Below are 52,547 nucleotides of genomic sequence, written 5' to 3'. Positions count from 1 at the left end.
AATTGCTCGCTGCACGGCGTACCATAAGGAACGAAGCGGACCGCCGGAGCGGCGCCGCCGTCGATCGTGGTCGGACGCGCGGGGATGCCGACCATCGTCGCCCCCGCCGGCACGTCCTTGGTGACGACCGAATTGGCTCCGACGCGCGCACCCTCGCCGACCGTGATCGGCCCGAGGATCGCCGCGCCCAGCCCGATGATCGCACCGTCGCCGATCGTCGGATGGCGCTTGCCCATGAGGCCGCCGGTCGGGTTGGTCCCGCCCAGGGTCGCGCCCTGGTAGATGGTGACGCCGTCGCCGATCTCGGCGGTTTCGCCGATCACGACGAAGCCGTGGTCGATGAAGAAGTTGCGGCCGATCCGCGCGCCGGGATGAATGTCGATCGCCGTGGTCATCCGCGACCAATGGTTCACCACGCGCGCGAGAAGGAAGAGCCGTCTGCCGTAGAGGGCGTGCGCGATCCGGTGCCAGAACATCGCCCAGACACCGGGATAGGTCAGGATCTCGAGGCGCGAACGCGGAGCAGGATCGCGCGCGCGGATCGAATCGAGGTAGGCGATCAGCCGCATTCCGACGCGCCCCCTAGCTGCGCGTGCCGGCAAGATAGAGCCGCGCGTCCGGGATTTCCAGCCGGGCGCGCCACGCGGCGGCTGCTTGGCCAATGTCGGGGGACCTTGTAGGAATTGCGACGGTACGCCGGGGGTCGGGAGAATACGGGTGGATCAGCTCGGCGCATCGACGCTGTGGGAGGTACTGCCGTTCGTCGCCATCGGCTTCGTCGCGCAACTCGTCGACGGTACGCTCGGGATGGCGTTCGGGGTGATCGGCAACACCCTGCTGGTCGCGGTGATGGGAGTGTCGCCGGTGCGTGCGTCGGCGAACCTCCACCTGGTCGAGACCGTCACCACCGCCGCGTCCGGGGTGAGCCACCTGATCGCGGGAAACGTGGATCGCCGCCTGTTCATCCGCCTCCTGATCCCCGGGGTCGCCGGCGCGATCGCCGGGGCCGCTCTGCTCTCCAGCCTGGCCGCGACCGCGGTAAGACCGTTCGTGCTCGCCTATTTGATCGCGATCGGCGTGTATCTGCTGGTCCGCGGCCTGCTGTTCCCGCCGGAGATCCGAAGGGCGAGGATCGTCGGCCCACTCGGGCTGATCGGGGGTTTCCTCGATGCGGCGGGCGGCGGCGGGTGGGGACCGGTCGTGACCTCGAACCTGCTTGTTCAGGGGGTCGAGCCACGGCGCGTCGTCGGCACGGTCAATGCGGTCGAGTTCTTCGTCACCCTCGCCGCGTCGGTCACGTTCGTCCTGGAGTTGGGAGTCCACGACTTCGGCCTGGCGACGATCGGCCTGCTGATCGGGGGTGTGCTCGCCGCGCCGTTCGGAGCCATGCTGGCGCGGCGCATCCCGGTCCGGACGACGCTCTGCCTGGTCGGCGCCGTGCTGATCCTGGCGAGCACCTATGCCTTCGTCCGCGCGGTCCTCTAGGGCCCTCGGATGGCGGCCACCTATCTTCCGACGCTCAAGCAGCTTCAATATCTCGTCGCGCTCAAGGATCACGGCCATTTCGGCCGCGCCGCCAGCGCCTGCTTCGTCACTCAGTCGACGCTGTCGGCGGGCTTGCGCGAGCTCGAGACGCTGATCGGCGTCGTGCTGGTCGAGCGGACCCGCCGCGTCGTGCGCTTCACGCCGCTGGGTGAGGCGATCACCGCGAAGGCGCGTCGGGTGCTCCGCGAGGCGGAGGAGCTTGGCGACCTCGCCCGCGCCGCCGGGCGCCCCTTGTCGGGCGAGCTGCGGATGAGCGTGATCCCCACGATCGCGCCCTTCCTGCTGCCCCGCATGCTGCCGCGGCTGCGTCGCGACTATCCCGAGCTCAAGCTCTACCTCCGCGAGGAGCCGAGTGGACCCGCCTGCGATTCGCTCGCGACGGGACGGGCGGACTGCGTGCTGCTCGCCCTGCCCTATGCCTGCGGCGACGTCGCGACCCAGCCGCTGTTCGAGGATCGGCTGCTCCTGGCCTTCCCGGAGACCGATCGACAGGCCGCCGCAGTGTCGATCCGCCCCGAGGAAATCGACGAGGCGCGGCTGCTGTTGCTGGAGGACGGACATTGTCTGAAGAACCATGCCCTCGCCGCCTGCAACCGCCCGGAACTGCGCGCCGAGGCGACGATGATGGGCACTTCGCTCCACACGGTCGTGCAGATGGTGGCGAACGGCCTTGGGGTGACGATCCTGCCCGAAATGGCGGTCCAGAGCGGCATCCTGGCGCACACGCGCATCGTCGCGCGCCCGCTGGAGGCGGAGCATTCCAGCCGCACGGTCGCGCTGGCGTGGCGCCGCGGCTCGCCGCGCGAACGCGATTTCCGCCTGCTCGCCGACGCCCTGACGGCGCGCTGATTCGAAACCATTTCGGGTGTGAACCGTAGTTTGCGCAACGGGCGTCGACCGCCGTCGATGCCGCCGCTCATTGGGAGACCTTTCGATGTTCCGGCTCAGCCTTTCATCCGTCCTTCTCGCCTCCGCTTCGATCGCGACCGCGCAGAGCGCCGCGCCCGCTCCGGGCGGGTCCCGGCCGACTTCGACCGCGACGTCGCCTCAGCCAGCGCCCACCGGCGCGACCACGACCGCGCCCGCAGCGCCGAACCCCACGGTCGGTGGCGCGGTGATGGACGCCACCAAGCCGATCCCGGTCAACGCCGCCGCCGCCCCCAACCTTACCAAGCTGGTGGCCGCGATGAAGGCGGCAGGAGTCGACGCGACGCTCGCCGGACCCGGGCCGTTCACCGTCTTCGCGCCGAGCGACGCCGCCTTCGGGCGCCTCGCCCCGGCGGATCTCGCGAATTTGCTGAAGCCCGCCAACAAGCCGTCGCTCGTCAAGCTGCTGACCTATCACGCGGTGGCGGGGACGATCACGCTGGCCGACCTTCAGGAGCGGATGAAGGCCGGCGGCGGGAAGACCACCCTGACCACCCTCGAAGGCGAACCGCTCACCGTGACGCTGGAGGGGGCGGCGATCTCGCTGACCGACGTCGGCGGGCACAAGAGCTATCTCGAGACCCCCGACGTCCGTCAGTCCAACGGCGTGGTCCACGTCGTCAACGGGGTGTTGCTGCCGACCTTCGGCTGACGCTCATCGCCACCGTTCCGCCGCTTCGGCGTCGCTCGCGCGCGCGTCGACCCAGGCGGCGGCCTCCCCTCTGGCTTCGCGCTTCCAGAACGGCGCAGCGGTCTTGAGGCCGTCGATGAGGAAGGCGCACGCTTCGAGCGCGGCGGCGCGGTGGGAAGCGCACGTTCCCACGAAGACGATCCGTTCCCTCGGCACCATCGGCCCGACGCGGTGGACGATCGTCGCCGCCACGAGGCCCCACCGGCTCGAGGCGTCGGCGCACAGCCGCTCGAGCGCGGCTTCGGTCGCGCCGGGATAATGCTCCAGCTCCAGCGTCGTCACGCCGTCGTCGGCGCGGACCAGCCCGGTGAAGGTCGCGACGGCACCACCGGCCTCCAGCCGCGCATGTTCGGCGGCGAGATCGATCGAGCCGCGACCGACGACGACGCGGATCATCCGCCGGTCACCGGCGGGAAGATCGCGACCTCGCGCGCGCCGGCGATCGGCGCGTCGAGCGGAACGAACGCCTGGTCCACCGCCGCCCGCAGGCGGGAGCGATCGGCGAAGGCGTCGGCGTGCGCGGAAGAACGCGCCACCAGCCAGTCGATCAGCGCCGCGACGGTTGCAACGTCGTCGGGCGGGTTAACAGCCTCCTCGGCCACACCGATCCTCTCGCGCACCCAGGCGAAGTAGAGCATCCGCACGGTCAATCCATGTGCCGAAGGCCGACGCGCAGGTAATCCCACCCCGTCACCAACGTCAAGGCGGCCGCGGCCCAAAGGGTGGCGAGCCCGACCGTCCCGATCCACGGCTCGCTGGGTACCGCGCCGGCGAGGATCACGGCACCGAACGAGACGAGCTGGAAGGTCGTCTTCCACTTGGCGAGCTGCGACACAGGGACCGACACCTGCAATTGCGCCAGGAACTCGCGCAGGCCCGACACCGCGATTTCGCGCAGCAGGATGATCAGCGCGGCGATCGTGCTGTACCCGCCGAGGTCGCCGGTCCCGACCAGCATCAGGATCACCGCCGCGATCATGATCTTGTCCGCGATCGGATCGAGGAACACGCCCAGCTTCGAGACCGTTCCCTGCGCGCGCGCGAGATAGCCGTCGAAATAATCGGTGACGCCCATCAGGCAGTAGAGACCGAATGCCAGTGCGTAACCGGCCGGCCAGTGCGGCCACCACAGGCACGCGACCAGCACCGGCACCGCCACGATCCGCGAGAGCGTCAGGATGTTCGGAAGCGTCAGCATCGTCGCCTGCGAACCTAGTGGCACCGGCACGGGGCGGCAACCGCAGCCTCTCGCCGCACCGATGCCGTTGGCGCGCCGCAACCGATCCGCTATGCCGCCGCGATCTTGCCACAGCCGGGCCGCTCCCTGCCATGATCAATGCCCTCGGGCTCCTCAAGCGGCGCCGGTTCCTGCCGCTGTTCGCGACCCAGTTTCTCGGCGCCTTCAACGACAACCTGTTCAAGACCGGGATGGTCCTGTTCGCGACTTACGAGATCTTCGCCGATCCGCGGCAGGAAAGCTTCTTCAACGCGCTGGCCGCTGCGCTCTTCATCGTCCCGTTCTTCCTGCTGTCGGCGCTCGCCGGGCAGCTTGCCGACACCACCGACAAGGCTCGGGTCGTTCGGCTGGTGAAATGGTGGGAGGTGCTGATCATGCTGGTCGGCGGCGCGGGCCTGCTGCTGGCGCGGACGGGCGCGGTGGCGCTTCCGGTCGGGCTGATGCTGGCGGCGGTGACGATGCTCGGCGTCCACTCGACCTTCTTCGGCCCGATCAAATATGCGATCCTGCCCCAGCATCTCGAAGCCGAAGACGTGCTCGGCGGCACGGGTATGGTCGAGGCCGGAACCTATCTGGCGATCCTGCTCGGGACGATCCTGGCGGGCGTGGTCTATCGCTCGACCGTGCTGGTGTTCGTTGCCACGATCGTCGTCGCGCTATTGGGGGTCCTGACCGCCCGCGCGATCCCGGCGGCACCGCGGCTCGGGCCGGCGCTGGTGCTCGACTGGAACCCGCTGCGCGCCTCGTGGCGGCTGATCTCGGCGACGATGCACATCCCGCGGCTGTTCCTCGCGATCATCGCGATCAGCTTCTTCTGGACGATCGGATCGGTGCTGATCATCCTGTTCCCGCCGCTCGTGAAGAACGTCCTCACCGCCGATGCCTCGGTCGCCAGCCTCGTCCTCGCGATCTTCTCGATCGGGGTCGCGATCGGGTCGGTCGTGATCAACCTGCTGCTGAAAGGCACGATCTCCGCCCGCTTCGCACCCGGATCGGTGATCGCGATGGGCGTGGCGGTGCTGTTGTTCTCCTTCATCCTGCGCGGCTGGACGCCCGCGAAGCCGGGTCACCTCTACGGGATTACGGAGTTCGTCGCGCAGCCGCAGGCGGCGCTGGTGCTCGGCGCGCTCGTGCTGGTTGCGGTGTTCGGCGGGATGTTCGTTGTCCCGCTCTACGCTTTCCTCACGACGACGGTCCCCAAGGACGAAACCGCGCGCACGGTCGCGGCGAACAACGTCGTGAACGCCGGCGCGATGACGCTCGGCTCCGTCTCGGTCGCCGCCGCCACGGCATTCGGCGTGACGACGGGGCAGCTGCTGATCCTGGTCGTCGGAATGTGCGGCGTCTCGGCGTGGCTCGCGCAGAAGCTCCACCGCGCCTGCGAGCGGGCTACATGATCATCGTGTAAAAGCAGATGAAGAACGCGGTGAAGCTGAGCACGAACAGCTTCAGATCGTGATCGTCGCCGCGCGGCGCCGGCGCGATCACTGGGGGCGGGAGCGAGCGGCGGAAGCGGTTGCCCGCGGCTTCGTTGGTCAGGACGAGCGGTCTGGTCATCACGGACCGGTTAACGCTGCGTTTACGATTCCGACCAGTCTGGAAGCCGCCTCGAATCAGGACGTCCCGCGGCGGGACAGCGCGCGCGCCGGATCACGCGAGCCTCGGCGCCCCGTCGCCGCGACTCCGCGGTCCGGCTCGGGCCGCCGGCTCAGTGCCAGCCGCTGAGCCGGCCCTTCTGGTCGAGCAGGTAAAGTCCCTCGTTCGCCACCACCGGCGGCAGCGAGAAGGATTCCCCCGCGTCCTTGACCTCGCCCTGCGCGCCGTCGCTGGGCGAGACCGAGGTCAGCTCGCCGCGCGAGTTGGTGAGCCAGAGCTTGTTGCCGGCCAGCACCGGTCCGAACCAGGTGATCGCACCCGACTTCTTCTTGACGTTCTTGTACCCGCGCAGCTGCGAGATCCAGCGCACCTTGCCGCTGCTCTTCGACAGGCAGATCACCCGCGCGTCGTCGGTCAGCACGAACAGCCATTCGCCCGCGATCCACGGGGTCGAAATGCCGGCGAGGTTCTGCTCCCACAGCCGCTGCCCGGTCGAGATATCGACCGCGACCATCCGCCCGCCCTGCCCGACCGCATAGACCCGCCCGTCCTCGATCACTGGATCGGCGTCGATATCGGCAAGGCTGGACACCGAGGTCGAGATGCTGGTGCGCGAGAGCGCGTCCTGCCACAGCGTCCGCCCGTTCTCGTAGCGATAGGCGTTGAGCTCCCCGCTGGAGAAGCCGGCGACGATCGTGCCCGCGCTCGCGGCCGGCGCCGCGACCCCGAACACGCCTTGCGACTCCAGGCTGCCCGATTGGGTCCAGGCGACCTTTCCGTCGGCGTCGCCGAGCGCATAGAGCTGGTTGTCCTGGCTCAGCACGTACACCTGCCCGTTGGCGAGCGTCGGGGCGCCGCGCAGCGGGCCGCCGGGCTTGGCGCGCCAGATCTCCTTGCCGTCGGCGGCGCTCATCGCGACGACGTCGCCCAAGCCGTCGGTCGCATAGACCTTGCCACCGTCGTAACTGACCCCGCCGCCGAACCGCGCGGACTTGTTCTCGTCGCCCTTGGAGACGTGGGCGGTCCACAAGCGCGCGCCCGTCTTCGCATCGAAGGCGTGGACGGTCGCGTCGACATCGACGACGAACAGCTTGTTCTCGGCGATCACCGGGGCGGCGCCCAGACGCTGGCGGTTCGAACCGGCGTCGATGGTCTGGGTCCAGCGGCGGCTCGGCACTTCGGCCAGAGCGAGATGGCCCATGGACTTTCCGGCATTGCCCCCCGACTGCGTCCAGGCGTCGTTGGCGACCGCGAGGGGCACGGTGACGGCCGCCTCCGCCAAGCCCTTATCGACCTCGGCCTCGTTCTCCGAAACCAGGATGGGGATGCGCTTTCCGACCGTGGGCGTCCGCTTGGCGCCCTTGCCCTTGAAGATGCCGCAGCCACCCGTCGCGAGCATCGCCGCCAGCGCCACCGTGCCGATCACCTTGCGCATCATTTCGCCTTCACATCCGCGCCGACCGCGTCGACGCCCAAAACCCCCGCCATCTGCACCGCGCGGCCGCGGATCGAGTCCGGCGCGTCCTCGTCCCTGGCGATCTGGCCGAACAGCTTGCCCGCGAGATCGGCCTTGCCCTGCCGGATATAGGCGACCGCCACCAGCTCGCCGGCGCTGCCGAACCATGGATTGCCGGGGGTCGCCAGCGCCTTCAGCCGCTGCACCACGACTTCGGGCTTCAGCGTGTCGTATTCGGCGGTCGTCTGCCGGATCAGCGCGAGATCGCGGAAGGGCTGCGCTACCGAAGCGTCGCTCGCGACCTGCGCGAACTTGGCCGCGGCTCCCTTCAGGTCCTGCTTGGCCAGCAGCAGGTCGGCCTGCGAGAAGATCGCACTCACCCGGTAACCCTGGATGTCCGAACCCGCGAGCGCCTGGAAGTCCTTCGTCGCGTCCGGCAGCTTGTTCGCGCTCCACGCATCGAACGCATCTTGGAGCTTGACCGCCTCCGCTTCCGCCACCTGTTCGCGGTGATGCCGCCAGAACAGGAACGCCGCCAGCGCGATCAGCAGCACGACCACCGCCGCGGCTGCGGCGACGCCGTAGCGACGCCCGAGTGCCAGCGCCTGATCGCGGCGGAGCTCTTCGTCGACTTCGCGGAGGAACGCTTCGTTGGTGGTGGGAGGGACGGCCAAGAAAAGCTCCGGAAGATCGCGGGAAACGGCGCTGCTTAGCGGGATCGCCCGCGGAACGGAAGCGGCTCAGGCTTTCGCGCGGTAGGTCTGGTCCGGCGTCGGAAACGTCCGCGCCCGGACATCGCGCGCATAGGCCTCGGCGGCGGACGAGACATGCTCGGCCATCTGCCCGTATCGCTTCACGAACCGCGGCGTCCGGTCGAACAGTCCCAGCATATCCTCGGCGACCAGCACCTGCCCGTCGCAGTCGGCCGACGCGCCGATGCCGATGACGGGGACGGGAACCTCGCGGGTGATCGCCTGCGCGATCGGCTCGAGCACGCCCTCGACGACGATCGCGAACGCGCCCGCCCCGCTCACCGCCCTCGCGTCGGCCAGGATCTTCGCCTCTTCGGCGTCGCTGCGGCCGCGCGCGCCATAACCGCCCAGCGCGTTGACCGCCTGCGGAGTCAGCCCGACATGCGCCATCACCGGGACGCCGCGGGCGCCCAGGAAGGCGATCGTCTCGGCCATCGCCTCGCCGCCCTCGAGCTTCACCGCCGCGGCGCCGGTCTCCTTGAGGACGCGCGACGCGGTCGCGAAGGCCTGTTCCGGGCTGGCCTCGTAGCTGCCGAACGGCAGGTCGACGACGACCACCGCATGATAGCTGCCGCGTACCACCGCCGCACCGTGCGCGCACATCATGTCGAGCGTCACGGGGATCGTGGAGGGCAGGCCGTAGATCACCTGCCCCAGGCTGTCGCCGACGAGCAGCAGATCGCAGTGCGGATCGAGGAGCTGCGCCATCCTGACCGTATAGGCGGTCAGCATGACGAGCGGCTCGCCCATCCCCTTGCGCGCGCGCACCGCCGGCACGGTCAGCCGCTTCATCGGCGCGGACACCGGCGTCGCGCGGCTGGTCGATGTGTCGATGGTGAAGGTGGTGGACATCTGCGTGCGTCTAGCCGCTCACCGTCAATCGAGCCAACCCCGACGCACGCCGATCCGCGCGAGCGCGACTTGGAGGATGCCGACCGAGGCGATGAACGCCGGGAAATAGGTCGTCCAGAGCCCCTTCGCCGCGATGATGTCGGTCGTCGCGAACAGATAGCCGAACTGGACGACGACGAAGGCCAGCGACGCGACGAACAGCGGCGCTGCGGAACGGCGCCCGACGAGCAAAAGGAGCGCGCCGCCGACCCCCGTCACCTCGGCGGCGGCGAACACCCAATCGTACCAACCCGGCATCGCCGCATAGAGCGCACGATCGTAGTCGGTCGCCGGGCCCATCGCCTCGGCGCCGAGCCGGAACTGCTGGATGCAGGCATAGGCGCCCACGAGGTTCCAGAGAACCAGCACCACCGCCACGGTGCGGAACCATCCCGGCATCGTACGCATCGCCACCCTCCCCGTCGTCCGTCAGGCTGCGCGCGATCGGGAGCTTAATCAAGCGCACCGTAGCGCGCGGGGTCGAATCCGATCACCAGGTCATCGCCACGTTCGATCACGGGTCGCCGGATCGCCGAGGGCCAGGCCGCCATGATCGCGAGCGCCTTGGCCGCATCCAGGTCGGCCTTGTCGCGCTCGGCCAGTCGGCGGAACGTCGTCCCTCGCCGATTCAGCAGCGGCTCCCAGCCGACCCGTGCGACCCAGCGCTCGAGAACCGTCGGGTCGACGCCCGCCTTCTTGTAGTCGTGGAAGACGTAGGAGACGCCGCGCTTGTCGAGCGCGGCGCGTGCCTTGCGGACGGTGTCGCAGTTGGCGATGCCGTAGAGGGTCAGGGTCATGGCGCCTTATTCACCTCGCAGACGACAGAATGTCGAGCCGGATCAGGCGCTCGGCGGACGATCTGTGTACGGTAGCGATCAAAGCCCCGATCTGGACCGGGCCGTTCTGGCCATTAAAGATATGACATGACCGAACAAACGGTCGCGGGCGTGGACCCGCGAGAGGATGGCGTCGCAGCGCTTGCACAGGATGACGTCGGCAATCGGCTGCTCCGGTCGCTGTCCCCGAGCGACTATGCGCTTCTCCAGCCTCATCTGACCCGCAGCCCGTTCGCGGTCGGGGACGAGATCGCCGAAATCCGCACCCCGATCGCGGAGGTCCGCTTCCCCGAAGGCGGCGTCGCGGGCATCCTGGACGGCGCGGAAGGCGATCGGCGACTTGCGATCGGTCTGGTCGGGAACGAGGGGATGCTCGGCTGGCCGCTGCTGCTCGGCGAGGAGCTTTGGCCGCACGACGTCGCGATGCGCGCCGAGGCGGGCACCACGCTACGCATCGCGGCGTCCGCGCTGCTCGCCGCGACCGAACGCAGCGCGAGCCTGCGCCAAAGCCTCCTGCGGTTCGCCCACATCTTCGCGCTCCAGGTCGGGCAATCGGTCTGCTCGGCGCTGATCCATCCGGTCGATCGGCGGATGGCGCGGTGGATCCTGCTGTATCACGATCGCGTTCGCGGCGACGAGATCTGCATGACGCATGAGGAGTTCCGCCTGATGCTGGGCGTGCGCCGGTCGAGCGTGACCGACGCGCTTCACCGGCTCGAGGCGGAGCGCGCGGTTCGCGGGCTGCGCGGTCGGGTGCTGGTCCGCGATCGCCAACGGCTGCTCGAACTCGCGAACGAGACGTACGGCAAGCCGGAGAAGGCCTATGCCCGACTGATCGAGAACGCTGCCTCTTAACGGAGCGGAGCGTCAGCCCCATCTTGGCGTCCGATCATTGTCAGGAGCCGTCATGCCCGAGTATCGCAAGTCCGAAGAGGCGCTCGCCCGCCTCACGCCCGAGCAGTTCCATGTCACCCAGCACGCCGGCACCGAGCGCCCGGGGACCGGCGAGCTCCTCCACAACAAGAAGCCCGGCATCTACGTCGACATCGTCTCGGGCGAACCCCTGTTCGCCTCCGCCGACAAATACGAGTCCGGCTGCGGCTGGCCCAGCTTCACCAAGCCGATCGAGCCCGCGAACGTCGCCGAACTGCGCGACGCCAGCCTCGGCATGGTCCGTACCGAGGTGCGGTCGAAGCACGGCGACAGCCATCTCGGTCACGTCTTCGACGATGGTCCGCGCGACCGTGGCGGCCTGCGCTACTGCATCAACTCCGCCTCCTTGCGCTTCGTGCCGCGCGAGCGGATGGAGGCGGAGGGTTACGGCGATTACCTCGACCAGGTCGAAGAGATCGCCTGACGGCTCTCAACCGGGCTGCATCACCGCGAGTTCGTGCCCGTCCGGATCGCGGAAGTGGAACCGCCGCCCGCCCGGGAAAGAGAAGATCGGGAGCGACAACGTCCCTCCCGCGGCTTCGACCGCGCGCCGCGCCGCTTCCAGGTCATCGACCTGGATCACCGGTAGCAGCGCTGCGGTCTTCTGCTCGGGATCGGCCTGGAAGCCGACGTCGGAGGCGCCGGTGACGGTCGCCGCATAGGTTGGCCCGAAATCGGTGAACGCCCAGCCGAACGCGCCGGAGTAGAAGGCCTTGGCCCTCTGCGTGGTTGCTACGGGTAGCTCGAGATAGGTGATCCGCGCCATCTTCGCCTCCTTGTTCTTGATGTGTTCTATCAAGCGCGCTAGACGGAGGCAATGGCGAGTCTCCGTCCAATGCGCGGCGCGACGCTCAACGTCGGAAGCGGCCGCTTCAACCTGCCCCGTCGCGAAGCTGACGGCGATTGGCTGGACGCGCGCGACGGTCTCGACGGCGCGCCGCCGCCCCTACGGACGACGGTGACGGTCGAGAAGCCGAAGACGATCATCGCGCGCAATACATCGCCCGACGTCCCGTTCGACCGCTCGATCAACCCGTACCGCGGCTGCGAGCACGGCTGCATCTACTGTTTCGCGCGGCCCAGTCACGCCTTCCACGATCTCTCGCCCGGGCTCGACTTCGAGACGAAGCTGTTCGCAAAGCCGAGCGCCGCCGAGCTGCTGCGGGCCGAGCTTGGCAGACCGGGCTATGTCTGCGCGCCGATGGCCATGGGGACCAACACCGATCCCTACCAGCCGATCGAAGGTCCATGGCGGATCACGCGGTCGGTCATCGAAGTGCTCGCCGAGTGCGATCATCCGCTCGTCATCACCACCAAGTCGGACCGCGTCGTCCGGGATCTCGACATCCTCGCGCCGATGGCGGCGAAAGGTTTGGCGGCAGTCGCGATCTCGGTGACCTCGTTGATCCCGAGGATCGCGATGACGATCGAGCCGCGCGCGCCGCATCCCGAACGGCGGCTCGCCGCGGTCCGCCGGCTTGCCGACGCGGGTGTACCCGTCTTCGTCAACATGGCGCCGGTCATCCCGGCAATCACCGACGACGAGATCGAGACGATCGTGGGGCGAGCAGCGGAAAGCGGCGCGCTCGGCGTCTCGTTCATCCCGATCCGTCTGCCGTGGGAGGTCGCGCCGTTGTTCCGCGCCTGGCTCGACGAGCATTTCCCCGAACGCGCGGGCAAGGTGATGGCGACGATCCAGTCGCTGCGCGGCGGGCGCGACAATGATCCGGACTTCGGCACGCGAATGCGGGGGCAAGGTCCCTGGGCCGATCTGTTGCGCACCCGGTTCCTGCTCGCGCGCAAGCGGGCCGGGATCGACCGGAATTCGGAGAAGATGCATCTCCGCTCCGACCTCTTCCATCCGCCGCGCGGCCCCCAGGGCGAGCTTTTCTGACTCGCTCCTGATCCAGATCAGCAATCTTCGAAGATCGGTCGGGAACTCGTGTCGCCTCGCCCGGTTGAGCGGGCAGCCACAGGAGAGACTCATGACCCGTTCGTTCGGCGCGCTTGTCGCGCTCACCCTCGCCGGAGCCCCGCTCGCGAGCATCGCGCAGACCCCGCCCCCGCCTCCGCCTGCCGAGGCGAAGACCCAGGCCGCCGCCTATGTCGATGCTGCGGCGAAGAGCGACATGTACGAGATCGAGTCGAGCAAGCTCGCGCTCCAGAAGAGCGCGAACCCGAAGATCAAGGCGTTCGCCAACATGATGATCCGGGATCACACCAAGACGACCGCCGCCACCAAGGCCGCGGCCAAGAAGGCCGGGCTGAACCCGCCGCCGCCCGCTCCTGACGCCGGGATCACCGCTTCTCTGACGGAACTCCAGGGCGCGTCGGGCGCCGACTTCGACCGGCTGTATCTCGGCCAGCAGATGCCCGCGCACCAGGCCGCGCTCGACCTGCACACGAGCTATGCCGCGGGCGGCGACCAGGCGGCCCTCCGTACCTCGGCAAAGGCGGCGGTGCCGATCGTCCAGCGCCACATCGACATGGCGCACAAGGATCAGGCGGACGCGCACGGCGCGATGTAAACGCCGGCGACCTGTCGATCGAAACGAAACGGGCGCCGGATCACTCCGGCGCCCGTCCTTTTCGCGAACAGAGCGTAAGGGGTCAGGCCGCCCCGCCCGCCTTCTTCTTCTCCGATTCGGCGTAGACGCGGATCGGCTCCTTGCGGCCCTCGATCACGTCCTTGTCGATCATCACCTCGTCGACGCCGTCCATTCCGGGCAGCTCGAACATCGTGTCGAGCAGGATGTTCTCGAGGATCGACCGCAGCCCACGCGCGCCGGTCTTACGTTCTATCGCCTTCTTGGCGACCGTCACCAGCGCGTCGTCGGTGAAGCCGAGCTTGGTGTCCTCGAGCTTGAAGAGCGTCTGATACTGCTTGACCAGCGCGTTCTTCGGCTCGGTCAGGATCTTGACCAGCGCAGTGATGTCGAGGTCCTCGAGCGTCGCGATCACCGGCAGACGGCCGACGAACTCGGGAATCAGCCCGAACTTAAGGAGATCCTCGGGCTCGGTCTGACGCAGCATCTCGCCGGTGCGGCGCTCCTCCGGCGCGGCGACATAGGCGCCGAAGCCGATCGACTTGCCCTGGAGCCGGTCGCCGATGATCTTCTCGAGGCCCGAGAACGCACCGCCGCAGATGAACAGGATGTTGGTCGTGTCGACCTGGAGGAACTCCTGCTGCGGATGCTTGCGTCCCCCCTGCGGCGGGACGCTCGCGGTGGTGCCCTCCATCAGCTTGAGCAGCGCCTGCTGGACGCCCTCACCGCTGACGTCGCGGGTGATCGACGGGTTCTCGGCCTTGCGGCTGATCTTGTCGATCTCGTCGATATAGACGATCCCGCGCTGCGCCCGCTCGACGTTATAGTCGGACGCTTGCAGCAGCTTGAGGATGATGTTCTCGACATCCTCGCCGACATAGCCCGCCTCGGTCAGCGTGGTCGCGTCGGCCATCGTGAACGGCACGTCGAGGATGCGCGCGAGCGTCTGCGCGAGCAGCGTCTTGCCGCAGCCGGTCGGCCCGACCAGCAGGATGTTCGACTTCGCCAGCTCGACCTCGGAGCCCTTTGCCCCGTGGTTCAGCCTCTTGTAGTGGTTGTGGACCGCCACCGACAGCACGCGCTTGGCGCGCTGCTGCCCGATGACATAATCGTCGAGGACGTTGCAGATCTCCTGCGGGGTCGGCACGCCGCCGTCCTTCTTGGAGACGAGCGCCGACTTGGTCTCCTCGCGGATGATGTCGTTGCACAGCTCCACGCACTCGTCGCAGATGAAGACGGTGGGACCCGCGATCAGCTTGCGCACCTCGTGCTGCGACTTGCCGCAGAACGAGCAGTAGAGGGTGCTCTTCGAGTCGCCACCGCTCAATTTCGTCATTCAATCAGTCCTTCCGCGCGCTGAGGCGCGTGTTGCCGGCCGGGCACCGTAACCCGGCCGCTTGCGTCGGGGCAATGGCCCAACGCGCTTCTCCGTCCCGCTCCGGCGCAGCTCAGGCCGCGGCGGCCATGTCGTCCGCCGGCGCCGGCCGCTTGTCGAACACCTCGTCGATCAGCCCGAACGTCTTGGCGTCCTCGGCGCTCATGAACTTGTCGCGGTCCATCGCACGCTCGATCTCCTCGAGCGGCTTGCCGGTGTACTTGGCGTAGAGCGTGTTGAGATCGTGACGCATCCTGAGGATCTCGCGCGCCTGGATCTCGATATCGGCGGCCATGCCCTGCGCCCCGCCCGAAGGCTGGTGGATCATGATCCGCGAGTTGGTGAGCGCGACCCGCATCCCCGGCTCGCCCGCCGACAGCAGGAAGCTGCCCATCGACGCCGCCTGGCCGATGCACACCGTGCCGACGCGCGGCCGGATGTATTGCATCGTGTCGTGGATCGCCATTCCCGCCGTGACGACGCCGCCCGGCGAGTTGATGTACATGAAGATGTCCTTCTTCGGGTTCTCCGATTCAAGGAACAGCAGCTGGGCGGTGATCAGCGACGCCATGCCGTCTTCGACGCCACCGGTCACGAACACGATCCGCTCGCGCAGCAGGCGGGAAAAGATATCGAACGAGCGCTCGCCGCGATTCGACTGCTCGATGACGATGGGGACGAGTCCGGCGTGCCCCGGAACCATGCCGATTCCGGCATTTGCCAGCGGGGCGGCGAAATCGCCGGTCTCGAACGGATTGTGCATGGAAACGGGCCTTCTTCAATCTAGAGGCGACCAACATCGCGTGGCGGTCGGCAGACTTCAAGCCCACGTGCGAAGGGGGGCGACGATGCGGATCAGGACGGCGATCGCGGGGTTGGCGCACGCCGGGCTGAAGGGCGCCGGGGTCGGGATGCTGGTCTTCGCCGGCTGCTGGGCATCGGCTTGGGCGAGCGCCGGCATCTCTCCCGCGTCGAGCGTCGAGGCGATCCGAACCGCCTATGCGGGCGGAGATCTGCGGCCCGATGCGATTTGGCGTCTGGGCGACAGCGATATCGGCGCGCACCAGTTCAACGATTGCCTGCTACTCGGTCAGGCGCTGGACCTCCGCGCGCCACCACGGATGCTGGCGGTCAGCCCGCTCAGCACGGTCCAAGCACCCGGTGGGCCGTGCCTGGCGCTTCAGCGGCTGGCGAGCGCGACCCGGCCCGCTCGTGGGAACTTCTACCACAATTACGTCCACGCGGGCACCACGCTCACGCGCCTGCTCCTTCCGGCGCTCGGCGTCCGGGGACTGCGCGAATTCTATCGGCTCACGTCGTCGCTGATCCTGCTGGCAGGTCTCGGCTATGCGATGCTGGGACTCGTGCGTGGCCGGCGGTCTGCGACCGACGCCGCGTGGCTGGTGATCTTCGTCGCATTCGCCCGTTGGTTCGGGCTGGAGACGTTCGGCCAGTCGATCGCCCACGCCCCCGCGGACATCGTCGCGCTCGCCTACCTGCTCTGGCTGAGCCTATCTTCGGCGGAGCGCCCGCTGTCACCGGGGGCCGCCATCCTCGGGGCGGCGGTGTGCGGCGGTGCGACGATGGCATTCGAGCTGCTCACCGGAGGACTTCCGCTCGGCCTGGCGATGACCCTGGGCGCGCTTCCTCTCGCACTGAGAGACGACGACCGTCTCGGAGAGACGACGGCGCGCGCCGCCATCGCCTATGGCGCGGCGGCGCTCGCCTGTCTGCTCGCCAAGGTGCTGGCGGTGATCCTCGTCTGGGGCACCGAACCGCTCGCCGCCGCCGCGCGCGAACTGCTGTTCCTTGCGGGAGCGCGCGCCGTCGATGGAGCGGGCGGCAATCCGCGGGTGGGCCCTGCCGCTTACGGCCTCCATCTCTGGGCGGGGCTCGACTCGCTCGCGCCCGGACTGATCTGGCTGACCACCGGGGCACTCGCGCTGGCGATCACCGGCGGTGTCTGGGCCTGTGCACGACCGCGCGGCCAAGCGTTCGCGGACGTTGATCGCCGATCGTGGTGGCTCGTCGGGTCCAATCTGGTGATCGTCGCCTGGCTGCTGGCGCTGTGGCAGCACACCGCGATCCACGCCTGGTTCATGGCGCGCATCCTGGCGTGGACGATCGCGAGCGGCGGAGCGGCGTTCGTGCTCGCGGTCCAGCGGCTCCGCACGAAGCCCGCCGTGGACCCCGCACGGTCGTTCGGCGACGACGCGCGGGCGAGCCCGTCGTGACGTCGCCGCGCAGCGCCCGCACCGAGACGGGCGTCCTCCTCGCCGTCGTCCTCGCCGGCCTGGTGCTGCGACTGATCTGGCTGGCGCGGACTCCGGCCGGGCTGACGGGCTTTGCCGGTGGCGGCGAGGCGGCGCGGGTCGCGTTGACGCTCGCGCGCGAAGGTCGGTTCGCGGACGCCTTCTGGGACGGATCGGGGCCGACCGCGCACCTGATGCCGGTGGCCCCGGCGATCGCATCGCTCGTCTTCTGCCTGTTCCCGCCCGCCAGCGCAGCCGCGTCGCTCACCCTCGCCGGCTTGGCGCTGGCGCTGAGCATCGGCGGGGTGCTGCTCGTCCGGACGCTGTTCGCCCGGCTCGGGGCCGACGCGCGCGCGCTACGCTGGGCGATGGCGCTCCTGATGCTGCTGCCGATCTTCGCGCCCGAGGAGACGATCGGCTTCCGCTATTGGGACGGCGCGCTCGCGGTGTGTCTGTCGATCGTGAACCTGCTGCTCGCCGTGGAGGTCGACCGCACCGCCATGTCGCCGCGAAGGGCGATCGGCTGCGCGCTCCTCTGGGCGGCGACGCTGTTCTCCGCCCCGATCGCGGGCGTTGCGCTGGCGGCGGTCTGGGGCTGGGTCGCGCTCCGGCGGCTGCGATTCGCGCAGGCCTTGCGTTTCGCCGTGATCTCCGCGGCCGCGCTTGCCGCCGTGCTGACGCCCTGGACGATCCGCAATGCGCGCGAACTCGGCGCGCCCGTCCCGCTCCGGAGCAACTTCGGGCTCGAGTTCGCGATCGGCAACCATCCCGCCGCGCTGTCGAACCTGCCTCCGGCGCAGGTCTATGCCGATCGCCTGATCGCGATCCATCCGCTTTATGGCGGACCCGGTCGCGTCGCGCTCGTCCGAGCGGGCGGCGAGGTCCCCTATTTTCGCGAGCTTGGCGCCGCGACCTGGCGGTGGGCGGCTTCGAACCCGCTCGATTTCGCCCGGCTCACGGCGCGACACCTCTTCCAGTTCTTCGTGCCGCCTGCCTGGACGCTTGCGCTCAGCACGTGGGAGGACTTCATTCCGGCGCGTGCGGCGCTGATCGCGATCGTCGACCTCGCCGGGCTCGTCGCGCTGGGGGTCGGTCTCCGCCAGCGCCGCCCGGGCTACCCGCTGCTGGCGATCTTCGTGGCCGTGGCCGCGCTGCCCTACGCGCTGGTGCAACCGAACCCGCGCTACACCTACCTCGTCTGGGGCGTGCTCGCCTTCGCCGCCGCCGACGGCGCGAGTCGCTACCTGCGCTCCCGCCCTGGCGCGGGGAAGGCCAGATAGGCGAGCCGCCGTACCTCGCGCCGCCCGCGCACCACGGTGTCGAGGATCAGCCCGGCGAACACGCTCAGCGCGGCCAGGATCATCAGCCCCGTCACCAGGATCGCGGTCGGGAAGCGCGGCACCAGCCCGGTCTGCACGTACGTGACGATCAGCGGCACGGCGAGGACGAACCCGAGCACCGCCAGCATCCCCGCGACCCCGCCGAAGAACCAGATCGGCCGCTCGATCCGGTAGAGTGTCGCGATCGTCCGCAGGATCCGCAGGCCATCGCGGTAAGTCGAGAGCTTGGACGTCGACCCTTCGAGCCGCGCGAAGTAGCGGGTCTCGATCTCGGCGGTAGGCATCTTCAGCTCGAGCGCGTGGACGCTGATCTCGGTCTCGATCTCGAACCCAACCGACAGCACCGGGAAGCTCTTGACGAACCGCCGCGAGAACACCCGGTATCCCGTGAAGATGTCGGAGAAACTTCGCCCGAACAGCTGCGCGAGCAGCCCGGTCATCAGCCGGTTGCCCAGTACGTGCCCGCGCCGATACGCCTCCGCTTCCTCGTGGACACGGCTGCCGACCACCATGTCGAGCTGCTCGTCGAGCATCCGCGCGACCAGCTCGGGCGCGCGTGTCGCATCATAGGTCGCGTCGCCGTCCGCCATGACGTAGATATCGGCGTCGACATCGGCGAACATCCGGCGGACGACAGCGCCCTTGCCCTGGATGCGCTCGGTGCGGACCACCGCCCCCGCCGCTCGCGCGACCTCGACGGTGCGGTCCCGGCTGTTGTTGTCGTAGACGTAGATCACGGCGTTCGGCAGCGCGGCGCGGAACTCCGCCACCGTCCGCGCGATCGCTGCCTCCTCGTTGTAGCACGGCAGCAGGACGGCGATCGTCGGTTCGGTGCTCACCCGCGCTCCGTTCGGGCCGGGCGTATCGAAGCCCTGCCCGCTCTAGGGAAGAATGGCGGCCCGTCGACAAGCGCCGGGCGGACGCCGGCCTGACTAGCCGGCGCCCGTTAACAATCAGGCAGCGTCCTCGACCTTCTTCTTCGCGCGCGGCTTCTTGGGCTTCGCCGCCTCGTCGGGCGATCCGGTCCCCTCGGCGGCTTCCGCGGCCGCGGGCGAGGATTCGACCAGCTCGGTCTCGACCGCCGGATCGACAGGGGTCGCCTTCTTCGCGCGCGGCTTCTTCACGGCCTTCGGCTGGTCGTCGGCCTGCTCCCCCGACGACGCCGTCTCGCTTCCGCCTCCCGACGCCGCGTGAGCATGGTCGTCGTGGGCGTGAGCCTCCGCCTGGTCGTGGTCGTGCCCATGATCGTGGTCGTGCCCATGATCGTGGTCATGCCCGTGATCATGGTCGTCGTGATTGTGGACGTGGGTGCCGGTCGAGAAGCCGTCCTCGCTCTCGATCGCCGCCTCCAGCTCCTCGCGCGTCGTCTCGCGATCGGTGATCTCGGCCTTGGTGAACAGGAAGTCGACGACCTTGTCCTCGTAGAGCGGCGCGCGAAGCTGGGCGGCCGCCATCGGCTCCTGCTGGACGTACTGGATGAACTGCTGGCGCTGCTCGGCAGGATATTGCTGGGCGGCCTGCATGATCAGCCGGCTCATCTCCTGCTGGCTGACCTCGACCCCGTTCGCCTGCCCGATCTCGGACAGCAGCAGGCCCAGGCGGACGCGGCGTTCGGCGATCTTGCGATAATCGTCGCGCTCGCGCTCCATCTCGGCGCGTGCGGCGGCGGGATCGGCCTCGTGCGTCGCCTCATGCTCGAGCTGCGACCAGATCTGGCCGAACTCGGCGTCGACCATCGACGGCGGCACGTCGAAATCGTGGCCCTCGGCGAGCTGGTCGAGCAGCTTGCGCTTCATATGCGTACGGGTGAGTCCGTTATGCTCCTGCTCGATCTGCCCCTTGAGCAGGCCGCGCAGCTGCTCGAGACTTTCGAGCCCGAGGTTCTTCGCCAATTCCTCGTCGATCGCCGTTTCACCAGCGGTTTTCACCGCCTTGACGGTGATGTCGAAGGTCGCGGGCCTGCCCGCCAGATCCTTGACCGGATATTCGGCCGGGAAGGTAACGTTCAGGACCTTGTCGTCGCCGACCTTGACGCCGACCAGCTGATCCTCGAACCCCGGGATCAGCTGGCCCGAGCCGAGCTCGACCGCCATGTCGGTGCCGGTGCCGCCTTCAAAGGCGACCCCGTCCTCGGTCTTGCCCGCGAAGTCCACGACGACCTGGTCGCCCATCGCCGCCGCATGCCCCTCGTCCGCATCGCTCCAGCGCTTCTGCGCATCGGCGAACTTCGCGATCTGAGCGTCGACCGCGTCGTCGGGCACCGGCACGCTCAGGCGCTCCAGCTTCAGCCCCTCGATCGACGGCGCCGGCACGTCCGGGAGCACCTCGAGCTCGATCTTGACCTCGGCGTCCTCGCCCGCGGCATAGCTCTCGGCCAGCTCGACCGACGGCTGCATCGCCGGGCGCAGATTACCGCCCTGGATCAGCGCCTGCACGGCATGCTGGACCGACCATTCAAGCGCGTCGCGGGTCATCGCCTCGCCGTGCATCTTGCGGACGAGATTGGCGGGGACCTTGCCCGGGCGGAACCCGGGCATCTTCACCTGCGGCGCGACGCGCTTAATCTCGGCCTCGACCCGCGCCTCGATCTCGGCGGCGGGAATGGTCAGCGTGTAGGCGCGCTTCAGGCCCTCGTTCAACGTCTCGACAGTCTGCATCGTCAGCCTTTGATCAGGAATCTCGTGGATGGTGCCCCCGCGCGCGTGCCGGGGACTGGTGCGGGCGAAGGGACTCGAACCCCCACATCTTGCGATGGCAGGACCTAAACCTGCTGCGTCTACCAGTTCCGCCACGCCCGCAGTCAGGCACCGCCGGAACGCGCGCCTCTATACGTCGCGCGCGCGTCCGGCAAGCGGCGAGCAACCCTCCGCACCGGCGGCGCGTTGAGCGCGCGAAGGAGATGCCACATGGCCACCACGCCCCCGTCCGAGACCCCGGCCCCGACCGCGCCCGCGCAGCCCGACGTCCCGCCGACCGAGATGCCCTCGCCCACGCCGGACGTCGACCTCCCCGATCCGGGCGCGACTCCGACCAACCCCGCCCCCGCCCAGCCAAGCTTCTGAAAGGACGCACATGACCGACATCACCAACGCGCCGGGCGACAGCACCGACGATCCCCGCTCCGACATCCAGCAGGCCGTAGAGGCGCGCGCTGACGCGCTCGCCCGCGGCGAGGGCGGACCGGAGCCCGCGTCGATGACCGACGCCGGCGAGTTCAGCGGCAACGCCGGTACGGGCGGCGTCGTCAAGAACCAGGACGACGACGCCCAGTAACGATTGCGGCGCCGATCGGCTCGGGCGTTCGATCCGGACGGGTCGGACGCCCGAGCCTTGCCTTTGCGGCGACCGGGTGTAGGCGGACGCCAACCTGGGAGAGGAGCAGCATGGAGTTCGAGTTTCCGCTCGGCGAGAATGCGGAGATGATCCGCGACACGACGCGGCGGTTCGCGTCGGAGAAGATCGCGCCGCTCGCCGCCCGTATCGACGCCGACGACTGGTTCCCGCGCGACGAGCTCTGGCCCGCGATGGGCGAGCTGGGTCTCCACGGCATCACTGTGAAGGAAGAGGACGGCGGCCTCGGACTCGGCTATCTCGAACACGTCGTCGCTTGCGAGGAAGTCGGGCGCGCCTCGGGCTCGATCGGCCTTTCCTACGGCGCGCATTCGAACCTGTGCGTCAATCAGATCGCGCGTTGGGCCTCGCCGGAGCAAAAGGCGAGATTTCTCCCGAAGCTGATCTCGGGCGAGCATGTCGGCAGCCTCGCCATGTCCGAGGCGAGCGCCGGCTCCGACGTCGTCTCGATGAAACTGCGCGCCGACGCCGTCCAGGGCGGCTACGTCCTCAACGGCACCAAGTTCTGGATCACCAACGCCGCCTGTGCCGACACGTTGGTCGTCTACGCCAAGACCGGCGAGGGCAGCCGCGGGATCAGCACCTTTCTGATCGAGCGCGACATGCCCGGCTTCGCGATCGGGCAGAAGATCGACAAGATGGGGATGCGCGGTTCACCGACCGCCGAACTCGTCTTCACCGATTGCGAGGTGCCCGAGGAGAACGTGATAGGGCCGCTGAATGGCGGCGTCGGCGTCCTCATGAGCGGGCTCGACTATGAGCGAACCGTGCTCGCCGGCATCCAACTCGGCATCATGCAGGCCTGCCTCGACGTCGTCCTTCCCTACGTCCGCGAGCGAACGCAGTTCGGCAAGCCGATCGGCGCGTTCCAGCTGATGCAGGCCAAGATCGCCGACATGTACGTCGCGCTCAACAGCGCGCGCGCCTATGTGTACGCGGTGGCGCAGGCGTGCGACGCGGGGCGGACGACCCGGTTCGACGCGGCGGGGGCGATCCTGCTCGCGTCCGAGAACGCCTTCCGTGTCGCTGGCGAGGCGGTGCAGGCGCTGGGTGGTGCTGGCTATACCAAGGACTGGCCGGTCGAGCGCTTCCTGCGCGACGCCAAGCTACTCGACATCGGCGCGGGCACCAACGAGGTCCGCCGGATGCTGATCGGCCGCGAGCTGATCGGGGCGGCCTGATGCCTCACTTGCCGACGAACAGGAACGCGACGGCCGCCATCAGGCACGCGAACGCGGCGGCATGGCGCCACGAGAGCGGTTCGCCGAGCACCGCGACCATGAAGACGCCGAAGACGATCAAGGCGATCGCCTCCTGCGTCACCTTGAGCTGCGCCGCTGACCAGCCGTGCGCATATCCGACGCGGTTGGCGGGGACGGCGAGGCAATATTCGAACAGCGCGATCCCCCAGCTGATCGCGATCACCAGCGGCAACGGCTTGGCCATCCCGCCCTTCAGGTGCCAGTACCAGGCGATCGTCATGAACGCATTCGACGCGAGTAGCAGCAGGACGGTCGGCATCGCGGCCCCCTGCGCTTCCGATCATCCCGGATCAAGCCGGTGAGCGCGCCCGTTCTCGAGACCAAGCTGTCTCGCGACGACGCGACGTTCAAGGCGAATGCCGAGCACAACCGCGCACTCGCCGCCGACCTGCGCGCGAAGGTCGCCTCCGCCGCGCTGGGCGGCAACGAGAAGGCGCGCGACCGACACACCAGCCGCGGCAAGCTCCTTCCTCGCGACCGGGTCGAGCGACTCCTCGATCCGGGGTCGCCCTTCCTCGAGATCGGGCAGTTGGCGGCGGGCGAGGTCTATCCCGGCGAGGACATCCCCGGCGCGGGGATGATCGCGGGAATCGGCCGCGTCTCCGGGCGGCAGGTGATGATCGTCTGCAACGACGCGACCGTGAAGGGCGGCACCTACTACCCGCTCACCGTCAAGAAGCACCTCCGCGCGCAGGAGATCGCCCAGGCGAACCGCCTCCCCTGCGTCTATCTGGTCGACAGCGGCGGCGCGAACCTGCCGCACCAGGCCGAGGTCTTTCCCGACCGCGACCACTTCGGCCGGATCTTCTTCAACCAGGCGAACATGTCCGCACTCGGCATCCCGCAGATCGCCTGCGTGATGGGCAGCTGCACCGCCGGCGGCGCGTACGTCCCGGCGATGTCCGACGAGACGGTGATCGTCCGCAATCAGGGGACGATCTTCCTCGCCGGCCCGCCGCTGGTGAAGGCCGCGACCGGCGAGGTCATCAGCGCCGAGGAGCTGGGCGGCGCGGAGACGCACGGGCGCAAGTCGGGCGTGGTCGATCACGTCGCCGAGAACGACGAACACGCACTCACCATCGTCCGCGACATCGTCTCGACGCTGCCGCAGCAGAGCGCCGCCGACGTCAACCTGCGCGATCCACGCCCGCCGAAGTTCGACGCCGAGGACCTCTACGGCATCGTCCCGCAGGACGTCCGCGCGCCCTACGACGTCCACGAGGTTATCGCGCGGCTCGTCGACGGGTCCGAGTTCCATGAGTTCAAATCGCTCTACGGCGCGTCGCTGGTCTGCGGCTTCGCGCATATCTGGGGCCAGCCCGTCGCGATCCTTGCCAACAACGGCGTGCTGTTCTCGGAATCGGCGCAGAAGGGCGCGCATTTCATCGAACTGGCCTGCCAGCGCCGCATTCCGCTGCTGTTCCTCCAGAACATCTCCGGCTTCATGGTCGGCGGCAGGTATGAGGCGGAAGGCATTGCCAAACATGGCGCGAAGCTGGTGACCGCCGTCGCAACCGCCAGCGTCCCAAAGATCACCATCCTGGTCGGCGGCAGCTTCGGCGCCGGAAACTACGGCATGTGCGGCCGCGCCTACTCCCCCCGCTTCCTCTTCACCTGGCCCAACGCGCGGATCAGCGTGATGGGCGGCGAACAGGCCGCGAGCGTGCTGGCCACGGTCCACCGCGACGCGGACTCGTGGACGCCCGAGCAGGCGGAGGCGTTCAAGGCCCCGATCCGCCAGAAGTACGAGGACGAGGGCAACCCCTATTACGCCACCGCGCGGCTGTGGGACGACGGCGTGGTTGACCCGGTGCAAACGCGCGATGTCCTCGGCCTGGCGCTGACGGCGTGCCTCAACGCCCCAGTCGAGGAGGCGCCCCGTTTCGGGGTGTTCCGGATGTGAGGACAATTCAATGAAAACCATACGTCAGGAAGATGAATGGGACTGTGGTGTCGCTTGCTTGGCGATGCTCGCAGGGGTGCCATACGAACGGGCCAAGGAGTTTATGCTCGACCGCTACCCGCAGGTGGTGAAGACGGGGAAGGTCAGTTCCGGGAAGATTGTTGCCGGATCACGGCATTTTGGCGTGGAACCGATTCAGACGCGCTGCACAGCGATCGGGCATTTAAGCCTAGGCGATTTGGAGGGCGATGCCTTGGTCGGAGTTCGTGCTGATCGCGATGCGGACAACGCAAATCACTGGGTCGTATGGGACAAAGATAAGGAAAAGATCCGTGACCCATATGACTATGATGAGGTTTATCCCATCAGATATCTGCTCGTCCGAAATTAGAGTTTGTGACCGATGACAGTCATGGCGTTATGCTGACCTCTCTCCTTATCGCCAACCGCGGCGAGATCGCGTGCCGGGTGATCCGCACCGCGCGCCGGCTCGGCATCCGCACCGTCGCGGTCTATTCCGATGCCGACGCAAAGGCGCTCCACGTCCGCCAGGCGGACGAGGCGGTCCACATCGGCCCTTCCCCGGCGCGCGAATCCTACCTCGTCGGCGAGCGGATCATCGCCGCCGCCCTCCAGACCAAGGCGGAGGCGATCCACCCCGGCTACGGCTTCCTCTCGGAGAACGCCGACTTCGCGCAAAACGTGATCGACGCCGGCGTCGTCTGGGTCGGCCCCAACCCCGCCAGCATCCGCGCGATGGGGCTGAAGGACGCCGCCAAGGCCCGCATGATCGCCGCCGGCGTCCCCGTCACCCCCGGCTATCTCGGCGACGACCAGTCCCCCGAGCGCCTCCGCGCCCAGGCCGACGCGATCGGCTATCCCGTCCTCATCAAGGCGGTCGCGGGCGGCGGCGGCAAGGGGATGCGCCGAGTCGACGCCGCCGACGACTTCGCCGACGCGCTCCAGTCCTGCCGGCGCGAGGCCGCGTCGAGCTTCGGCGACGACCGCGTGCTGATCGAGAAGTACATCCTCTCGCCGCGCCACATCGAGGTCCAGGTGTTCGGCGACACCCACGGCACCGTCGTCCATCTGTTCGAACGCGACTGCTCGCTCCAGCGCCGCCACCAGAAGGTGATCGAGGAAGCCCCCGCTCCCGGCATGGACGAGGCGACCCGCGCGGCGGTGTGCGGCGCGGCGGTGAAGGCGGCGCAGGCGGTCGACTATGTCGGCGCGGGCACGATCGAGTTCATCGCCGACGCGAGCGAGGGCCTGCGCGCCGACCGCATCTGGTTCATGGAGATGAACACCCGGCTCCAGGTCGAGCATCCGGTGACCGAGGAGATCACCGGCCAGGACCTCGTCGAATGGCAGCTCCGCGTCGCGTCGGGCGAGCCGTTGCCCAAGCAGCAGGACGAGCTGCGCATCGACGGCTGGGCGATGGAGGCGCGGCTGTATGCGGAAGACCCGGCGAAGGGGTTTCTGCCGAGCATCGGGCGGCTCGACCATCTCACCTTGCACGCGGGTCCGGGACGTGTCGACACAGGTGTTGAGCAAGGGGACACCGTTTCTTCCTTTTACGATCCGATGATCGCAAAACTGATCGCCTACGGCACTGATCGCGCGGACGCGACCAACGCTCTCGCGAGCAAGCTTAAGAACATCAACGTTGCGCCGGTCCGAACCAATGCGGGGTTTCTCTACCGTGCGGCGACGCATCCGGAGTTCCGGGCCGCGCGGATCGACACCGGCTTCATCGAGCGGAACTTGGAGGCGCTCACGCCCCCGCACATACCGTCCGCATCAGCTTTGGAGCATGGGCTGGCCGCACTACGTTGGCATAGCAACGGCTATGAGAACGAGCCGTGGAACGGTGGGCTGTTAGGCTTCAGGCTCAACACTCCCGCGCGAAGTCATGCGCTTGTCCTCGTGGACGGCGAGCCGGTCGACGCTCCCCTCGGCGATCTCGGCAACGAGCTTCGGATCGACGAGCCTGAAGGACTGGCGCTGGTCAACGAGGCCGGTCAGACCTACAGGATTTCGGCTTGGCGCGCTTCCGGCACCGCCACCGGCGCCGCCGCCGACGGCGCGATCCTCGCCCCGATGCCGGGGCGGATCATCGCGGTCGAGGTCGCCGCGGGGGAGCAGGTCGCCAAGGGCCAGAAGCTCGTCACGCTCGAGGCGATGAAGATGGAGCACACCCTCACCGCCCCGTTCGACGGGACGGTCGCGGAGCTGAACGCGAGCGCGGGCGGGCAGGTCACCGAGGGGGCGACGCTGGTGCGGGTGGAGCGGGGAGAATGACGATGGCGAGCCAAAATCCTCCCCGTTCACGGGGAGGTGGCGCCGAAGGCGACGGAGGGGGCTCTCCTCCTCTGCACCGCCTGCGGCCCGCCCCCTCCGTCAGCCCTGCGGGCTGCCACCTCCCCGTCCCGGGGAGGATTTGATGCCAGGCAAATACTACGACCAGTGGACCGTCGGCGACACGCTAACGCACGACATCCGCCGCACAGTGACCGAGACCGACAATCTCCTCTTCACGACGATGACCCACAACCCCCAACCGCTCCACCTCGACGCCGAAGCCGCAGCGCAGAGCGAGTTCGGCCGCATACTCGTCAACGGCACCTTCACCTTCGCGCTGATGGTCGGGCTGTCGGTCGGCGACACCACGCTCGGCACGCTCGTCGCCAACCTCGGCTACGACAAGCTCGTGATGCCCAAGCCCGTCTTCATCGGCGACACCATGCGCGCGACCAGCGAGGTGACCGAGCTGCGCGACAGCAGGTCCCGCCCCGACGCCGGCCTCGTCACCTTCCGCCACGAACTGCTCAACCAGCGCGGCGAGGTCGTTTGCCAGTGCCTGCGCACCGCCCTACTCAAACGATCGGGCGCATAAGCCCAACCGGGGAGAGACAATGAGCAAGCGCTTGATTACGGGTGTGGCTCTCGGAGCCGTCGCCGCCGTCTCCGCCCTCGCGCTGGTCCAGACTTCGAGCGACCGCAATCCGGCGTCCCCGAACCGCATCGTCGTCGTCCCAGCCGCATCCACTCCGTCGGCGCAGCCTTCGACCTTGCCCACCCGCGCGCCCCATTCCGTCAGCCCGCGCGACGCCTGGCAGCCGGCGGTGGCCGACACCTGGCAGTGGCAGCTCACCGGCAAGATTAACACGTCCTACGACGCCCACGTCTACGACATCGACCTGTTCGAGACTCCCGACGCGGTGATGGCCCAGCTCCATACCGACGGCCGCAAGATCGTCTGCTACTTTTCCGCCGGCTCCGCCGAGAAGTTCCGTCCCGATTACGATCAGTTCCAGAAGTCCGATCTCGGCAAGCCGCTCGACGGCTGGCCGGGCGAGCGCTGGCTCGACGTCCGCTCGGCCAACGTCCGCCGGATCATGGCCGCCCGCCTCGATCTCGCCCAAACCCGCGGCTGCGACGGGGTCGAGCCCGACAATGCGGACGGCTATGCCAACAAGAACGGGCTCGGCCTGACCCCCGACGATCAGCTCGACTACAACCGTTTCATCGCGAGCGAATCCCGCAAACGTGGGCTTGCGGTGGGGCTCAAGAACGATCTCGCGCAGGTGAAGACGCTCGAGCCCAACTACGATTTCGCCGTCAACGAGCAGTGCCACCAATACCGCGAGTGCGACAAGCTCCAGCCCTTCACCGCCGCGGACAAGCCCGTGTTCAATGCCGAGTACAAGGCAAAATACCGCAACAACGTCGACGGCGCGCGCGACCAGCTGTGCCGCGACTCGCGCGCCGTCCAGATCCGCACGCTGGTGCTGCCGCTCAAGCTCAACGACGCCTATCGCTACAGCTGCGACTAGGCGCTGACCCCTGCGAAATCGAGCAGCAGCTTCGCGTTCAGCCCGACGATCAGCACCGCACACGCCCACGCCGACGCCTTGAGCCAGGCCGGGTTCGCCAGTTCGCCCATCTTGGCGCGGTCCGAGGTGAACAGCACCAGCGGGATCACCGCGAACGGCAGCTGGAGCGAGAGCACGACCTGGCTCAGCACCAAGAGCTTCGCCGTCCCGCTTTCGCCGTACATCCCCGCGACGATCGCCGCGGGCACGATCGCGATGCCGCGGGTGATGAGCCGCCGCAGCCACGGCGCGAGCCGGAGGTTCAGGAAACCCTCCATCACCACTTGCCCCGCCAGCGTCGCGGTCACGGTGGAGTTCTGCCCGGAGGCGAGCAGCGCCACCGCGAACAGCACGCTCGCCGCCGTGGCGCCCAGGGTCGGCGCGAGCAGGCGGTAGGCGTCCTGGATCTCGGCGACGTCGGTGCGCCCGGTGACGTGGAACGCGCTCGCGGCGAGGATCAGGATCGCGGCGTTGACGAACAGCGCCAGGAACAGCGCGACACTGCTGTCGATCGTCGCGAACTTCGCCGCCTGCCGCTTGCCCTCGACCCCGCCCTCGAACGCACGGGTCTGGACCGTCGCGGAGTGGAGATAGAGGTTGTGCGGCATCACCGTCGCACCCAGGATGCCGATCGCGATATAGAGCATCTTCGGATCGGTCGCGATCCGGGAGTCTGGGACGAACCCCCGCGCGACCGCCGCCATGTCGGGTTGTGAGAGGATCAGCTCGACCAGGAAGCACCCTGCGACAAGCGCGATCAGCGCCATGACGAACGCCTCCAGCCCGCGAAACCCGCACTTCTGGAGCGCCAGGATGAGGAACACGTCCAGCCCCGTCAGCACCACGCCCCAGACGAGCGGAAGTCCGAAGAGCAGGTTGAGGCCGATCGCGGTGCCGATCACCTCCGCCAGATCGCAGGCGACGATCGCCAGCTCGCAGATCATCCATAGGGCGACCGAGACGGGACGCGGATAGGCGTCGCGGCACGCCGAGGCGAGGTCCCGACCCGTCGCGATGCCGAGCCGCGCCGACAGCGCCTGCAGGATCATCGCCATCACGTTCGACAGCAGGATGACGCTCAGCAGCGTGTATCCGAACGCCGATCCGCCCGCGAGGTCGGTCGCCCAGTTGCCTGGGTCCATATATCCAACCGCGACGAGATAGCCCGGACCGGTGAACGCAAGCAATTTGCGCCATCCCGCCGCCCCGGCCGGCACCCGAACCGACCGGAAGGCCTCCGGCAGCGACGGCGCGCCTGCGCTTCGCCAGCCGAAGGCCCCTGCCCGCTCCGGTGCGGCGACGCTCGACACTTCGGCTTCCCCCATCAGCGCCGAACGCGCCGACGATGGGATCGTTCAGCGCTCATCGCCCGCTCCCGCGGTTGCGCCGTCCTGCCACCTCAGAGCGACTGTCCGTCGTCCACGTCGATCACCGCCCCCGTCATGTGCCGGCTCGCATCCGAGCCGAGGTGGAGCAAGGTCTCGTCGAGCGCGTCGATCGGCATCAGTCGGCGCCGGTGCCAGCCCGCGATCTGACGAAGGCCGCCCTCGGTCTCGAACCAGTCGCCGTTGATGCCGGTGCGGATGTAACCCGGCTGGATGACGTTGACGTTCACGCCGGCGCGCACCCATTCGCGCGCCAGATTGCGACCGAGATGCGCTACCGCCGCCTTCGACGCGGCATAGACGCTGTCGCCCGTCGCGGTCTGATGCGCGGTGATCGATCCGATCAGCACGATGCGGCCGTGCCCCCGCTCGCGGGCGCCCGCCGCGATCAGCCGCCTCGCGCCCTCGCGCGCGGTCAGGAACACGCCGGTGAAGTTGACGTCGATCGTGGCGCGAAGGTCGTCGTCCGATACGTCGGTGGCGCGGCCGGCGTTGCTCTGTCCGGCGTTCGCGACGATCGTATCCACGGTTCCGAACGCCACCTCCGCGGCGTCATAGGCGGCGATGATCGACACCTCGTCGGTAACGTCCAGCACCACCGGCAGTGCCGCCGGGCCGAGCCGTTCGGCGATCTCACGCACCCGGTCCAAGCGCCGTGCGCCGATCGCCACCTTCGCGCCCTCACGAACGAAGACCTCCGCGAAATGCGCGCCGAGGCCCGACGACGCTCCGGTGATCAGCGCGACGCGCCCGTCCAGCCTGCCCATCTCGGCTCCCTTCGGCTGTCGGGTCTACACGCCGCACGGATGCACACAACCGCTGCGATCGGCGCATCCGTCACTGCGTCGGGATCGCCCACACAAGGCGATCACGCATGATGACCACCGTGGCGCCAGCCCCCATCACGGGATCCACCCGCCACGGGGATCACGCCTGCGCTTGGCTTCGCACCGGATCGTCGGCGCGGGCCCGCGTCCGTTCGCTGCCGGAACCCATTGCGAGCCGACGATAGCTCGCCAACGCCTGCCCGACGACCTGGTCCATGTTGTAATAACGATAGGTCGCCAGACGTCCGACGAAGCTGACGTTGGGCTCGGCGATCGCAAGCGCCTCGTACCGCTTGTAGAGCGCCTGGTTCTCGTCGCGGGGGATCGGGTAATAAGGGTCGCCCTCGGCGCTTGGATATTCGTACGTCACGCTGGTCCGGTCCGCGATCTGACCCGTCAGATGCTTGTACTCGGTCACGCGCGTGTACGGCGTGCGCTCCTCCGGGTAGTTCACCACCGCCACGGGTTGCAGGTTCGGCTGGTCGAGCGTCCGGTGCTCGAACCGGAGCGACCGGTACGGCAGCCGCCCGTGCCGATAGCCGAAATACTCGTCGATCGGCCCGGTAAAGACGAGATGGTCGTGCGGATAGGCTTCGCGCGCGTCCGTGAACTCGACCCCCAGGAGCAGATCGATGTTCGGGTGCTCAAGCATCCGCTCGAACATGCGCGTATAGCCGTCCCGCGGCATCGCCTGGAAGCGGTCGGTGAAGTAGCGATCGTCGGTGTCGGTGCGGGTGGGCACCCGCGCGGTTACGGACTTGTCGAGTTCGGACGGGTCCATGCCCCATTGCTTTCGGGTATAGCCCTGGAAGAACGTCTCGTAGAGTTCGCGCCCGACCTTTGAGATCACGACATCGGCCGACGTGCGGATCGGGTCGACCGGTTCGGCGCGCGATGCGAGGAACGCCTCCACGTCCGCGTCGGTCCTCAGATCGAGATCGTAGAGCAGGTTCAGCGTCGTGCGATTGATCGGCATTGGGACGCGCCGCCCCTCAACCTCGGCGAGCACGCGATGCTCGTAGGGCCGCCACTCGGTAAAGCGGGAGAGGTAGGAGAACACCTCGGCCGAATTGGTGTGAAAGATGTGCGGGCCATATTGATGGATCAGGATCCCGGCGGCGTCGAGGTGATCATATGCATTTCCGGCGATGTGCGGACGGCGATCCACGACAAGCACGCGCTTGTCGCCATCGTTTGCAAGTCGCTCCGCCATGACGGCCCCGGCGAACCCCGCGCCGACGATCATCACGTCGTAGTGCTTGGCGCGCGCCGGATAATCGACCGGCGAGATGACCGGGATGTGGCGGCCACGAGTGGCGATCTCGACCTTGATCAGCGCCTCCATCTCCAGCGCGGTGCTGTTCCACGATCCGCGCGCAAGCCGGGCGTCGGCGTCGTCGCGCCACTCATCGCCTGCGGCGCGGATGGTTAGAGCGCGCTCGCAGGCGTCGACGAAGCCCTCGGCGCTCCCGGGGGTGGCGACCGCCTCCAGGTCGCCATAGTGACGCACCACGTCGGTGATCGGCGTCGAGACCACCGGGCAGCCGGCGGCGAGATATTCGGGGGTCTTGGTCGGACTGATGAAGCGCGTGGCTTCGTTGATCGCGAACGGCATCAACGCGACGTCCCAACCGGACAGATAGTCCGGCAGGGCGGCATAGGGCTTGCTCCCAAGATAATGGATGTTGCCGCGCCGGGGCAGATCGTCCTCGCTGATCTTGACCACCGGCCCGATCACGACCAGCGACCAGCCCGGCCGCGCGTCGGCGACCGCCGCGAGCAGGTCAAGATCCATCCGCTCGTCGACCACGCCGGCGAAGCCGAGCCGCGGACCCGGAAGGGACGCCTGATCGTCCGGCTCGACACACGCCCGTCGCGCGCGCGCGAAATGGCCGACATCAACGCTCGACGGGAAGGCGTGGACGTTCGAATGCCGGCTCTTCTTCGCCTCGTAGAGGCTCGTGCCGCCCGTGAAGACCAGGTCCGCGCGGGCGAGCAGCATCCGTTCGCGCTCGAGCAGCTCGGGCGGCGCGCCCTTGAACGCGGAGAGCTCATCCATGCAATCGTAAACGACGCAGTCGGCGGGCACAGCGTCGGAGAACGGCAGCATCATCGGCGTGTAATACCAGCGGATCACGCGACCTGTGGCGCGACCGACCTCCGCCCTCAGCAGATCCGCGAGCACCGACTCCTCATGACCGCGCAGGCTCTCGTCCAGCTCGGGCGTGAGCACGACGACGCCGCTGTCCGGGCATTCGGATCGGCGCAGTCGCGGCGCGCCCGCGCCGGCGACATATTCCGGCTCTTCCCAGAACAGCACCCGATACTTCGCTGCAAATCGGGTCATGAGATGTTGCGGCCGCTGGAACACGAACGCCCAGCGCAGGTGACTAAAACAGATCAGCGTCGGTCGATCACCATGGTGATAGTTATTCATGCCGAGAATGGACCGCGTCGATGCGTTCACGATAATCCCCTTGTCTTTCAACGGGTAAACCGAGAAGCTGGACGGCATGTTCCGGATCGAGCCGATGCTTTAACGCACGTTAGGACGATTCGGGGAACGATAGCGTGAGCGCTCGGTTGGTCGGGACGATGCCGGGGTTGCAGAATGACGAGCTTGGAGGTCTGGGGCGGGCTTGAATGCACCGTCAACCGCACACGCAATGGCTATCTGGACCAGATCGCGCTCAGCGGTCACGATCGCCGCGCCGACGACCTCGATCTGTTCGCGGCGCTCGGTCTCGAAGCGATCCGCTATCCGGTCCTTTGGGAACGTCATGCCCCCGGCGGGGGCGATGTCCGCGACTGGAGCTGGCCCGACGAACGCCTGGCTCGGCTCCGCGCGCTGGGCGTCCGTCCGATCATCGGCTTGATCCATCACGGCAGCGGACCCCCATCGACCGACCTGCTCGACCCGGACTTTTCGCAAGCTCTGGGCCATTATGCGGCGCAGGTCGCCCGACGATATGACTGGGTGTGCGACTGGACTCCCGTCAACGAACCGCTCACCACCGCGCGCTTCGCCGCCCTTTACGGCCATTGGTACCCGCACAGATCGGATGAGGCGTCCTTCTGGCGGGCGTTGCTCAATCAGATCGACGGCACACGGGCGGCGATGCGCGCGATCCGCCGGATCGTCCCGTCCGCGCGGCTGATCCAGACCGACGATCTTGGGCGTACCTTTGCCACCCCGCCCCTCGCCGAGCAGGCGGCGTTCGACAACCAGCGGCGCTGGGCCGGCTGGGATCTGCTGTTCGGACGGGTCACGCGGGCGCATCCGCTCTGGAGCCGATTGGAGGCCTTCGGCCTGGGGGAGCGGCTTCGCCGGATCGCCGACGATCCCTGCCCGCCCGACATCGTCGGGGTGAACCATTATCTCACCAGCGATCGCTTCCTCGATCACCGCGTACAGCCCTATCCTCCGTCCAGCCACGGCGGGAACGACCGGTGCGCCTATGCCGACATAGAGGCCGTGCGCGTGCTCGATCCCCCGCCCGGCGGGCTGACCGCCGCGGTGCGCGAGGTCTGGGACCGATATCGGACACCGATCGCGGTGACCGAGGTCCACAACGGCTGCACGCGCGAGGAGCAACTTCGCTGGGCGGCGGCGGCATGGGACGGAGCCACCGCTCTGCGCGGCGAAGGCGTGGACGTCCGCGCCGTGACGGCTTGGTCGCTGCTGGGCAGTCACGGCTGGAACACCTTGCTGACGGCGCCCGGATGCTACGAGCCGGGGCTGTTCGACGTCTCGAGCGGGGTGCCGCGCCCGACTGCGCTGGCCAAGCTCTGGCGCGGCTTCGCCCGTGATGAGCGTCGCCACCCGGTGGCGAGCGGACCGGGCTGGTGGCGACGACCCGAGCGACTGATCTACCGCCGGCTCAGTCACGCCGCGGGCGTGTTCAACCCCGCCGAGGACGACGATGCACCCGTCCTCCTGATCTGTCGCGCCACGGCGACCTTGGGCGCGGCGTTCGGCCGCGCGTGCGCGGATCGCGGCCTCCGGCATATCGTCAGCGGCCCCGACGAGTTCGACCTCGCCGGCGCGGCGACGATCGGAGACGCGCTCGATCGCCTTCGTCCCTGGGGGGTGATCGATGCGTCGGGCGAGGCGCGCGTCCAAGACGAGGCGACGGTCGCGCTGGCGCGGGAGTGCGCCCGGCGATCGATCCAGTGCGCCATCATCGCGCGCGATCCGTCCGCCGACGACGTTGCCCTGACCGCGCCTGCCGCGTGTCTGTTCGTCATCCACAGCGCAGACGCAGGTGTGTTCCCGACCCCGTCAGACGGCGTCGCGGCGGACCGCCCAGCGCAGGCCGCGGCGTTGATCCAAGCCACGCTCGACTTGCTGATCGACGAGGCGGACGGGGTTTGGCGGATCAGCGCGGATGGCAGGGTCGAAAGCTGCGCCTGCGACTCCGCTGCGACGCCGCGATCGTCTGTTTCGCCTGAGTCTTTGGCGGAGCGGGAGGGATTCGAACCCTCGATACGCTTTTGACGTATACTCACTTTCCAGGCGAGCGCCTTCGACCACTCGGCCACCGCTCCGCGAAGGCGCGGCTCTAGGGAGGTCGGCCGGGGAGCGCAAGCGGGCGTTGCGCCGAGGCCGCGAGGCGGGCAGCATGGCAGGCATGCTTTCGCTCCTGATCGCCGCTTTGGCGCAAGCCGCCGCCGCCCAGTCCGCCGGCAAGACCCAGCCATCGGCGCTGGCTCCGTCCGAGATCGTCGCGGCCGCGCCTGCGGCGGATTGGCGCGCGATCCCCGCCTCGGACCTGCTGGTGATGACACTCGCGCCCGACGCCAAGGGCCGCTCGCGCCGCGTCGTCATCCAGCTCATCCCTGCGCCCTTCTCGCAAGGCTGGGTCCGCAACATCCGGAAGCTCGCGGCCGCGCACTGGTACGACGGGGTGAGCGTCAACCGCGTGCAGGACAATTACGTCGTTCAATGGGGCGACGCGACCGAGAAGAAGGTTCTGCCGGCGGGGTTGGAGACGCCTCCAGAGAGCGACTACGAAACGCTCTACTGGTGCGACGGACACATCTGCCCACCTCTCCCGCCCGTAGGCTCAACGAAAAGCTACATCACCTCATCTTACCATACGCTTGACGCATTCTGGAACGGATGGCCGCTTGCATCTGAAGACGGTAGACAACAGAAGTGGCCCGTCCACTGCTACGGCATGGTCGGCGTCGGCCGCGATCTCTCGCCCAACACCGGCAACGGGGCCGAGCTCTACACCGTGATCGGTCACGCGCCGCGCCACCTCGATCGCAACATCGCGCTGGTCGGGCGTGTGATCGAGGGGATCGAGTACCTCTCCAGCCTGCCGCGCGGGACGGAGGCGCTGGGCTTCTACAAGACGGCGGAGGAACGGACGCCGATCGTCTCGATCCGCCTGGCCCCGGAATTGCCCACGGCCGAGCAGCCGCGCTTCGAATATCTCTCGACCGAGAGCGCCACGTTCGCCCGCTACGCCGACGCGCGCGCGAACCGGAAGGATGCCTTTTTCATCCGCCCCGCCGGCGGCGCGGACGTGTGCAACGTGCCGGTGCCGGTGCGGCGGGTGAACTGACCTTCCCTCTCCCCCTCAGGGGAGAGGGAGAGCCGCGCAGCGGCGAGGGAGAGGGGAAGTGCGCGCGCGCGAGCTCCGACCCGACTGCCCCTCTCCCGACCTCGCTCCGCTCGGCCACCCTCTCCCCGCAAGCGGGGAGAGGGAAATCAAACCCCCGCCTTGAACGGCGTGAAGTCGGTCCCGCGGTCGAACACGTCGACCCCCTCCGCCCGCTTGAGCCAGCCGACCACCGCATAGGTCACCGGCGTCAGCACCACCTCCCACCCGACCTTGAGCGCCCACTGGACGAAGATCAGCTTCACCACGAGCGCGTTGGTGAACCCGGCGGCGCCCAGGAACGCGAGCGGGTAGAAGATCAGGCTGTCCACCCCCTCCCCCGCGATCGTCGAGCCGATCGTGCGGGTCCACAGCATCCGCCCCTCGGTCCACACCTTCATCCGCGCGAGGACGTAGGAGTTGACGAACTCGCCGACCCAGAAGGCGCAGACGCTGGCGAACACGATCCGCGGCACCTGGCCGAAGATCGTCTCGTAAGCGGCTTGGTTCTTCCAGTCGGGCGCGGGCGGCAGCGCGACCACCACCCAGCTCATCACCGCCATGAACACGACCGCGACGAACCCCGCCCAGATCACCCGTCTCGCGCGCGCATAGCCATAGACCTCGGTCAGCACGTCGCCGATGACGTACGAAACCGGGAAGAACAGGATGCCCGCGCCGAACGGCTGGTAGCCGAGCCCCGGCAGCCAGACCTGCGCGACCTTGCCCGCGCCAAGCACGTTCGACAGCAGCAGGATCGCGACGAACCCCGCCATCACGAAATCGTAGAAGCGGAACTGCGCCGCCCCGATCTGCTCCGCCGAAACCGTCCGCATCGTCCCCGTCCCCTCAAGTCCGACGATTATGCGGGCGGTTCCCCCACCACGCAATCCGCGCTACGCGGAGCGGCGACGCGCCCGTAGTTCAACTGGATAGAGCACGAGCCTTCTAAGCTTGGAGTTGCAGGTTCGAGTCCTGCCGGGCGCGCCAGCTTCGGTCTTTGCGGAACAGTTGCGGAACATCGGCGTTGATGCGGCCGAAAGGATCCCAGCCATGAGCACGACCGAGAACCCGAAGGACCATCCGACCGGCAACGCCGAGAAGGACCCCGACGACTGGACGACAGGCGACGAGCCGATGACCGGCGCCCAGGCGAGCTATCTGAAGACGCTCAGCGAGGAAGCCGGCGAGACGTTCGACGACACGCTCACGAAGGCCGACGCCTCGAAGCAGATCGATGCGCTGCAGGAGAAGACCGGGCGCGGTCGCTAGCGCCGCGCCGCCGTGGCCCGGTCGAGCGCCATGATCAGGCCGGCGATGTCGCTGCGGTATGACGCGCCGCCGGGACTGAGCGCCAGCGCGCGCCGCCAGAGCGGCCGCGCGCGCTCGGGAGCGCCGGCCTGCACATAGGCCAGACCCAGGAAGAACACCGGCGCGGGATGGCGCGGGGCGAGGCGGATCGCCTGGCGGAACGCGATCAGCGAGGCGGGCGACACCTGTCCGCCGTCGTGGGCCGCCAGCGCCGATCCCAGCCCGGTCCAGAGCATGTAGCTCTTGGGCAGCGAGTTCACCCCGCCCAGCATCACCCGCGCCGCCGCATCGGCGTCGCCCGCGCGTAGCAGCGCGTCCGATGCGGTGTAGAAGGCGGCGTCGGCGGTGAACCGTCCCATCATCCGTTCCCGCAGGTCGATGAGGGCCGGCGGGAGCGCCGCAGCCTCGGCCGATGGCTGGGCGGAAGACGCGGCGAGCCCGGGCCGTCCCTGCCAGCCGTACCCGGACAGCCCCAGGATCAGCGTCCCACCGATAACCGGCCACAGTCGTCGCGGTGCGCCGACCAGCGCCAACGCGCCGAACGCCGCGGCGGCAAGGACCGCGGCCGCCACCAGCCCGATCATCGTCGGCGCGCCGTGTGCGTCACGCCGTCGCCAGCCGCCGCAGCCGGGCCTCGACCTTCGCGGTCGCCAGGCTCGCGCGCATCCGCATCAGCACGATCGCCGCGAACAGGCAGGTGAAGCCGGCGAGCATCGGCCACAGCGGCCATAGGATGCTCGCGTCGATCGTCGACCTGGTCAGCCCGATCGAGGGGCCCTGGTGGAGCGTGTTCCACCACACCACCGAATAATGGATGATCGGCAGCAGCACCGTGCCCGCGACCCCGTAGATCGCCGGGATGCGGCCGTCGCCGCCGCGCTCCGCGTCGCCGCGGGCGAGCGCCAGATAGCCCAGATAGACGAAGAACAGCAGCAGCATCGACGTCAGCCGTCCGTCCCACTGCCACCACGTCCCCCAGGTCGGCCGTCCCCAGATCGCGCCGGTGGCGAGGCACACCGCCGCGAAGACCGCGCCCGGCGCGGCGATCGCCCGCGCGGCGACTCCGCCCAGCGGATGCCGCCAGACCAGCAGCGCGATGCTCGACAGCGCGATCCCGCTCCATCCGCCCATCCCGAGCCAGGCCGAGGGGACGTGGATGTACATGATCCGCACCGTCTCGCCCTGGAGATAGTCGGGCGGCGTCCGCGTCAGCCCGCCCCAGGCCCCGAACGCCACCAGCGCGACGCCCAGCCAGAACAGCAGCGGCGTCAGCGGCCTCGCGATCTTCACGAAGCGAGCCGGATTGGCGAGGGCATGGAGCGCAGGCATGACCACGGATTAAGCGATCGGGAGCGCTTGCGATAGCCTCGCCCAAGACGGCGGGAACGGGCCGCTTGCCAAGGCGCTGCCGCGGGATCAAAGCCCGCCCGCTTACCAAAGGGGCGAGTCTCAGATGCCATCCCTCGCCGACGCGGACGCCGCGCCGACCGACCACGCGCCGCACGGCAAGACGCTCTGGCTGGCGCTGGGCGCGCTGGGCGTCGTGTTCGGCGACATCGGCACCAGCCCGCTCTACGCGCTGCACGAGACGTTCGCCGGACATCACACGATGCCGGTCGACGGCCTGCGCGTCCACGGCGTGATCAGCATCGTCTTCTGGACGATGCTGCTGATCGTCACGGTCAAGTATGTGATGATCATGATGCGCGCCGACAACAAGGGCGAGGGCGGCAGCCTGTCGCTCCTCGCGCTGATCTCCCGCGCCTCCGGCCCCGGTCGATGGACCGCGGGGTTGACCGTGCTCGGCATCTTCGCGACCGCGCTGTTCTTCGGCGATGCGATGATCACGCCGGCGGTGTCCGTCCTTTCGGCGATCGAGGGGCTGGAGACGCTCGATCCGCGCTTCGCCCGCTACGTCATCCCGCTGGCGGTGGCGGTCGTGGTCGCGCTTTTCGCCATCCAGAAGCACGGGACCGAGCGGGTCGGCCAGCTGTTCGGCCCGGTCATGCTGGTCTATTTCGTCGTGATCGCGGTATTGGGCGCGATCTCGATCGCCGCGACTCCCTCGATCCTCCAGAGCCTGTCGCCGCTTTGGGGCGCACGGTTCATCCTTCACGATCCCGGTCTTGCCTTCCTCGCACTCGGTTCGATCGTCCTGTCGGTGACCGGTGCCGAGACGCTCTACGCCGACATGAGCCACTTCGGGCGGCAGCCGATCCGGCTCGCGTGGCTGGTGGTCGCCTTTCCGACGCTGATGCTCAACTATCTGGGGCAGGGCGCGCTCCTGCTGCGCGCGCCGGCCGCGGTCGAGAGTCCCTTCTACCTGTTGGCGCCCGAGGCGTGGCGGCTGCCCCTCGTGATCCTGGCGACGCTCGCCACGGTGATCGCGAGCCAGGCGGTGATCACGGGCGCCTTCTCGGTCGTGCGCCAGGCGGTCCAGCTCGGCCTGTTCCCGCGGCTTTCGGTCGAGCACACGAGCGAGCATGCCGAAGGCCAGATCTATCTGCCGCTGGTCAATTGGGGGCTGCTGGTCGCGGTGGTGATGCTGGTGCTCACCTTCCGCAGCTCGTCGAACCTCGCTTCCGCTTATGGCATCGCGGTGACGGGGACGATGCTGATCACGACGGTGATGCTCGCGGTCGTGCTCCGCCGGCTGTGGCACTGGCCACTGCCCGCGGCCGTCGCGCTGATCGCGGTGTTCGCGATCGTCGACGGCACCTATTTTGCCTCCAACCTGACCAAGTTCGTCGACGGCGGCTGGTTCCCGCTGCTGGTCGCCGCGATCGCCTTCACGATGCTGACCACCTGGGCGAAGGGCCGCGCGCTGATGCGCGCGCGGTTCGAGGCGGCGAACATGCCCGTCCCGATCTTCGCCAAGTCGGTCGAGAAGAGCGTCCACCGCGTGCGCGGCACCGCCATCTACCTGACGTCGACGACCGAGGGCGTCCCGCCCGCGCTGCTGCACAATCTGAAGCACAACCAGGTGCTGCACGAGCAGGTGCTGCTGGTGACGGTGTCCGTGCTCGACATCCCCCGCGTCTCTCCGCCGGAGCGGGTGGAGGTGTCCGACCTGGGCACCGGCATGAAGCGCGTCCGCCTGCGCTTCGGCTTCGTCGAGGAACCCGACATCCCCGCCGCGCTCGCCGCCGCCGCGGACCGGATCGGCCCGCTGCCGCAGATGACGACCAGCTACTTCCTCTCGCGCCAGACGGTGATCGCGAGCGACCGCCCGGGCATGGCGCTGTGGCGCGAGCATCTGTTCGGCTGGATGGTGCGCAATTCGGCGAGCGCGATGGAGTTCTTCAACCTGCCGGTGAACCGGGTCGTCGAGTTGGGGAGCCAAGTGCAGATTTGAAGACGGGTTGAGATCCTTGGTGGACCTCCGCGATCATGGTATCCAATCCTGATGAACGTTCACGCTCCTGTACGGAGCCGCCGTCCCATCGGACTGAAAGCGCGTGACTTCCTGATGCTTAAGGAAAGCGGCGCGTTTCAGAAGACGTGGCGCGCCGAACTGCTCGACGGCGAGCTCTTCGGCAGCCCGCGACCGGACGACGGGGGCGAGCCCGAGAGCGACGAATACGTCCGCTTCAAGCTTACGGTGGAGCTTTATCATTTGCTCGACGCGGCGGGTGCGTTCGCGGATCACCAGGCGACGGAACTGATCGACGGTGAGGTCTACGCGATGAGTCCCCAGCACCGACAGCACGGCTTTGTGAAGGACGAGATCGCTTACCGCCTTCGTCGCGCCGTCGAAGCGATCGGATCGCCGCTGAGCGTTGCGACCGAACAGTCGGTCTGGATCAGCCCGACCAGCGAACCCCAACCGGACATCATCCTGACGAGCGAGCCTCGTGGGGTGGGTCCGATCCCGGCCAAGTCGGTGGCGCTTTTGTGCGAGATTTCATTCTCTACGATCGAGTTCGATCTCGGTCAGAAGGCCGTCGTCTACGCGGCAGCCGGTGTATCGGAATACTGGGTCGCTGACGTCGCTGAGCGGGTGATCCACCGGATGTGGTCGCCCGTCGAAGACACCTTCGAGAAAGAGGCCGAGATCTCGTTTGGGGAGGAGCTGACATCGGCGACGATCGCAGGCCTGACGATCGACACGTCCGGTCTGTAAGCAATCGAGCGAGCGCTCACCGTCCTCGCCAGTAATCAAATGCCCGCCCCTGGAGCTCGCGGACGAATCTCGCCGCCTCCGGCCCCTCCCACTCGCCGTCATAGCCGTGCGCGTCGCGCGCACCGGCCCACCAGCCCTGCCCCGGCAGCCGGTCGCTCTCGCGCACCACCAGCACCGCGAGCGGCGGTTCGCCCGAAGCGGTCGCGGCCTCGTCGATCGCGTCGAGCGTCTTGCACACCGCGCGCATCTTCGGCCGGGTGAAGCGATGCCCGAGATCGCGGAGCAGCTCCGAATAGCTCACCGCCCGCCCCTCGCGCGCGGCGGCGACGAGCAGCGCGCGGATGCGGGGGATGTCGGCAAGCGAGCCGGGGCCGGTCTCGGCGGGGATAATGCCCTCCTCCTCCAGCCAGCGCGACAGCGTGCCTCCGGCGAGATCGGAAGACTGGGACATGAGGCTAACGTGTTATCCTAGATGCGACCTGCCGTAGTTCCACTTCCCGATCGGGATTCCTCATCAAGTCGCTCGTGTCCGCGATACCCTGCATAGCCTCACCGAAGGCCGAAGATTTCAGCCGCCGACTGACAACTAGTCTGCGCGCGGAGGTGGTGGTGTGACCCTGAGCGCGCAACAAATCGACCGACAGACTTTCACCCTTGCTGAGGACAGGTTTGCCGTCGCGAACCCACATCCAGCGATTCCAAAGCGTGCCCGCCAGCCAAAACGACAGGATGAAAGAGGAGATCACGACGACAGCGTAGGCAACGGCCAGCATGTTTCCCCCTTCCGAAGCGTGTCAGTGAACTACCGCGTCAGCTTCTTGTACGCCAGCCGCGTCGGCCGATCCGCCGCGTCGCCCATGCGGCGGCGCTTGTCCTCCTCGTAGCTCTCGTAATTGCCCTCGAACCATTCGACGTGGCTGTCGCCCTCGAACGCCAGGATATGGGTGCACAGGCGATCGAGGAAGAAGCGGTCGTGGCTGATGACCACGGCGCAGCCCGCGAAGGTCTCCAGCGCCTCCTCCAGCGCGCGCAGCGTCTCGACGTCCAGATCGTTGGTCGGCTCGTCGAGGAGGAGGACGTTGCCGCCCTCCTTGAGCATCTTGGCCATGTGCACGCGGTTGCGTTCGCCGCCGGACAATTGCCCGACCTTCTTCTGCTGGTCCGGCCCTCGGAAGTTGAACGCGCCGACATACGCGCGCGTCCCCAGCTCCTGCTTGCCGAAGCGGAACACCTCCAGCTTGTCGCTGATCTCCTCCCAGACGTTCTTGTTCGGATCGAGGTCGTCGCGCGACTGATCGACATAGCCGAGCTTGACGGTCGAGCCGACCTCGATCGAGCCGCCGTCGGGCTGTTCCTGTCCGGTGATGAGCTTGAACAGCGTCGACTTGCCCGCGCCGTTCGGCCCGATCACGCCGACGATCCCGCCCGGCGGCAGGGTAAAGTCCAGCCCCTCGAACAGCAATTTGTCGCCATAGGCCTTGGACAGCCCCTTGGCCTCGATCACCTTATTGCCGAGCCGTTCGGGGATCTGGATCAGGATCTGCGCCTTGCCGGCGACGCGATTCTCCTGGCTCTCCATCAGCTGCTCGAAGTTGCGGATGCGCGCCTTGGACTTGGTCTGGCGCGCCTTGGGGGTCTGGCGCATCCAGGCGAGCTCGTCGGCGATCGCCTTCTGCTTGCCCTGCTCCTCGCGCTCCTCCTGCTCGAGCCGCTTGGCCTTCTTCTCCAGATAGCCCGAATAATTGCTCTCGTAGGTGTAATACCGCCCGCGATCGAGCTCGAGCACCCAGTTGACGACGTTGTCGAGGAAGTAGCGGTCGTGCGTCACCAGGATGACGTTGCCGGCATATTCCTTCAGGTAGTTCTCCAGCCACGACACGCTCTCGGCGTCGAGATGGTTGGTCGGCTCGTCGAGGAGCAGGATGTCGGGCTTCTCGAGCAGCAGCTTGCACAGCGCGACGCGGCGTTTCTCGCCGCCGGACAGGTTGGTGACGGCGCTGTCGCCCGGCGGGCAGCGCAACGCCTCCATCGCCTGTTCGAGCTGCGAATCGAGCGTCCAGCCGTCGACCGCGTCGATCTTGGCCTGGAGCTCGCCCATCTCCTCCATCAGCTTGTCGAAGTCGGTGTCGTCCTGCGGATCGCCCATCTCGGCGGAGATCGCGTTGAACCGGTCGACCAGGTCCGCGACCGGGCGGACGCCGTCCTTGACGTTGCCCATCACGTCCTTGGTCGGATCGAGCTGCGGCTCCTGCGCCAGGTAGCCGACGCGGATGCCTTCCGCCGCCCAGGCCTCGCCGACGAAATCGGGGTCCATGCCGGCCATGATCTTCATCAGCGTCGACTTGCCGGCGCCGTTGGGGCCGATGATCGCGATCTTGGCGCCGTGGATGAACTGGAGGTGGACGTTGTTGAGCACGGGCTTGTTCGCGCCCGGGAAGGTCTTGGTCAGACCCTTCATGACGTAGGTGTACTGGACGGCCATCGGTGGAGCGGCTCGCTTTCTGAGGCTGAAAATCGCTGGAAATGCGTGCGCGCATGTAGTGCCGCGCCGCAACGTTGGCAAACGGCGGGATGGGTCCTACGCGCACCGCATGATCCGACCGCTCCTCCCCCTCGCCATCGTCGCCACGCCCGCGCTCGCGCAGGCCGCGCCGCCGGCACCGCCACCCACCGCCGCGCCCACGGTGATCCCGCCCGCGCCGGTCGACCCGAAGGTCCTCGCGCTCCAGCAGAAGGCGCTCGCCGACGGCACGGCCTGGGACATCGTCGAGGGGCTCACGACCGAGATCGGTCCGCGGATGACCGACGGCTCGCCGGCCCAGGCGCGGGCGCGCGACTGGGCCGTGGCGAAGCTCAGGGCGCTAGGGTTCCGCAACGTGCGGGTCGAGCCGTACACGCTCACGAAGCCTTGGGAACGCGGCTTGGAGACCGCCGAGGTCGTCGCTCCCTTCCCGCAGCCGCTCCGGCTGACCGCGCTGGGCAACTCGGGCGCGACGCCAGCGGACGGGTTGACGCTGCCGGTCGTCGTCTTCGCGAGCTACGCCGATCTCCAGCGCGCGCCGGAGGGCAGCCTGACGGGCAAGATCGCCTATATCGGCAACGGGATGGTCGCGACGCAGGATGGGTCGAGCTACGGCGCTTATGGCTCCGCACGCTTCACCGGCCCGGCCGTCGCGGCGAAGAAGGGCGCGGCGGCCGTCCTCATCCGCTCGATCGGGTCCGATCACGGTCGCGGCCCGCATGCGGGGAACACCAACTTCGCGGCGGGAACCCGGCCGATCCCCGCCGCGGCGCTGTCGGTGGCGGACGCCGAGAACCTGGAGCGGATGGCGGCGCGGGGAAAAACGATCACCGTCCATCTCACGCTCACGCCGCAGTTCGCCCCGGCCCGGCTGTCGGGGAACGTCGTCGCGGAGGTGCCTGGAACGGACACGGACGCGGGCGTCGTGTTGATCGGCGGGCATCTCGACAGCTGGGACCTGGGCACCGGCGCGATCGACGATGCCTCGGGGGTGGCGATCACCACCGCCGCCGCCAAGCTGATCCTCGATCGCGCGCGACCGCCCCGTCGCACCATCCGCGTCGTCTGGTTCGGGGACGAGGAGACCGGCGGGCACGGCGGCGAAGCCTATGCCAAAGCGCATGGCGGCGAGCGGCACGCGATGGCCGCGGAATCCGATTTCGGCGCCGATCGGGTGTGGCGCGTCCAGACCGGGTTCGTGGCCACCGCGACCGCCGTCGCCGACCGGTTGGCGGCGGCGCTGGCGCCGCTCGGCGTCGTCCGCGGCTCAGGCACGCCCAACGGCGGCACCGACGTCGAGCCGGCAATCGCGGCAGGCGCGCCCGCGGTAGACCTGAACCAGTCCGGACTGCGCTACTTCGATTACCATCACACGCCCGAGGACACCCTCGACCGGATCGATCCGGAGCAGCTCCGCCAGAACGTCGCGGCCTGGGCGACCATGCTGGCGGTGGTCGCCGACGCCCCCGAGACGCTGATCCCCGCCAGCCCCGCCAACGCCTCGTCGCGGCCGTGAACCCGTCCACCGCTCGCCGCAAACATGACGCAAATGGGTTTGACGCCTCGTTCGGCTGCGCTATTGGCGAAACTTCGCGGCGGCAAAGGGGTCGGGCGCGAGAGACGCTTTGTGTGGGGAGCCACTGAATGAAGAAGATCGCGCTTGTCGCTGTCGCCGCCGGACTGATGTCGGTCGCCGCTTGCAACCGGACGCCCACCGAGGCCGCCGCGGACAACGTGTCCGACAACATGGAGGCTCAGGCCGACAATCTCGGCGCGATGGCCGATAACGCGACCGGCGCCGACGCCGCCGCGCTGACCAACGCTTCCGAGAACATGGAAGATCAGGCCGACGCGGTCGAGAATTCGGTCGAAAACACCTCGATGTAATCTCCGCCCGCGCGGAGTTCTGACCTGACAAGGGGATACCACATGAAGAAGTTTGCACTCGTCGCCGTCGCCGCCGGCCTGATGTCCGTCGCCGCCTGCTCGAAGTCGCCGGAAGCGGCCGCGGTCGAGAACAACGCCGACATGATGGCGGACAACATGGACGCGATGGCCGACAACATGTCGGACATGTCGAACACCACCGCCAATCCGCTGGCGGAGGACAACACCGAGGCGGCCGCAGAGAACCTGCACGACGCGGCGGACAACGTCCGCGACGCCGGCGAGGACGCTGCCGACAACAAGTGATCGAAGGGAGCTCCGGATCGACGATCCGGAGCTCCTTTTCATGCCGGCCCGGACGGGCGCGCCCGTTCGTACGGGCCACATCGGATGGCCACGTCATGCGTCTGCTCTCGTTCTCTGCCGCGACCGCCGCCGCGCTGCTTCTGGTATCGGCCTGCTCGAAGGAGCCGAAAGCCGGATCCACCGCCGCCAACGCGGATGCGATGGCCGACCAGCTCGAGGCGAAGGCCGACAATTACGAGATGCTGGCGGACAATTCCGCCGACACGGGTACGGCGACCCAACTCGAGAACGCATCCAGCACGCTGGATGACGAGGCCGCCAATCTTCGCGCGCAGGCGAACCCGAAGGACGCGATGAAATAGCGTCGGGTCCGCGAAGACCTAAGTGCCGCCTCGCCAGATCCTCAGCCGCGTCTGCGGCGATACGCCGCCCTGGTGTGTCGGACAGCTCCGGTAGCGGAAGCGCCGGTCCAGACAGATCCAGACCTCGTCCAGCCATCCGCCCGGCCGCGTGCTGATCCGCATCCCGGAGGCGCGCAGCCCAGGATTGACGCGCGCGATCGCGGTCGCCAGCCCGGCCGCAGTCAGCGGCCGGCGCGACAAGGCGTCCATCGCCGGATAGCGCAGCCGCGCGTAGAGACCAGTGCTGCGGGCGAAATAACTTGCCGGGGTGGCGCCCGGGACGCAGGTGCCGTGCTTCGCCCATTCGTGCTGGATCAACTGCGCCGACGGCGTCGCGCAGAGCGCGCCCTTCACCACGGCCTCGGCGAGCAAGCCGGTCGGGCGACAATATTGGGGCCAAACCTTCCCCTGCCCATCCGGCCAGAGTCCGTGCAGCACGAAACCAAATCGACGGCCGCCGCCGCATTGGAAGGCCGCTGACGGCTGGTCCCGCTTGGTGCGACAGAACTCGGGCGACCAGCTGATCGCAAGCGTATAGCCGCCGATCGGCAGCAGGCGGCGCGGCTGATCCGCACTCGGCAGGTCGGGCCGGAGCTGGGGCAGCATCGACGGGACGGCGCAGCCATCGCTTTGGGCAAGGGCCTGCGCCGGAGCGAGGAGCGCCACCGCGGCGAGCGCCCGCCTCACGGCTGCGCCTCCGCCGTATCCGGTTCGCCGAACCAGTCGCGCGCGCCGTCGCCGAAGAGCACGATCGCCCCGGCGATCCCGAGCCCAGACGAGAGCAGCTGGAGCAAGGTCGCGGGAAGCGACAGCGCGCGCCCGGCGACCAGGCCGACCCCGGTCAGCACCAGCACCCCGGCGGAGAGCACCGCGACGAATACGATCCCCGCGCGGGCGACCTGACTGCGCCGATGGGCCGCCCCCCACCACAGTGCCAGGCTGATGACGAGGACCAGCGCAAAGCCGGCGGGGACCAGCCACTCGTAACCAGCAAGCGCGGACCTGCCCGCGATCAGCCGTCGCCGCTCGTCCCATGACAATGCGGCGCCGATCAGCCAAGCCGCGGTCGATGCCAGGTAGAGCCGGTCGAACATACGGATGACGGGCGGTCTGGTCATCGTGCTTCCCCCATGAAGTCCAGCCCGACGTCGGCCGCGGGAGCGGACTGGGTCAAGCGGCCGACGCTGATGTAGGTGACGCCCGTCTCGGCGATCGCGCGGATGGTCTCGAGCGTCACCCCGCCCGACGCCTCGGTGGGCACGCGCCCGGCGACCAATGCGACCGCCTCGCGCAGCACCGGGGGCGGCATGTTGTCGAGCAGCAGATGGGTCGCGCCCGCGCCCAGCGCAGGCGCGATCTGGTCCAGGTGGTCGACCTCGACGATGACTCGCGCGATCCCGGCGTCGACCGCGCGCCGCACCGCCTCCCCGACTCCGCCCGCGACCGCGACGTGATTGTCCTTGATCATCGCCGCGTCCCAGAGCCCCATGCGGTGGTTCTGCGCGCCGCCCATGCGGGTCGCATATTTCTCCAGCACGCGCAGGCCCGGCAGCGTCTTGCGCGTGTCGAGCAGCGTCGCGCCGGTCCCGGCGATGGCGTCGACGTAGCGCCGCGTCAGCGTCGCGATCCCCGACAGATGCTGGACGGTGTTGAGCGCCGACCGCTCCGCCGTCAGCATCCCCCGCGCCCGCCCCGACAGCCGCATCAGGTCGGTCCCCGCCGGCACCTGCTCGCCCTCCCCGACCAGCCGCTCGATCCGGACCTCGGGATCGAGACGGCGGAAGAACGCCTCGGCGATCTCCAGCCCCGCGACGACGATCGCGTCGCGCGTGTCCATCACGCCGGCGAACCGCTCGTCCGCGGGGATCACCGCGGCGGAGGTGATGTCCCCTGCCTCGCCCAGATCCTCGGCGAGCGTCGCGGCGACGAAGACGTCCAGATCGAAGCCGGCGATCATGGCAACGTCTCGCTGGGGTCGACGCCCCAGAGCCGACCGGCCTCGACATAGCCCGCCTGCCCCTTCACATCGAGCCGGCACCAGCCGCCGCCGCACTGGCTGAGCCGGCCGACGACGCCGGGCTCGGCGCGCCAGACGACCCGGGCGCCGGGCGTCGGCCGCTCGCGCAGGTCAGCGATCTCGCGACGCACGTAGCCGGTGCGCGCCTCCGACAGCAGATTGGCGAGCATCCAGCCTTGCGTCCCGTCGGGGTCCTCGACCTTGCGCCATTCCTTGAACACCGCGACCACCTTCACCGGCAGGTCGGCGCGGACGTAGAGCCAGCTCGCCGGATAGGTCCTGCCCGGCCCGGTCCGCATCCGCGCGCGGCCGGCGGAGATCGAGGCGTAATAGGGCGGCGTCTTCTTCGCCTGCGCGAACGCCACATCGCTGCCGACCAGCGCGAGGAGGGCTAGCGCCCCGATCATCCGCCGCATACCAATTCCCTTCAAGCCCCGCTCTAGCCCGCCTGTGCGCCGCATCAACCGCGTTGACGCCTCCCGCCGCCTTCGCCAAGTCGCGGGGCATGGCCGATCCTCGTCGCTGCCCCAACCCCAAAGTGGTCGTCACCCGCGAGCTGGCGGACGCGACGATGGACCGGATGGCGGCTCTGTTCGAGGCGGACCTGAACCGCGACGACCGCCCCCTCACCCGCCCCGAGCTGGAGGCGGCGGTGGCGGAGTGCGACGTGCTGGTGCCGACGGTCACCGATTCGATCGACGCCGACCTGATCTCCGTCGCCGGACCCCGACTCAAGCTCATCGCCAACTTCGGCGCCGGCGTGAACCACATCGACCTGGCGGCGGCGCGCGCCCGGGGCATCCTCGTGACCAACACGCCGGGCGTCCTGACCGAGGACACCGCCGACATGACGATGGCGCTGATCCTCTCTGTGCCGCGGCGGCTGGCGGAGGGCGAGAAACTGGTCCGATCGGGCGAATGGCGTGGGTGGAGCCCGGGCGGGATGCTCGGGCACCGGATCGGCGGCAAGGCGCTGGGGATCGTCGGCATGGGGCGGATCGGCCAGGCGGTGGCGCGGCGCGCACGGGCGTTCGGGCTGAGCGTCCATTACCATAACCGCCACCGTCTCCCCAAGGTGGTGGAGGCGGAGCTGTCCGCGCAGTGGCATCCCAACCTCGACGAGATGCTGGCGAACATCGACATCCTGACGATCCACACGCCCCTGAACGCGGACAGCCGCGACCTGATCGATGCGAGCCGCATCGCGCTGCTGCGCCCGCACGTCTTCCTCATAAACGCCAGCCGCGGCGGGATCGTCGACGAGGATGCGATGGTCGCGGCGCTGGAAGCGGGGCGGCTCGCCGGCGCCGGGCTGGACGTCTGGCGGCACGAACCCGCGATCGATCCGCGGCTGCTCGCCCTCCCCAACGTGGTGATGACCCCGCACATGGGCTCCGCCACCTACGAGGGCCGGATCGCGACGGGAGAGAAGGTGATCGCCAACATCCGCATGTGGGCCGACGGCCATCGCCCGCCGGACCAGGTGCTGGAGGGTTGGGCTTAGTCTTCTTCGGTGCGGCGGCAGGCGCCGCCGAGTTCCGACGGCCGAGGGTGGGGTCTGCCGTCGGCTCGCAAGTCGTCATTCACCGCGTCGCCAAGCCCGACAGCCGCGGCCCGAGGAAGTCCAGCACCGCGCGCACCCGCGGCACATGCCGCACCCGTTCATGGGTGAGCAGCCACACGCCGCGGCGGGGGATGTCGGGCGAGGGCGACAGGCAGCGGATCAATTCGGGCTCGCGGTCGGCGACCAGGCAGGGAAGCGCGGCGAGCCCCGCCCCGGCGCGCACCGCCGACAGCAGCCCCGCCGACGAGCCCAGGTGCATCGTCACCGCCGCCTCCAACCCGTTCTCGGCAAGCCAGGCGCGGTACATCTCCCAGACCTTGGGTTCGCCGCCGCCGATGAAGGCATGGCCAAGCAGCTCGGCACGGCGCCGCGGGCATCCGTGCGCGGCGGCATAGTCGCGGCTGCAATAGACCGTCCAATGATCGTCGGCGATCTTGCGCCCGACCAGCCCGGCGCCGGTCGGCTGCGCGATCGTGCGGATCGCCACATCGGCCTCGCCGCCGGCGAGATCGGCGAGCCCATCCCCGGTGTCGAGCTCGATGCGCACGCCCGGATGCGCGTCGTGCAGATCGCGGAGCAGCGGCGGCAGGATGGTGATCGCGATCAGCGAGCCGGCGGAGAGCCGCACCGTCCCGCTCGCGTCGCGCCCGAGCGCGCCCGCCGCGGCGTCGAACCCCGAGGCCGCCGCCTCCATCACCGCGGCCTGCGGCAGGAGCGCGGTCCCAGCCTCGGTCAGCGCATAGCCCGCCTGCCGCCGCTCGAACAGGGCGCAGCCGAGGCGCGCCTCCAGCGCCGCGACCCGGCGCGCGGTCGTGGTCTGGCTGACCCCCAGCACGCGCGCGGCGGCGAGCGTGCTGCCGGCGCGCGCGACCGCGAGGAAGTGGCGGATGTCGTCCCATTCGTTCACAAGCGCCTCCCTGCGCCCCACGCGCGGTCGGCGCATCCTGCACCTTTGCAGAATGGCTGCGCAACATCGTTGCTGTTCGCAACTGACTTATCGGCCTATCTCCCGGGCATGGCCGATCGCGGCCATCTTCAGGAGACAGACGATGAAGACGATCCTCGTCGCCGCGGCGCTGGCCGCGGCGTGGAGCGGCGCGCCCGCGACCGCCCGGACCAACCCCGTCGCGACCGCCCGCGTCGCGGTCCACGACCTCGACCTCAGCCGCCGTGCGGACGTCGCCACCCTCGATCGCCGGCTTGCCCTGGCTGCGCGCCGCGTGTGCACCGACGGCATCTCGGCGGTGTACGGCGGCTATGCGGCAGCGAAGAGCTGCGAACGCGCCACGCGGCGCATGGTCACCGCCCAGCGCGATGCCGCGATCGCGGCCGCAACGGACGTGGCGCTGGCGGCGCGGTGAGGGTCTGCCGTCCGCGGCGCGGCGGCGTCCCGCACGCCGGGTCGCGCCTTACCGCGTGGCGTTGTACTTCAGCTGGGCGTCGGTGAGCTGGAAGCCGATCAGCGCCTCGAAGGTCGCCTTGAGCACCGCATCGCGGATCTCGGGCCGGGCGAGCGGGTCGAGCGCGGCGTCCTCCTCCCCGGCCTTGCGCTTGCGGGTCAGCGTGTCGCGGGCCTCCTTGGGGAGCGTCGCCGCGGCGCGGTTGACGAAGGCAGCGCCCTTGCCGGTCCCCGTCGCCACCGCCTGCCCGGCGTCGAAATGGAGCGCGACCTGGCTCACCCGCTTCGACACGACCTGGCTGCCGCCGCGCACGACGGTGATGAAGTAGGGCAGCGACACGTCGCGCGCGGCGTCGGCGCGGGTGCGGCGGGCGCGGACGTCGAAGGTCGCCTGGGTGACGACCTGCTCGCCGCTGTCGTCGCAGGTCG

60 protein-coding genes and 3 tRNA genes (2 of these 63 only partly in view) are annotated in these 52,547 nt (G+C 68.6%); 30 read left to right on the top strand and 33 right to left on the bottom strand.

Features of this window, described 5'->3' with window-relative positions; genetic code table 11:
* Positions 1 to 569, bottom strand: the 5' portion of a protein-coding gene (gene epsC / locus AC4GYY_RS03525) for a serine O-acetyltransferase EpsC (RefSeq protein ID WP_491118844.1). It extends 103 nt beyond the left edge of the window; 569 of the gene's 672 nt are visible here — the first part of the coding sequence; the start codon lies at positions 567 to 569; its stop codon lies beyond the left edge, outside the window.
* 148 nt (positions 570 to 717) lie between these two features.
* On the opposite strand from epsC, the gene AC4GYY_RS03520 reads away from it, so the two are divergent.
* The 3 genes from AC4GYY_RS03520 (at position 718) to AC4GYY_RS03510 (ending at position 3,124) form a co-directional block, all read left to right on the top strand.
* Complete coding sequence (locus AC4GYY_RS03520) at positions 718 to 1,485, top strand: sulfite exporter TauE/SafE family protein (RefSeq protein ID WP_491118843.1); 768 nt, start codon at positions 718 to 720, stop codon at positions 1,483 to 1,485.
* A gap of 9 nt (positions 1,486 to 1,494) precedes the next feature.
* Positions 1,495 to 2,394, top strand: coding sequence for a hydrogen peroxide-inducible genes activator (locus AC4GYY_RS03515; protein ID WP_491118842.1), 900 nt, complete (start codon positions 1,495 to 1,497; stop codon positions 2,392 to 2,394).
* An 85-nt stretch (positions 2,395 to 2,479) separates the two neighbouring features.
* The gene (locus tag AC4GYY_RS03510) at positions 2,480 to 3,124 is read left to right on the top strand and encodes a fasciclin domain-containing protein (protein ID WP_491118841.1); all 645 of its coding nucleotides are present in this window, start codon (positions 2,480 to 2,482) and stop codon (positions 3,122 to 3,124) included.
* Between the two features lie 3 nt (positions 3,125 to 3,127).
* On the opposite strand, the gene AC4GYY_RS03505 is transcribed toward AC4GYY_RS03510, so the two are convergent.
* Genes AC4GYY_RS03505 through pgsA form a run of 3 tightly spaced genes read right to left on the bottom strand, consistent with a single transcriptional unit; the run spans position 3,128 to position 4,361 of the window.
* Positions 3,128 to 3,559, bottom strand: coding sequence for a molybdenum cofactor biosynthesis protein MoaE (locus AC4GYY_RS03505; protein WP_491118840.1), 432 nt, complete (start codon positions 3,557 to 3,559; stop codon positions 3,128 to 3,130).
* Entirely contained in the window at positions 3,556 to 3,813 is a 258-nt protein-coding gene (moaD, locus tag AC4GYY_RS03500) for a molybdopterin converting factor subunit 1 (protein WP_491118839.1), read from the bottom strand. The genes AC4GYY_RS03505 and moaD overlap by 4 nt, the downstream gene beginning before the upstream one ends.
* The gene (gene pgsA / locus AC4GYY_RS03495; RefSeq protein WP_491118838.1) at positions 3,810 to 4,361 is read right to left on the bottom strand and encodes a CDP-diacylglycerol--glycerol-3-phosphate 3-phosphatidyltransferase; all 552 of its coding nucleotides are present in this window, start codon (positions 4,359 to 4,361) and stop codon (positions 3,810 to 3,812) included. Before pgsA ends, moaD begins: the two co-directional genes overlap by 4 nt.
* Before the next feature lie 131 nt (positions 4,362 to 4,492).
* On the opposite strand from pgsA, the gene AC4GYY_RS03490 reads away from it, so the two are divergent.
* Entirely contained in the window at positions 4,493 to 5,797 is a 1,305-nt protein-coding gene (locus AC4GYY_RS03490; protein ID WP_491118837.1) for an MFS transporter, read from the top strand.
* On the opposite strand, the gene AC4GYY_RS03485 is transcribed toward AC4GYY_RS03490, so the two are convergent.
* The 6 genes from AC4GYY_RS03485 to AC4GYY_RS03460 form a co-directional block, all read right to left on the bottom strand.
* Positions 5,790 to 5,957: a hypothetical protein gene (locus AC4GYY_RS03485; RefSeq protein WP_491118836.1), complete on the bottom strand. Its 168-nt coding sequence runs from the start codon at positions 5,955 to 5,957 to the stop codon at positions 5,790 to 5,792. The two genes, AC4GYY_RS03490 and AC4GYY_RS03485, sit on opposite strands and share 8 nt — an antisense overlap.
* 151 nt (positions 5,958 to 6,108) lie before the next feature.
* Complete coding sequence (locus AC4GYY_RS03480; protein ID WP_491118835.1) at positions 6,109 to 7,434, bottom strand: PQQ-like beta-propeller repeat protein; 1,326 nt, start codon at positions 7,432 to 7,434, stop codon at positions 6,109 to 6,111.
* Positions 7,431 to 8,126: a tetratricopeptide repeat protein gene (locus AC4GYY_RS03475; protein ID WP_491118834.1), complete on the bottom strand. Its 696-nt coding sequence runs from the start codon at positions 8,124 to 8,126 to the stop codon at positions 7,431 to 7,433. Before AC4GYY_RS03475 ends, AC4GYY_RS03480 begins: the two co-directional genes overlap by 4 nt.
* Positions 8,127 to 8,192: 66 nt before the next feature.
* Positions 8,193 to 9,056, bottom strand: coding sequence for a 3-methyl-2-oxobutanoate hydroxymethyltransferase (gene panB, locus AC4GYY_RS03470; protein WP_491118833.1), 864 nt, complete (start codon positions 9,054 to 9,056; stop codon positions 8,193 to 8,195).
* 24 nt (positions 9,057 to 9,080) lie between these two features.
* Positions 9,081 to 9,503: a hypothetical protein gene (locus AC4GYY_RS03465; protein WP_491118832.1), complete on the bottom strand. Its 423-nt coding sequence runs from the start codon at positions 9,501 to 9,503 to the stop codon at positions 9,081 to 9,083.
* Positions 9,504 to 9,547: 44 nt separating this feature from the next.
* The gene (locus AC4GYY_RS03460) at positions 9,548 to 9,892 is read right to left on the bottom strand and encodes a Spx/MgsR family RNA polymerase-binding regulatory protein (RefSeq protein WP_491118831.1); all 345 of its coding nucleotides are present in this window, start codon (positions 9,890 to 9,892) and stop codon (positions 9,548 to 9,550) included.
* A gap of 126 nt (positions 9,893 to 10,018) precedes the next feature.
* Here AC4GYY_RS03460 and AC4GYY_RS03455 point away from each other — a divergent pair, with 126 nt between their 5' ends.
* A complete protein-coding gene (locus AC4GYY_RS03455) occupies positions 10,019 to 10,786 on the top strand; it encodes a Crp/Fnr family transcriptional regulator (protein ID WP_491118830.1) in 768 nt (255 codons plus the stop codon).
* Positions 10,787 to 10,838: 52 nt separating this feature from the next.
* Positions 10,839 to 11,288 carry a peptide-methionine (R)-S-oxide reductase MsrB gene (msrB, locus tag AC4GYY_RS03450; RefSeq protein WP_491118829.1) on the top strand — a complete coding sequence of 150 codons (450 nt, stop codon included), beginning with the start codon at positions 10,839 to 10,841 and terminating at the stop codon, positions 11,286 to 11,288.
* Positions 11,289 to 11,294: 6 nt separating this feature from the next.
* Here msrB and AC4GYY_RS03445 read toward each other — a convergent pair whose 3' ends face one another.
* A complete protein-coding gene (locus tag AC4GYY_RS03445) occupies positions 11,295 to 11,630 on the bottom strand; it encodes a VOC family protein (protein ID WP_491118828.1) in 336 nt (111 codons plus the stop codon).
* A gap of 51 nt (positions 11,631 to 11,681) precedes the next feature.
* Here AC4GYY_RS03445 and AC4GYY_RS03440 point away from each other — a divergent pair, with 51 nt between their 5' ends.
* A complete protein-coding gene (locus AC4GYY_RS03440; RefSeq protein WP_491118827.1) occupies positions 11,682 to 12,758 on the top strand; it encodes a PA0069 family radical SAM protein in 1,077 nt (358 codons plus the stop codon).
* Positions 12,759 to 12,849: 91 nt separating this feature from the next.
* Positions 12,850 to 13,392 (top strand): DUF4142 domain-containing protein, encoded by a 543-nt coding sequence (locus AC4GYY_RS03435; RefSeq protein ID WP_491118826.1) that lies wholly within the window; start codon positions 12,850 to 12,852, stop codon positions 13,390 to 13,392.
* An 82-nt stretch (positions 13,393 to 13,474) separates the two neighbouring features.
* Here the strand turns inward: AC4GYY_RS03435 and clpX are convergent, their stop codons facing one another.
* Positions 13,475 to 14,746 (bottom strand): ATP-dependent Clp protease ATP-binding subunit ClpX, encoded by a 1,272-nt coding sequence (clpX, locus tag AC4GYY_RS03430; RefSeq protein WP_491118825.1) that lies wholly within the window; start codon positions 14,744 to 14,746, stop codon positions 13,475 to 13,477.
* A 112-nt stretch (positions 14,747 to 14,858) separates the two neighbouring features.
* Positions 14,859 to 15,548: an ATP-dependent Clp protease proteolytic subunit gene (locus AC4GYY_RS03425; protein WP_491118824.1), complete on the bottom strand. Its 690-nt coding sequence runs from the start codon at positions 15,546 to 15,548 to the stop codon at positions 14,859 to 14,861.
* 85 nt (positions 15,549 to 15,633) lie between these two features.
* On the opposite strand from AC4GYY_RS03425, the gene AC4GYY_RS03420 reads away from it, so the two are divergent.
* On the top strand, positions 15,634 to 17,019 hold the full coding sequence (locus AC4GYY_RS03420; protein WP_491118823.1) for a hypothetical protein: 1,386 nt from the start codon (positions 15,634 to 15,636) through the stop codon (positions 17,017 to 17,019).
* Positions 17,016 to 18,317 (top strand): hypothetical protein, encoded by a 1,302-nt coding sequence (locus AC4GYY_RS03415; RefSeq protein ID WP_491118822.1) that lies wholly within the window; start codon positions 17,016 to 17,018, stop codon positions 18,315 to 18,317. Before AC4GYY_RS03420 ends, AC4GYY_RS03415 begins: the two co-directional genes overlap by 4 nt.
* Here the strand turns inward: AC4GYY_RS03415 and AC4GYY_RS03410 are convergent.
* The 3 genes from AC4GYY_RS03410 to AC4GYY_RS03400 all read right to left on the bottom strand — a co-directional run bounded on the left by AC4GYY_RS03410 (position 18,278) and on the right by AC4GYY_RS03400 (position 21,175).
* Entirely contained in the window at positions 18,278 to 19,216 is a 939-nt protein-coding gene (locus AC4GYY_RS03410) for a glycosyltransferase family 2 protein (protein ID WP_491118821.1), read from the bottom strand. The two genes, AC4GYY_RS03415 and AC4GYY_RS03410, sit on opposite strands and share 40 nt — an antisense overlap.
* Positions 19,217 to 19,330: 114 nt before the next feature.
* Complete coding sequence (gene tig / locus AC4GYY_RS03405) at positions 19,331 to 21,034, bottom strand: trigger factor (RefSeq protein WP_491118820.1); 1,704 nt, start codon at positions 21,032 to 21,034, stop codon at positions 19,331 to 19,333.
* Between the two features lie 56 nt (positions 21,035 to 21,090).
* A tRNA-Leu gene (locus AC4GYY_RS03400) sits at positions 21,091 to 21,175 on the bottom strand.
* A gap of 108 nt (positions 21,176 to 21,283) precedes the next feature.
* On the opposite strand from AC4GYY_RS03400, the gene AC4GYY_RS03395 reads away from it, so the two are divergent.
* The 3 genes from AC4GYY_RS03395 to AC4GYY_RS03385 all read left to right on the top strand — a co-directional run bounded on the left by AC4GYY_RS03395 (position 21,284) and on the right by AC4GYY_RS03385 (position 22,909).
* On the top strand, positions 21,284 to 21,439 hold the full coding sequence (locus AC4GYY_RS03395) for a hypothetical protein (protein WP_491118819.1): 156 nt from the start codon (positions 21,284 to 21,286) through the stop codon (positions 21,437 to 21,439).
* A gap of 10 nt (positions 21,440 to 21,449) precedes the next feature.
* Positions 21,450 to 21,650 carry a hypothetical protein gene (locus AC4GYY_RS03390; protein WP_491118818.1) on the top strand — a complete coding sequence of 67 codons (201 nt, stop codon included), beginning with the start codon at positions 21,450 to 21,452 and terminating at the stop codon, positions 21,648 to 21,650.
* Positions 21,651 to 21,760: 110 nt separating this feature from the next.
* Positions 21,761 to 22,909: an acyl-CoA dehydrogenase family protein gene (locus AC4GYY_RS03385; protein WP_491118817.1), complete on the top strand. Its 1,149-nt coding sequence runs from the start codon at positions 21,761 to 21,763 to the stop codon at positions 22,907 to 22,909.
* Between the two features lie 4 nt (positions 22,910 to 22,913).
* Here the strand turns inward: AC4GYY_RS03385 and AC4GYY_RS03380 are convergent, their stop codons facing one another.
* Positions 22,914 to 23,249: a DMT family protein gene (locus AC4GYY_RS03380; protein ID WP_491118816.1), complete on the bottom strand. Its 336-nt coding sequence runs from the start codon at positions 23,247 to 23,249 to the stop codon at positions 22,914 to 22,916.
* 39 nt (positions 23,250 to 23,288) lie between these two features.
* On the opposite strand from AC4GYY_RS03380, the gene AC4GYY_RS03375 reads away from it, so the two are divergent.
* From AC4GYY_RS03375 to AC4GYY_RS03355, 5 genes are all read left to right on the top strand, one after another.
* Complete coding sequence (locus AC4GYY_RS03375; protein WP_491118815.1) at positions 23,289 to 24,893, top strand: carboxyl transferase domain-containing protein; 1,605 nt, start codon at positions 23,289 to 23,291, stop codon at positions 24,891 to 24,893.
* 10 nt (positions 24,894 to 24,903) lie between these two features.
* The gene (locus tag AC4GYY_RS03370) at positions 24,904 to 25,284 is read left to right on the top strand and encodes a cysteine peptidase family C39 domain-containing protein (protein WP_491118814.1); all 381 of its coding nucleotides are present in this window, start codon (positions 24,904 to 24,906) and stop codon (positions 25,282 to 25,284) included.
* Positions 25,285 to 25,313: 29 nt separating this feature from the next.
* Positions 25,314 to 27,194: an acetyl/propionyl/methylcrotonyl-CoA carboxylase subunit alpha gene (locus tag AC4GYY_RS03365; RefSeq protein ID WP_491118813.1), complete on the top strand. Its 1,881-nt coding sequence runs from the start codon at positions 25,314 to 25,316 to the stop codon at positions 27,192 to 27,194.
* 142 nt (positions 27,195 to 27,336) lie between these two features.
* A complete protein-coding gene (locus AC4GYY_RS03360) occupies positions 27,337 to 27,789 on the top strand; it encodes a MaoC family dehydratase (RefSeq protein ID WP_491118812.1) in 453 nt (150 codons plus the stop codon).
* Between the two features lie 43 nt (positions 27,790 to 27,832).
* A complete protein-coding gene (locus AC4GYY_RS03355; protein ID WP_491118811.1) occupies positions 27,833 to 28,729 on the top strand; it encodes an endo alpha-1,4 polygalactosaminidase in 897 nt (298 codons plus the stop codon).
* Here the strand turns inward: AC4GYY_RS03355 and AC4GYY_RS03350 are convergent.
* The 3 genes from AC4GYY_RS03350 to glf all read right to left on the bottom strand — a co-directional run bounded on the left by AC4GYY_RS03350 (position 28,726) and on the right by glf (position 33,417).
* Complete coding sequence (locus AC4GYY_RS03350) at positions 28,726 to 30,093, bottom strand: Nramp family divalent metal transporter (protein WP_491118810.1); 1,368 nt, start codon at positions 30,091 to 30,093, stop codon at positions 28,726 to 28,728. The genes AC4GYY_RS03355 and AC4GYY_RS03350 overlap by 4 nt on opposite strands.
* Before the next feature lie 74 nt (positions 30,094 to 30,167).
* On the bottom strand, positions 30,168 to 30,920 hold the full coding sequence (locus tag AC4GYY_RS03345; protein ID WP_491118809.1) for an SDR family NAD(P)-dependent oxidoreductase: 753 nt from the start codon (positions 30,918 to 30,920) through the stop codon (positions 30,168 to 30,170).
* A 160-nt stretch (positions 30,921 to 31,080) separates the two neighbouring features.
* Positions 31,081 to 33,417, bottom strand: coding sequence for a UDP-galactopyranose mutase (glf, locus tag AC4GYY_RS03340; RefSeq protein ID WP_491118808.1), 2,337 nt, complete (start codon positions 33,415 to 33,417; stop codon positions 31,081 to 31,083).
* 174 nt (positions 33,418 to 33,591) lie between these two features.
* On the opposite strand from glf, the gene AC4GYY_RS03335 reads away from it, so the two are divergent.
* Complete coding sequence (locus AC4GYY_RS03335) at positions 33,592 to 35,478, top strand: family 1 glycosylhydrolase (RefSeq protein ID WP_491118807.1); 1,887 nt, start codon at positions 33,592 to 33,594, stop codon at positions 35,476 to 35,478.
* Here AC4GYY_RS03335 and AC4GYY_RS03330 read toward each other — a convergent pair.
* A tRNA-Ser gene (locus AC4GYY_RS03330) sits at positions 35,438 to 35,528 on the bottom strand. The two genes, AC4GYY_RS03335 and AC4GYY_RS03330, sit on opposite strands and share 41 nt — an antisense overlap.
* Before the next feature lie 83 nt (positions 35,529 to 35,611).
* On the opposite strand from AC4GYY_RS03330, the gene AC4GYY_RS03325 reads away from it, so the two are divergent.
* Positions 35,612 to 36,553, top strand: coding sequence for a peptidylprolyl isomerase (locus AC4GYY_RS03325; protein ID WP_491119285.1), 942 nt, complete (start codon positions 35,612 to 35,614; stop codon positions 36,551 to 36,553).
* Positions 36,554 to 36,699: 146 nt separating this feature from the next.
* Here AC4GYY_RS03325 and AC4GYY_RS03320 read toward each other — a convergent pair whose 3' ends face one another.
* Positions 36,700 to 37,425, bottom strand: coding sequence for a queuosine precursor transporter (locus tag AC4GYY_RS03320; protein WP_491118806.1), 726 nt, complete (start codon positions 37,423 to 37,425; stop codon positions 36,700 to 36,702).
* A gap of 77 nt (positions 37,426 to 37,502) precedes the next feature.
* On the opposite strand from AC4GYY_RS03320, the gene AC4GYY_RS03315 reads away from it, so the two are divergent.
* Both AC4GYY_RS03315 and AC4GYY_RS03310 read left to right on the top strand, forming a co-directional pair.
* Positions 37,503 to 37,579: transfer RNA gene (locus tag AC4GYY_RS03315), tRNA-Arg, on the top strand.
* Between the two features lie 63 nt (positions 37,580 to 37,642).
* On the top strand, positions 37,643 to 37,861 hold the full coding sequence (locus AC4GYY_RS03310; protein WP_491118805.1) for a DUF3072 domain-containing protein: 219 nt from the start codon (positions 37,643 to 37,645) through the stop codon (positions 37,859 to 37,861).
* Here AC4GYY_RS03310 and AC4GYY_RS03305 read toward each other — a convergent pair.
* The gene (locus AC4GYY_RS03305) at positions 37,858 to 38,484 is read right to left on the bottom strand and encodes a tetratricopeptide repeat protein (protein WP_491118803.1); all 627 of its coding nucleotides are present in this window, start codon (positions 38,482 to 38,484) and stop codon (positions 37,858 to 37,860) included. The genes AC4GYY_RS03310 and AC4GYY_RS03305 overlap by 4 nt on opposite strands.
* 19 nt (positions 38,485 to 38,503) lie before the next feature.
* Entirely contained in the window at positions 38,504 to 39,229 is a 726-nt protein-coding gene (ccmC, locus tag AC4GYY_RS03300; protein WP_491118801.1) for a heme ABC transporter permease CcmC, read from the bottom strand.
* Between the two features lie 124 nt (positions 39,230 to 39,353).
* On the opposite strand from ccmC, the gene AC4GYY_RS03295 reads away from it, so the two are divergent.
* Positions 39,354 to 41,255, top strand: coding sequence for a potassium transporter Kup (locus AC4GYY_RS03295; protein WP_491118799.1), 1,902 nt, complete (start codon positions 39,354 to 39,356; stop codon positions 41,253 to 41,255).
* A gap of 51 nt (positions 41,256 to 41,306) precedes the next feature.
* Positions 41,307 to 42,023, top strand: a complete 717-nt coding sequence (locus AC4GYY_RS03290) for a Uma2 family endonuclease (protein ID WP_491118797.1) — start codon at positions 41,307 to 41,309, stop codon at positions 42,021 to 42,023.
* Between the two features lie 16 nt (positions 42,024 to 42,039).
* Here the strand turns inward: AC4GYY_RS03290 and AC4GYY_RS03285 are convergent, their stop codons facing one another.
* Genes AC4GYY_RS03285 through ettA form a run of 3 tightly spaced genes read right to left on the bottom strand, consistent with a single transcriptional unit; the run spans position 42,040 to position 44,505 of the window.
* On the bottom strand, positions 42,040 to 42,474 hold the full coding sequence (locus AC4GYY_RS03285; RefSeq protein WP_491118795.1) for a ribose-phosphate pyrophosphokinase: 435 nt from the start codon (positions 42,472 to 42,474) through the stop codon (positions 42,040 to 42,042).
* Between the two features lie 4 nt (positions 42,475 to 42,478).
* A complete protein-coding gene (locus tag AC4GYY_RS03280; protein ID WP_491118793.1) occupies positions 42,479 to 42,796 on the bottom strand; it encodes a hypothetical protein in 318 nt (105 codons plus the stop codon).
* Positions 42,797 to 42,825: 29 nt separating this feature from the next.
* On the bottom strand, positions 42,826 to 44,505 hold the full coding sequence (ettA, locus tag AC4GYY_RS03275) for an energy-dependent translational throttle protein EttA (RefSeq protein WP_491118791.1): 1,680 nt from the start codon (positions 44,503 to 44,505) through the stop codon (positions 42,826 to 42,828).
* Positions 44,506 to 44,614: 109 nt separating this feature from the next.
* Here ettA and AC4GYY_RS03270 point away from each other — a divergent pair, with 109 nt between their 5' ends.
* From AC4GYY_RS03270 to AC4GYY_RS03255, 4 genes are all read left to right on the top strand, one after another.
* Entirely contained in the window at positions 44,615 to 46,060 is a 1,446-nt protein-coding gene (locus AC4GYY_RS03270; protein ID WP_491118789.1) for a M20/M25/M40 family metallo-hydrolase, read from the top strand.
* A gap of 128 nt (positions 46,061 to 46,188) precedes the next feature.
* Positions 46,189 to 46,431 (top strand): hypothetical protein, encoded by a 243-nt coding sequence (locus AC4GYY_RS03265; protein ID WP_491118787.1) that lies wholly within the window; start codon positions 46,189 to 46,191, stop codon positions 46,429 to 46,431.
* 42 nt (positions 46,432 to 46,473) lie between these two features.
* The gene (locus tag AC4GYY_RS03260) at positions 46,474 to 46,737 is read left to right on the top strand and encodes a hypothetical protein (RefSeq protein WP_491118785.1); all 264 of its coding nucleotides are present in this window, start codon (positions 46,474 to 46,476) and stop codon (positions 46,735 to 46,737) included.
* Between the two features lie 95 nt (positions 46,738 to 46,832).
* The gene (locus AC4GYY_RS03255; protein WP_491118783.1) at positions 46,833 to 47,099 is read left to right on the top strand and encodes a hypothetical protein; all 267 of its coding nucleotides are present in this window, start codon (positions 46,833 to 46,835) and stop codon (positions 47,097 to 47,099) included.
* 18 nt (positions 47,100 to 47,117) lie between these two features.
* Here AC4GYY_RS03255 and AC4GYY_RS03250 read toward each other — a convergent pair whose 3' ends face one another.
* The 4 genes from AC4GYY_RS03250 to AC4GYY_RS03235 are packed head-to-tail and all read right to left on the bottom strand — an operon-like array spanning position 47,118 to position 49,571.
* A complete protein-coding gene (locus AC4GYY_RS03250) occupies positions 47,118 to 47,825 on the bottom strand; it encodes a ribonuclease T2 family protein (protein ID WP_491118781.1) in 708 nt (235 codons plus the stop codon).
* Positions 47,822 to 48,256, bottom strand: a complete 435-nt coding sequence (locus tag AC4GYY_RS03245) for a hypothetical protein (protein WP_491118779.1) — start codon at positions 48,254 to 48,256, stop codon at positions 47,822 to 47,824. The genes AC4GYY_RS03250 and AC4GYY_RS03245 overlap by 4 nt, the downstream gene beginning before the upstream one ends.
* The gene (gene nadC, locus AC4GYY_RS03240; RefSeq protein ID WP_491118777.1) at positions 48,253 to 49,095 is read right to left on the bottom strand and encodes a carboxylating nicotinate-nucleotide diphosphorylase; all 843 of its coding nucleotides are present in this window, start codon (positions 49,093 to 49,095) and stop codon (positions 48,253 to 48,255) included. Before nadC ends, AC4GYY_RS03245 begins: the two co-directional genes overlap by 4 nt.
* On the bottom strand, positions 49,092 to 49,571 hold the full coding sequence (locus AC4GYY_RS03235; protein WP_491118775.1) for an SH3 domain-containing protein: 480 nt from the start codon (positions 49,569 to 49,571) through the stop codon (positions 49,092 to 49,094). Before AC4GYY_RS03235 ends, nadC begins: the two co-directional genes overlap by 4 nt.
* An 89-nt stretch (positions 49,572 to 49,660) precedes the next feature.
* Between AC4GYY_RS03235 and AC4GYY_RS03230 the strand changes: the two genes are divergently transcribed.
* A complete protein-coding gene (locus AC4GYY_RS03230; RefSeq protein ID WP_491118773.1) occupies positions 49,661 to 50,659 on the top strand; it encodes a 2-hydroxyacid dehydrogenase in 999 nt (332 codons plus the stop codon).
* A 79-nt stretch (positions 50,660 to 50,738) separates the two neighbouring features.
* Here the strand turns inward: AC4GYY_RS03230 and AC4GYY_RS03225 are convergent, their stop codons facing one another.
* A complete protein-coding gene (locus tag AC4GYY_RS03225) occupies positions 50,739 to 51,626 on the bottom strand; it encodes a LysR family transcriptional regulator (protein ID WP_491118771.1) in 888 nt (295 codons plus the stop codon).
* A 142-nt stretch (positions 51,627 to 51,768) separates the two neighbouring features.
* Here AC4GYY_RS03225 and AC4GYY_RS03220 point away from each other — a divergent pair, with 142 nt between their 5' ends.
* On the top strand, positions 51,769 to 52,080 hold the full coding sequence (locus AC4GYY_RS03220) for a UrcA family protein (protein ID WP_491118769.1): 312 nt from the start codon (positions 51,769 to 51,771) through the stop codon (positions 52,078 to 52,080).
* A 48-nt stretch (positions 52,081 to 52,128) separates the two neighbouring features.
* Here AC4GYY_RS03220 and AC4GYY_RS03215 read toward each other — a convergent pair whose 3' ends face one another.
* Positions 52,129 to 52,547 carry the 3' portion of a hypothetical protein gene (locus AC4GYY_RS03215; protein WP_491118767.1) on the bottom strand. The gene runs 214 nt beyond the window's last position, so only the last 419 of its 633 coding nucleotides appear in the window; its start codon lies beyond the right edge, outside the window; its stop codon occupies positions 52,129 to 52,131.

It is taken from the genome of Sphingomonas sp. SP6, from assembly GCF_058313435.1.
The sequence above is the reverse complement of the archived record's forward strand: the minus strand, read 5'-3'. Positions and strand labels throughout refer to the sequence as shown.

Excerpts from the sequence above, each read along its gene's own strand:
- AC4GYY_RS03335 (WP_491118807.1), top strand. The coding sequence starts at position 33,592 with ATGACGAGCTTGGAGGTCTGGGGCGGGCTTGAATGCACCGTCAACCGC.
- AC4GYY_RS03285 (WP_491118795.1), bottom strand. The coding sequence starts at position 42,474 with ATGTCCCAGTCTTCCGATCTCGCCGGAGGCACGCTGTCGCGCTGGCTG.
- AC4GYY_RS03320 (WP_491118806.1), bottom strand. The coding sequence starts at position 37,425 with ATGCGGACGGTTTCGGCGGAGCAGATCGGGGCGGCGCAGTTCCGCTTC.
- AC4GYY_RS03505 (WP_491118840.1), bottom strand. The coding sequence starts at position 3,559 with ATGATCCGCGTCGTCGTCGGTCGCGGCTCGATCGATCTCGCCGCCGAA.
- glf (WP_491118808.1), bottom strand. The coding sequence starts at position 33,417 with ATGAATAACTATCACCATGGTGATCGACCGACGCTGATCTGTTTTAGT.
- AC4GYY_RS03280 (WP_491118793.1), bottom strand. The coding sequence starts at position 42,796 with ATGCTGGCCGTTGCCTACGCTGTCGTCGTGATCTCCTCTTTCATCCTG.
- AC4GYY_RS03370 (WP_491118814.1), top strand. The coding sequence starts at position 24,904 with ATGAAAACCATACGTCAGGAAGATGAATGGGACTGTGGTGTCGCTTGC.
- AC4GYY_RS03295 (WP_491118799.1), top strand. The coding sequence starts at position 39,354 with ATGCCATCCCTCGCCGACGCGGACGCCGCGCCGACCGACCACGCGCCG.
- AC4GYY_RS03310 (WP_491118805.1), top strand. The coding sequence starts at position 37,643 with ATGAGCACGACCGAGAACCCGAAGGACCATCCGACCGGCAACGCCGAG.
- AC4GYY_RS03380 (WP_491118816.1), bottom strand. The coding sequence starts at position 23,249 with ATGCCGACCGTCCTGCTGCTACTCGCGTCGAATGCGTTCATGACGATC.
- AC4GYY_RS03260 (WP_491118785.1), top strand. The coding sequence starts at position 46,474 with ATGAAGAAGTTTGCACTCGTCGCCGTCGCCGCCGGCCTGATGTCCGTC.
- AC4GYY_RS03255 (WP_491118783.1), top strand. The coding sequence starts at position 46,833 with ATGCGTCTGCTCTCGTTCTCTGCCGCGACCGCCGCCGCGCTGCTTCTG.
- AC4GYY_RS03325 (WP_491119285.1), top strand. The coding sequence starts at position 35,612 with ATGCTTTCGCTCCTGATCGCCGCTTTGGCGCAAGCCGCCGCCGCCCAG.
- clpX (WP_491118825.1), bottom strand. The coding sequence starts at position 14,746 with ATGACGAAATTGAGCGGTGGCGACTCGAAGAGCACCCTCTACTGCTCG.
- AC4GYY_RS03270 (WP_491118789.1), top strand. The coding sequence starts at position 44,615 with ATGATCCGACCGCTCCTCCCCCTCGCCATCGTCGCCACGCCCGCGCTC.
- AC4GYY_RS03235 (WP_491118775.1), bottom strand. The coding sequence starts at position 49,571 with ATGCGGCGGATGATCGGGGCGCTAGCCCTCCTCGCGCTGGTCGGCAGC.
- AC4GYY_RS03440 (WP_491118827.1), top strand. The coding sequence starts at position 11,682 with ATGGCGAGTCTCCGTCCAATGCGCGGCGCGACGCTCAACGTCGGAAGC.
- AC4GYY_RS03395 (WP_491118819.1), top strand. The coding sequence starts at position 21,284 with ATGGCCACCACGCCCCCGTCCGAGACCCCGGCCCCGACCGCGCCCGCG.
- ccmC (WP_491118801.1), bottom strand. The coding sequence starts at position 39,229 with ATGCCTGCGCTCCATGCCCTCGCCAATCCGGCTCGCTTCGTGAAGATC.
- AC4GYY_RS03445 (WP_491118828.1), bottom strand. The coding sequence starts at position 11,630 with ATGGCGCGGATCACCTATCTCGAGCTACCCGTAGCAACCACGCAGAGG.
- AC4GYY_RS03515 (WP_491118842.1), top strand. The coding sequence starts at position 1,495 with ATGGCGGCCACCTATCTTCCGACGCTCAAGCAGCTTCAATATCTCGTC.
- AC4GYY_RS03455 (WP_491118830.1), top strand. The coding sequence starts at position 10,019 with ATGACCGAACAAACGGTCGCGGGCGTGGACCCGCGAGAGGATGGCGTC.
- AC4GYY_RS03435 (WP_491118826.1), top strand. The coding sequence starts at position 12,850 with ATGACCCGTTCGTTCGGCGCGCTTGTCGCGCTCACCCTCGCCGGAGCC.
- AC4GYY_RS03460 (WP_491118831.1), bottom strand. The coding sequence starts at position 9,892 with ATGACCCTGACCCTCTACGGCATCGCCAACTGCGACACCGTCCGCAAG.
- AC4GYY_RS03420 (WP_491118823.1), top strand. The coding sequence starts at position 15,634 with ATGCGGATCAGGACGGCGATCGCGGGGTTGGCGCACGCCGGGCTGAAG.
- panB (WP_491118833.1), bottom strand. The coding sequence starts at position 9,056 with ATGTCCACCACCTTCACCATCGACACATCGACCAGCCGCGCGACGCCG.
- pgsA (WP_491118838.1), bottom strand. The coding sequence starts at position 4,361 with ATGCTGACGCTTCCGAACATCCTGACGCTCTCGCGGATCGTGGCGGTG.
- AC4GYY_RS03345 (WP_491118809.1), bottom strand. The coding sequence starts at position 30,920 with ATGGGCAGGCTGGACGGGCGCGTCGCGCTGATCACCGGAGCGTCGTCG.
- AC4GYY_RS03350 (WP_491118810.1), bottom strand. The coding sequence starts at position 30,093 with ATGGGGGAAGCCGAAGTGTCGAGCGTCGCCGCACCGGAGCGGGCAGGG.
- AC4GYY_RS03465 (WP_491118832.1), bottom strand. The coding sequence starts at position 9,503 with ATGCGTACGATGCCGGGATGGTTCCGCACCGTGGCGGTGGTGCTGGTT.
- msrB (WP_491118829.1), top strand. The coding sequence starts at position 10,839 with ATGCCCGAGTATCGCAAGTCCGAAGAGGCGCTCGCCCGCCTCACGCCC.
- ettA (WP_491118791.1), bottom strand. The coding sequence starts at position 44,505 with ATGGCCGTCCAGTACACCTACGTCATGAAGGGTCTGACCAAGACCTTC.
- AC4GYY_RS03425 (WP_491118824.1), bottom strand. The coding sequence starts at position 15,548 with ATGCACAATCCGTTCGAGACCGGCGATTTCGCCGCCCCGCTGGCAAAT.
- tig (WP_491118820.1), bottom strand. The coding sequence starts at position 21,034 with ATGCAGACTGTCGAGACGTTGAACGAGGGCCTGAAGCGCGCCTACACG.
- AC4GYY_RS03360 (WP_491118812.1), top strand. The coding sequence starts at position 27,337 with ATGCCAGGCAAATACTACGACCAGTGGACCGTCGGCGACACGCTAACG.
- AC4GYY_RS03305 (WP_491118803.1), bottom strand. The coding sequence starts at position 38,484 with ATGATCGGGCTGGTGGCGGCCGCGGTCCTTGCCGCCGCGGCGTTCGGC.
- AC4GYY_RS03245 (WP_491118779.1), bottom strand. The coding sequence starts at position 48,256 with ATGACCAGACCGCCCGTCATCCGTATGTTCGACCGGCTCTACCTGGCA.
- AC4GYY_RS03390 (WP_491118818.1), top strand. The coding sequence starts at position 21,450 with ATGACCGACATCACCAACGCGCCGGGCGACAGCACCGACGATCCCCGC.
- AC4GYY_RS03290 (WP_491118797.1), top strand. The coding sequence starts at position 41,307 with ATGAACGTTCACGCTCCTGTACGGAGCCGCCGTCCCATCGGACTGAAA.
- AC4GYY_RS03265 (WP_491118787.1), top strand. The coding sequence starts at position 46,189 with ATGAAGAAGATCGCGCTTGTCGCTGTCGCCGCCGGACTGATGTCGGTC.
- AC4GYY_RS03230 (WP_491118773.1), top strand. The coding sequence starts at position 49,661 with ATGGCCGATCCTCGTCGCTGCCCCAACCCCAAAGTGGTCGTCACCCGC.
- AC4GYY_RS03510 (WP_491118841.1), top strand. The coding sequence starts at position 2,480 with ATGTTCCGGCTCAGCCTTTCATCCGTCCTTCTCGCCTCCGCTTCGATC.
- AC4GYY_RS03365 (WP_491118813.1), top strand. The coding sequence starts at position 25,314 with ATGCTGACCTCTCTCCTTATCGCCAACCGCGGCGAGATCGCGTGCCGG.
- AC4GYY_RS03220 (WP_491118769.1), top strand. The coding sequence starts at position 51,769 with ATGAAGACGATCCTCGTCGCCGCGGCGCTGGCCGCGGCGTGGAGCGGC.
- AC4GYY_RS03385 (WP_491118817.1), top strand. The coding sequence starts at position 21,761 with ATGGAGTTCGAGTTTCCGCTCGGCGAGAATGCGGAGATGATCCGCGAC.
- AC4GYY_RS03485 (WP_491118836.1), bottom strand. The coding sequence starts at position 5,957 with ATGACCAGACCGCTCGTCCTGACCAACGAAGCCGCGGGCAACCGCTTC.
- AC4GYY_RS03490 (WP_491118837.1), top strand. The coding sequence starts at position 4,493 with ATGATCAATGCCCTCGGGCTCCTCAAGCGGCGCCGGTTCCTGCCGCTG.
- nadC (WP_491118777.1), bottom strand. The coding sequence starts at position 49,095 with ATGATCGCCGGCTTCGATCTGGACGTCTTCGTCGCCGCGACGCTCGCC.
- AC4GYY_RS03480 (WP_491118835.1), bottom strand. The coding sequence starts at position 7,434 with ATGATGCGCAAGGTGATCGGCACGGTGGCGCTGGCGGCGATGCTCGCG.